The organism is Vibrio sp. 1727 (assembly GCF_033344415.1).
GTDB lineage: Bacteria > Pseudomonadota > Gammaproteobacteria > Enterobacterales > Vibrionaceae > Vibrio > Vibrio alginolyticus.
In genome coordinates this window covers 1-57,671 of record NZ_JAWPOT010000014.1, presented here as the reverse complement: position 1 = coordinate 57,671, position 57,671 = coordinate 1, and the positions used below count along the sequence as shown (strand labels likewise).

The 57,671-nt window shown below is 42.8% G+C and carries 57 protein-coding genes and 1 pseudogene (1 of these 58 running past the window's edge); 16 read left to right on the top strand and 42 right to left on the bottom strand.

The features are described 5' to 3' along the window. Positions 1–320, bottom strand: the 5' end (the start) of a protein-coding gene (locus tag R8O10_RS14310) for an aldehyde dehydrogenase family protein (RefSeq protein ID WP_318191501.1). Its footprint begins 1,201 nt before the window's first position; the window shows 320 of its 1,521 coding nt (coding positions 1–320); its start codon is at positions 318–320; its stop codon lies beyond the left edge, outside the window. A gap of 239 nt (positions 321–559) precedes the next feature. On the opposite strand from R8O10_RS14310, the gene R8O10_RS14305 reads away from it, so the two are divergent. Then, positions 560–2,326: a sigma-54-dependent Fis family transcriptional regulator gene (locus R8O10_RS14305; protein ID WP_017821352.1), complete on the top strand. Its 1,767-nt coding sequence runs from the start codon at positions 560–562 to the stop codon at positions 2,324–2,326. Positions 2,327–2,387: 61 nt separating this feature from the next. Here the strand turns inward: R8O10_RS14305 and R8O10_RS14300 are convergent, their stop codons facing one another. Continuing rightward, the gene (locus tag R8O10_RS14300; protein ID WP_238969907.1) at positions 2,388–2,525 is read right to left on the bottom strand and encodes a hypothetical protein; all 138 of its coding nucleotides are present in this window, start codon (positions 2,523–2,525) and stop codon (positions 2,388–2,390) included. A gap of 577 nt (positions 2,526–3,102) precedes the next feature. On the opposite strand from R8O10_RS14300, the gene R8O10_RS14295 reads away from it, so the two are divergent. Further along, entirely contained in the window at positions 3,103–3,306 is a 204-nt protein-coding gene (locus R8O10_RS14295) for a hypothetical protein (protein WP_005377162.1), read from the top strand. Between the two features lie 93 nt (positions 3,307–3,399). Here the strand turns inward: R8O10_RS14295 and gnd are convergent, their stop codons facing one another. Genes gnd through zwf form a run of 3 tightly spaced genes read right to left on the bottom strand, consistent with a single transcriptional unit; the run spans position 3,400 to position 7,102 of the window. Next, complete coding sequence (gnd, locus tag R8O10_RS14290; RefSeq protein WP_005377160.1) at positions 3,400–4,848, bottom strand: decarboxylating NADP(+)-dependent phosphogluconate dehydrogenase; 1,449 nt, start codon at positions 4,846–4,848, stop codon at positions 3,400–3,402. Between the two features lie 38 nt (positions 4,849–4,886). Further along, the gene (gene pgl / locus R8O10_RS14285) at positions 4,887–5,603 is read right to left on the bottom strand and encodes a 6-phosphogluconolactonase (protein WP_017634562.1); all 717 of its coding nucleotides are present in this window, start codon (positions 5,601–5,603) and stop codon (positions 4,887–4,889) included. Beyond that, positions 5,600–7,102: a glucose-6-phosphate dehydrogenase gene (gene zwf / locus R8O10_RS14280; RefSeq protein ID WP_318191512.1), complete on the bottom strand. Its 1,503-nt coding sequence runs from the start codon at positions 7,100–7,102 to the stop codon at positions 5,600–5,602. Before zwf ends, pgl begins: the two co-directional genes overlap by 4 nt. Positions 7,103–7,639: 537 nt before the next feature. On the opposite strand from zwf, the gene R8O10_RS14275 reads away from it, so the two are divergent. Together R8O10_RS14275 and R8O10_RS14270 are read left to right on the top strand one after the other, a co-directional pair. Next, positions 7,640–8,605 carry a helix-turn-helix domain-containing protein gene (locus R8O10_RS14275; RefSeq protein ID WP_238969908.1) on the top strand — a complete coding sequence of 322 codons (966 nt, stop codon included), beginning with the start codon at positions 7,640–7,642 and terminating at the stop codon, positions 8,603–8,605. Between the two features lie 99 nt (positions 8,606–8,704). Further along, complete coding sequence (locus R8O10_RS14270) at positions 8,705–10,840, top strand: TonB-dependent siderophore receptor (RefSeq protein ID WP_238969909.1); 2,136 nt, start codon at positions 8,705–8,707, stop codon at positions 10,838–10,840. Between the two features lie 91 nt (positions 10,841–10,931). On the opposite strand, the gene R8O10_RS14265 is transcribed toward R8O10_RS14270, so the two are convergent. Both R8O10_RS14265 and R8O10_RS14260 read right to left on the bottom strand, forming a co-directional pair. Beyond that, positions 10,932–11,618 carry a response regulator gene (locus R8O10_RS14265; protein WP_167415241.1) on the bottom strand — a complete coding sequence of 229 codons (687 nt, stop codon included), beginning with the start codon at positions 11,616–11,618 and terminating at the stop codon, positions 10,932–10,934. After that, positions 11,615–13,234 (bottom strand): sensor histidine kinase, encoded by a 1,620-nt coding sequence (locus tag R8O10_RS14260; RefSeq protein ID WP_238969910.1) that lies wholly within the window; start codon positions 13,232–13,234, stop codon positions 11,615–11,617. Before R8O10_RS14260 ends, R8O10_RS14265 begins: the two co-directional genes overlap by 4 nt. Positions 13,235–13,710: 476 nt before the next feature. On the opposite strand from R8O10_RS14260, the gene R8O10_RS14255 reads away from it, so the two are divergent. The 5 genes from R8O10_RS14255 to R8O10_RS14235 all read left to right on the top strand — a co-directional run bounded on the left by R8O10_RS14255 (position 13,711) and on the right by R8O10_RS14235 (position 18,805). Continuing rightward, complete coding sequence (locus R8O10_RS14255; protein ID WP_005377125.1) at positions 13,711–13,938, top strand: hypothetical protein; 228 nt, start codon at positions 13,711–13,713, stop codon at positions 13,936–13,938. Positions 13,939–14,068: 130 nt separating this feature from the next. Next, positions 14,069–15,484, top strand: a complete 1,416-nt coding sequence (locus R8O10_RS14250) for a TolC family protein (RefSeq protein ID WP_158156550.1) — start codon at positions 14,069–14,071, stop codon at positions 15,482–15,484. A gap of 3 nt (positions 15,485–15,487) precedes the next feature. Continuing rightward, positions 15,488–16,468, top strand: a complete 981-nt coding sequence (locus R8O10_RS14245) for an HlyD family secretion protein (protein ID WP_005377122.1) — start codon at positions 15,488–15,490, stop codon at positions 16,466–16,468. A 22-nt stretch (positions 16,469–16,490) separates the two neighbouring features. Then, positions 16,491–17,657: an ABC transporter permease gene (locus tag R8O10_RS14240; protein WP_170893423.1), complete on the top strand. Its 1,167-nt coding sequence runs from the start codon at positions 16,491–16,493 to the stop codon at positions 17,655–17,657. Next, positions 17,654–18,805, top strand: coding sequence for an ABC transporter permease (locus tag R8O10_RS14235; protein ID WP_318191500.1), 1,152 nt, complete (start codon positions 17,654–17,656; stop codon positions 18,803–18,805). Before R8O10_RS14240 ends, R8O10_RS14235 begins: the two co-directional genes overlap by 4 nt. Positions 18,806–19,091: 286 nt before the next feature. Here the strand turns inward: R8O10_RS14235 and R8O10_RS14230 are convergent, their stop codons facing one another. The 6 genes from R8O10_RS14230 to aspT form a co-directional block, all read right to left on the bottom strand. Continuing rightward, complete coding sequence (locus R8O10_RS14230; protein ID WP_017634569.1) at positions 19,092–20,000, bottom strand: LysR family transcriptional regulator; 909 nt, start codon at positions 19,998–20,000, stop codon at positions 19,092–19,094. Between the two features lie 142 nt (positions 20,001–20,142). After that, on the bottom strand, positions 20,143–20,571 hold the full coding sequence (locus R8O10_RS14225) for a hypothetical protein (protein WP_017634570.1): 429 nt from the start codon (positions 20,569–20,571) through the stop codon (positions 20,143–20,145). Positions 20,572–20,588: 17 nt separating this feature from the next. Further along, a complete protein-coding gene (locus tag R8O10_RS14220; RefSeq protein WP_158156557.1) occupies positions 20,589–21,758 on the bottom strand; it encodes a patatin-like phospholipase family protein in 1,170 nt (389 codons plus the stop codon). Between the two features lie 210 nt (positions 21,759–21,968). Beyond that, positions 21,969–22,826: a pyridoxal kinase PdxY gene (gene pdxY / locus R8O10_RS14215; protein WP_213906138.1), complete on the bottom strand. Its 858-nt coding sequence runs from the start codon at positions 22,824–22,826 to the stop codon at positions 21,969–21,971. Positions 22,827–22,951: 125 nt separating this feature from the next. Then, on the bottom strand, positions 22,952–24,547 hold the full coding sequence (locus R8O10_RS14210) for a bifunctional aspartate transaminase/aspartate 4-decarboxylase (protein ID WP_318191499.1): 1,596 nt from the start codon (positions 24,545–24,547) through the stop codon (positions 22,952–22,954). Positions 24,548–24,642: 95 nt separating this feature from the next. Then, positions 24,643–26,358 carry an aspartate-alanine antiporter gene (aspT, locus tag R8O10_RS14205; RefSeq protein WP_053304379.1) on the bottom strand — a complete coding sequence of 572 codons (1,716 nt, stop codon included), beginning with the start codon at positions 26,356–26,358 and terminating at the stop codon, positions 24,643–24,645. A gap of 425 nt (positions 26,359–26,783) precedes the next feature. Here aspT and R8O10_RS14200 point away from each other — a divergent pair, with 425 nt between their 5' ends. The 6 genes from R8O10_RS14200 (at position 26,784) to R8O10_RS14175 (ending at position 34,999) form a co-directional block, all read left to right on the top strand. Beyond that, positions 26,784–26,996 carry a DUF1656 domain-containing protein gene (locus tag R8O10_RS14200; protein WP_005377106.1) on the top strand — a complete coding sequence of 71 codons (213 nt, stop codon included), beginning with the start codon at positions 26,784–26,786 and terminating at the stop codon, positions 26,994–26,996. A gap of 10 nt (positions 26,997–27,006) precedes the next feature. Then, positions 27,007–27,870 carry an HlyD family secretion protein gene (locus R8O10_RS14195; protein WP_047009848.1) on the top strand — a complete coding sequence of 288 codons (864 nt, stop codon included), beginning with the start codon at positions 27,007–27,009 and terminating at the stop codon, positions 27,868–27,870. Between the two features lie 13 nt (positions 27,871–27,883). Continuing rightward, a complete protein-coding gene (locus tag R8O10_RS14190; protein ID WP_213904056.1) occupies positions 27,884–29,239 on the top strand; it encodes an FUSC family protein in 1,356 nt (451 codons plus the stop codon). A gap of 301 nt (positions 29,240–29,540) precedes the next feature. Next, positions 29,541–31,196 carry a hypothetical protein gene (locus R8O10_RS14185; protein ID WP_318191498.1) on the top strand — a complete coding sequence of 552 codons (1,656 nt, stop codon included), beginning with the start codon at positions 29,541–29,543 and terminating at the stop codon, positions 31,194–31,196. Positions 31,197–31,406: 210 nt separating this feature from the next. Next, entirely contained in the window at positions 31,407–33,446 is a 2,040-nt protein-coding gene (locus R8O10_RS14180) for a carboxylesterase family protein (RefSeq protein WP_213908129.1), read from the top strand. Positions 33,447–33,547: 101 nt separating this feature from the next. After that, positions 33,548–34,999, top strand: coding sequence for a phospholipase D family protein (locus R8O10_RS14175; RefSeq protein WP_213908130.1), 1,452 nt, complete (start codon positions 33,548–33,550; stop codon positions 34,997–34,999). A gap of 58 nt (positions 35,000–35,057) precedes the next feature. Here the strand turns inward: R8O10_RS14175 and R8O10_RS14170 are convergent, their stop codons facing one another. The 15 genes and pseudogenes from R8O10_RS14170 to R8O10_RS14100 all read right to left on the bottom strand — a co-directional run bounded on the left by R8O10_RS14170 (position 35,058) and on the right by R8O10_RS14100 (position 46,004). Further along, positions 35,058–36,716 carry an autotransporter assembly complex protein TamA gene (locus tag R8O10_RS14170; RefSeq protein WP_053304374.1) on the bottom strand — a complete coding sequence of 553 codons (1,659 nt, stop codon included), beginning with the start codon at positions 36,714–36,716 and terminating at the stop codon, positions 35,058–35,060. A gap of 336 nt (positions 36,717–37,052) precedes the next feature. After that, positions 37,053–37,517 carry a DUF2846 domain-containing protein gene (locus tag R8O10_RS14165; RefSeq protein ID WP_005377099.1) on the bottom strand — a complete coding sequence of 155 codons (465 nt, stop codon included), beginning with the start codon at positions 37,515–37,517 and terminating at the stop codon, positions 37,053–37,055. 169 nt (positions 37,518–37,686) lie between these two features. Beyond that, positions 37,687–38,313, bottom strand: a complete 627-nt coding sequence (locus tag R8O10_RS14160) for a LysE family translocator (RefSeq protein WP_005377098.1) — start codon at positions 38,311–38,313, stop codon at positions 37,687–37,689. A 327-nt stretch (positions 38,314–38,640) separates the two neighbouring features. After that, entirely contained in the window at positions 38,641–39,267 is a 627-nt protein-coding gene (locus R8O10_RS14155; RefSeq protein WP_042523838.1) for a LysE family translocator, read from the bottom strand. Between the two features lie 129 nt (positions 39,268–39,396). Then, positions 39,397–39,751: pseudogene (locus R8O10_RS14150) on the bottom strand (DUF1428 domain-containing protein). A 97-nt stretch (positions 39,752–39,848) separates the two neighbouring features. Continuing rightward, positions 39,849–40,454, bottom strand: a complete 606-nt coding sequence (locus R8O10_RS14145; RefSeq protein WP_054728580.1) for a hypothetical protein — start codon at positions 40,452–40,454, stop codon at positions 39,849–39,851. 81 nt (positions 40,455–40,535) lie between these two features. Further along, positions 40,536–40,832: an antibiotic biosynthesis monooxygenase family protein gene (locus tag R8O10_RS14140; protein WP_033907479.1), complete on the bottom strand. Its 297-nt coding sequence runs from the start codon at positions 40,830–40,832 to the stop codon at positions 40,536–40,538. Between the two features lie 143 nt (positions 40,833–40,975). Beyond that, complete coding sequence (locus tag R8O10_RS14135) at positions 40,976–41,263, bottom strand: putative quinol monooxygenase (RefSeq protein ID WP_017821462.1); 288 nt, start codon at positions 41,261–41,263, stop codon at positions 40,976–40,978. A 128-nt stretch (positions 41,264–41,391) separates the two neighbouring features. After that, positions 41,392–42,033, bottom strand: coding sequence for an alanyl-tRNA editing protein (locus R8O10_RS14130; RefSeq protein ID WP_318191497.1), 642 nt, complete (start codon positions 42,031–42,033; stop codon positions 41,392–41,394). Between the two features lie 142 nt (positions 42,034–42,175). Next, complete coding sequence (locus R8O10_RS14125) at positions 42,176–42,721, bottom strand: GNAT family N-acetyltransferase (protein WP_213908133.1); 546 nt, start codon at positions 42,719–42,721, stop codon at positions 42,176–42,178. A gap of 256 nt (positions 42,722–42,977) precedes the next feature. Beyond that, the gene (locus tag R8O10_RS14120) at positions 42,978–43,538 is read right to left on the bottom strand and encodes a sugar O-acetyltransferase (RefSeq protein ID WP_005377080.1); all 561 of its coding nucleotides are present in this window, start codon (positions 43,536–43,538) and stop codon (positions 42,978–42,980) included. A 131-nt stretch (positions 43,539–43,669) separates the two neighbouring features. Beyond that, a complete protein-coding gene (locus R8O10_RS14115) occupies positions 43,670–44,083 on the bottom strand; it encodes an RDD family protein (protein WP_033907478.1) in 414 nt (137 codons plus the stop codon). Positions 44,084–44,224: 141 nt separating this feature from the next. Next, positions 44,225–44,833 carry a pyridoxamine 5'-phosphate oxidase family protein gene (locus R8O10_RS14110; RefSeq protein ID WP_005389306.1) on the bottom strand — a complete coding sequence of 203 codons (609 nt, stop codon included), beginning with the start codon at positions 44,831–44,833 and terminating at the stop codon, positions 44,225–44,227. A 143-nt stretch (positions 44,834–44,976) separates the two neighbouring features. Further along, a complete protein-coding gene (locus R8O10_RS14105; protein WP_005377076.1) occupies positions 44,977–45,378 on the bottom strand; it encodes a DUF2007 domain-containing protein in 402 nt (133 codons plus the stop codon). 104 nt (positions 45,379–45,482) lie between these two features. Further along, on the bottom strand, positions 45,483–46,004 hold the full coding sequence (locus R8O10_RS14100) for a GNAT family N-acetyltransferase (protein WP_005377075.1): 522 nt from the start codon (positions 46,002–46,004) through the stop codon (positions 45,483–45,485). Positions 46,005–46,271: 267 nt separating this feature from the next. Here R8O10_RS14100 and R8O10_RS14095 point away from each other — a divergent pair, with 267 nt between their 5' ends. Beyond that, positions 46,272–46,751 carry a hypothetical protein gene (locus R8O10_RS14095; protein ID WP_021033918.1) on the top strand — a complete coding sequence of 160 codons (480 nt, stop codon included), beginning with the start codon at positions 46,272–46,274 and terminating at the stop codon, positions 46,749–46,751. Between the two features lie 200 nt (positions 46,752–46,951). Here the strand turns inward: R8O10_RS14095 and R8O10_RS14090 are convergent, their stop codons facing one another. The 14 genes from R8O10_RS14090 to R8O10_RS14020 all read right to left on the bottom strand — a co-directional run bounded on the left by R8O10_RS14090 (position 46,952) and on the right by R8O10_RS14020 (position 57,637). After that, complete coding sequence (locus R8O10_RS14090; RefSeq protein WP_318191496.1) at positions 46,952–47,338, bottom strand: hydrolase; 387 nt, start codon at positions 47,336–47,338, stop codon at positions 46,952–46,954. A 624-nt stretch (positions 47,339–47,962) separates the two neighbouring features. Then, positions 47,963–48,763 carry a hypothetical protein gene (locus R8O10_RS14085; protein WP_318191495.1) on the bottom strand — a complete coding sequence of 267 codons (801 nt, stop codon included), beginning with the start codon at positions 48,761–48,763 and terminating at the stop codon, positions 47,963–47,965. A 166-nt stretch (positions 48,764–48,929) separates the two neighbouring features. After that, the gene (locus R8O10_RS14080) at positions 48,930–49,775 is read right to left on the bottom strand and encodes a DUF2971 domain-containing protein (RefSeq protein ID WP_201273802.1); all 846 of its coding nucleotides are present in this window, start codon (positions 49,773–49,775) and stop codon (positions 48,930–48,932) included. Between the two features lie 141 nt (positions 49,776–49,916). Beyond that, the gene (locus R8O10_RS14075; RefSeq protein WP_104979398.1) at positions 49,917–50,384 is read right to left on the bottom strand and encodes an NUDIX domain-containing protein; all 468 of its coding nucleotides are present in this window, start codon (positions 50,382–50,384) and stop codon (positions 49,917–49,919) included. Between the two features lie 134 nt (positions 50,385–50,518). Further along, entirely contained in the window at positions 50,519–51,193 is a 675-nt protein-coding gene (locus tag R8O10_RS14070; RefSeq protein ID WP_318191494.1) for a hypothetical protein, read from the bottom strand. A gap of 164 nt (positions 51,194–51,357) precedes the next feature. Next, on the bottom strand, positions 51,358–51,660 hold the full coding sequence (locus tag R8O10_RS14065; protein WP_025523589.1) for a type II toxin-antitoxin system RelE/ParE family toxin: 303 nt from the start codon (positions 51,658–51,660) through the stop codon (positions 51,358–51,360). Further along, on the bottom strand, positions 51,648–51,905 hold the full coding sequence (locus tag R8O10_RS14060) for a type II toxin-antitoxin system Phd/YefM family antitoxin (RefSeq protein ID WP_021453221.1): 258 nt from the start codon (positions 51,903–51,905) through the stop codon (positions 51,648–51,650). The genes R8O10_RS14065 and R8O10_RS14060 overlap by 13 nt, the downstream gene beginning before the upstream one ends. Before the next feature lie 187 nt (positions 51,906–52,092). After that, positions 52,093–52,578 (bottom strand): GNAT family N-acetyltransferase, encoded by a 486-nt coding sequence (locus tag R8O10_RS14055; RefSeq protein ID WP_029803085.1) that lies wholly within the window; start codon positions 52,576–52,578, stop codon positions 52,093–52,095. Positions 52,579–53,202: 624 nt separating this feature from the next. After that, positions 53,203–53,679, bottom strand: coding sequence for a GNAT family N-acetyltransferase (locus tag R8O10_RS14050; protein WP_047022987.1), 477 nt, complete (start codon positions 53,677–53,679; stop codon positions 53,203–53,205). A 695-nt stretch (positions 53,680–54,374) separates the two neighbouring features. Continuing rightward, a complete protein-coding gene (locus R8O10_RS14040) occupies positions 54,375–54,752 on the bottom strand; it encodes a hypothetical protein (protein WP_239876974.1) in 378 nt (125 codons plus the stop codon). 262 nt (positions 54,753–55,014) lie between these two features. Beyond that, positions 55,015–55,221, bottom strand: coding sequence for a hypothetical protein (locus tag R8O10_RS14035; RefSeq protein ID WP_193282989.1), 207 nt, complete (start codon positions 55,219–55,221; stop codon positions 55,015–55,017). A 253-nt stretch (positions 55,222–55,474) separates the two neighbouring features. Then, positions 55,475–55,990, bottom strand: a complete 516-nt coding sequence (locus tag R8O10_RS14030) for a hypothetical protein (RefSeq protein WP_318191493.1) — start codon at positions 55,988–55,990, stop codon at positions 55,475–55,477. Positions 55,991–56,125: 135 nt separating this feature from the next. After that, positions 56,126–56,620 (bottom strand): GNAT family N-acetyltransferase, encoded by a 495-nt coding sequence (locus tag R8O10_RS14025; RefSeq protein WP_318191492.1) that lies wholly within the window; start codon positions 56,618–56,620, stop codon positions 56,126–56,128. A gap of 681 nt (positions 56,621–57,301) precedes the next feature. Beyond that, the gene (locus R8O10_RS14020) at positions 57,302–57,637 is read right to left on the bottom strand and encodes a DUF4345 domain-containing protein (RefSeq protein WP_318191491.1); all 336 of its coding nucleotides are present in this window, start codon (positions 57,635–57,637) and stop codon (positions 57,302–57,304) included. Positions 57,638–57,671 lie beyond the last annotated feature (34 nt).

The following is a 57,671-nucleotide window of genomic DNA, read 5'->3' as shown; positions in this document are numbered from 1 at the left end:
CCGTTTTCCCAAGTTTCTGCAACTGCAAGCTCTTCTAGATGCTGCTCAATACGGTCAGCAATTTTCAGCAAGATGTTCGAACGTTCTGTCACGCTAGTTTTGGCCCATTTTGCTTTGATGTTGTGCGCGGCATCCAGTGCTAAATTAATATCTTCCTCGCCAGAGCGAGCAACTTTACAATACGCTTGCCCGTTGATTGGTGAGATATTGTCAAAGTACTCACCACCCGTTGGTTTTACCCATTCCCCACCGATAAAGTTATCGTAATGCGATCTAAAGTTAACAATGGCATTTTCACTACCTGGCTGTGCATAGATCATAACTCTTCCTTTTGTTTCTCGTTCAATGTGTTATTGCAGTGTCGTATCGCACTGTTCACAAAGAGCATTACGCAAGTCACACGCCAACTACGCCACACTTGTTGTTAATTAAATGTAAAACTATGATTACCAAGCGATAACAAACCAAGTGAGCGATGTTTGAGCGGATGTATGGTGTGAACACCAATGTTCAAGTGTTCCAAAATGGCACACCCTCACTGTGACAAAATGGTACAGTCATGGAACTTCAACACATTAGCGATAACAACTGGCTTTCAACTTCATGGGTCAGAAGTGAACAAGCGGGTTTAAAACAGCGTCGACGCCCTGAAGATATTCGAGTAACGCCAGCAACGCTCCAAGATAGGCGTCACCAACTCAATTTCTTGCTAGAGGCAGTCACTCAATTTGCGCTCCCTTTGTTTAATCAGCTATTTGCTCATAGCGACAGTCGCTTAATTTTGACGGACTCAGATGGTGTCATCATCGGCAGTTGGGGACAGCCTAGATTTCGTGAGAAGTTGACGGAAATCTCGCTAAGCTCTGGAGCATGCTGGCAAGAAAAGGTCAAAGGCACCAACGCCATTGGTACAGCCTTGGTTGAAGCAAAGCCCGTTTCTGTTATTGGTGATCAGCACTTTATCCAACACCATCGTTTTATTAGCTGTTCGGCTAATCCTATTTTCGATCATCTTGGTAACCTCATTGGCGTATTAGATATTACGAGCGAGCAAAAGAGACATGACTTCTCAACGCAAGTACTAGTACAAAACATGGTCCAGCAAGTGGAGAATCAACTACTTAACTTGATTCCACAAGGGCATATTCGTGTGGATTTAGCGTGCGAAAAAGGTTTACTGAATAGTGGTTGGCAAGGAATTATCATTGCAAATGAAGACGGACAAGTTTTGGCTCACAATCAAGTAGCCTCTCAACTTTTTGCGCAAAAAAGTATCATTGGGCAATCCTTAGACGACATTCTATCCACTCGGGGAAATGAGCACCCTTTCGTTTTCAAAACAAAACCGCTTACCGATAAAGATAGCAAGGTCAAGTCTCGTGCTGTAGCGGCGTCCAATGATCTTCATTATGGCGACTCCGCTGTTGAGCACTGTTGGCAGCAAGCCAATCGCGTCATCGATAAAGACATCAGTTTGTTGATTCTCGGAGAGACTGGTGTTGGCAAAAACGAGTTTGTGAAAGCGCTTCATAAAAACAGCCAGAGAAAAACGGGACCGTTAGTTTCCGTCAACTGCGGAGCGCTACCAAAAGATCTGGTTGAATCTGAATTATTTGGCTACGTAGCCGGTGCCTTTACTGGAGCAAACAGCAAAGGCTATCAGGGAAAAATTCGCCAAGCACACAAAGGGATTTTGTTTCTGGATGAAATCGCAGATTTACCCTTGGAAGCTCAAAGCCGGTTGCTCCATGTATTGCAAGATAAAACCGTGCTTCCCGTGGGTTCAAACCAAAGTATTCAAGTCGATACACAAATCATTGCAGCCACGCATAAAGATCTGGAACATTTGGTCAGCGAAGGATTGTTCCGACAAGATTTGTATTATCGTCTTAATGGCTTGATCATTGAGCTACCTCGCTTTGAGGAGCGTGAAGATAAACGACAACTGATTGAGAACATTCATCGGCGTCACGCCGAATCTGAACAACAGCTTTGCCCTCACCTACTTTCTCTGATGCTGTCTTACTCATGGCCAGGAAATTTGCGTGAACTCGATAGTTTAATCAAAGTATCCGCCTTAATGGCGCAAGGTGAAGAAATATTGGAACTCACACACGTCCCAGCCCACCTAAGTAAGAAACTCAGCCAAGCTCAAGAAGGGGCAGCATCCGCTGAACCAACTTCAGAACTGCGTGCAACCGTCGAAGATAAGTTGCTCAAAACATATCAAGCCAACCAGGGGAACATTAGCAAAACGTCTCGTATGCTTGGTGTGAGCCGAAATACCATTTACAGAAAGTTGAAAAGCCTTGGCATATTAAGTTAATTCTACGACCTCAGATACAAAAAGAGCACCGTTGCGGTGCTCTTTCTCTTTGAAACCTAGCTTACAGGCCGCCTTGTTGTTGTGCCTGTTTTACTAATGCCTGACGTTGAGTTTCCTTCTCAGAGATCACTTGATTGTCCTTGTGCACTTCCTGTTCCAATTCTGCTGGAATGAAAACAAAGTACTTGTTAAGAGTCATCTTAGAACCTCAATTTGCTGTGTTAATTACCTTCTTGGTCGACGTAAACAAAACCAGAAAAACATGTTTTACTGGATCCTTGTTGCTAGTTTCAAAAAATAAAGGATGTTCATATAGTAAACATCCTCCATGTGGGCGCTAATTATAGGCGTAGTTTAAAGGCTTACCTAGCACTCTTTTTCACCTTTTGTGCAATCTGAGTTTCGATCGAAAAACGGGTTTAATTGCCCGTAGTTACTAAGGTATTGTTAAACAGAGAAAAAAGCTTTTACTGTAACTGACGACAGGGATGAGCTTACGAGTGTAGGTTCACTTGCAATTGTGTATCGTAGAGTTCGAATACGATAATAATAGCGCTACATGCCCTTAATCTGCGTAGTTAAAAACTTTGAAGTGATAGACAACCGAAGTCATATCTGTGCAACTCAGTTTAACGATTTGTCTACCAGTTCAATATTTCACCTTTTTTGAGAAATCTTTAGCCACTTTTTTGTGTGAAACGTCCCAAAAGAGCAGACAATTAAAGTGTGGTATATGACCACAATTGTCTATTCCCACTTAGCTTCGGGAGGCGTTTATGAAAAGTAACAAACTTGGCCATGTAATGTCTTTCAGCAGGATGTTTTCCTTCATCGCATTCTTGACGGCCACATTCGCATGGATTCTCAGCATGTACGCCCTATTTACTGTTTCTTTAGTGGCTCTTGTGGTCAGTGCAATTCTCTACCTAAAAGACAGGTTTTATCAAAACAAGAAAACGACCACTGAAAAGAGCGCCTAGGCGCTCTCGAAGTTCCGTAAAAGCAAACACAAAAAAGGATGCCACTTGGGCATCCCTTTATATCTTTATATTTATTCGGTTTACTTAAAACGATTACACGTCGTAAGTTGTAGACGCTGTGTCGCCGCCTGTACCAGTCCAGTTAGTGTGGAAGAATTCACCACGTGGACGGTCAATGCGCTCATAAGTGTGAGCACCGAAGTAGTCACGTTGAGCTTGAAGCAGGTTCGCTGGTAGACGAGCTGTTGTGTAACCGTCTAGGAAAGATAGCGCAGAAATCGTACATGGCATTGGGATACCAGACTCTAGAGATTTCGCTGCTACTTTACGCCATGCTGCTAGGCTGCCTTGTAGGATGTTTTTGAAGTACTCATCAGAACCAAGGAATGCGATGTCTGGGTTCGCTTCGTACGCATCACGGATGTTGCCTAGGAACGCAGAGCGGATGATACAACCACCACGCCACATTAGTGCTACGTTACCGTAGTTTAGGTCCCAACCGTTCTCGTTCGATGCTTCGCGCATTAGCATGAAGCCTTGAGCGTAAGAGATGATCTTAGAAGCTAGTAGCGCTTGACGTAGTGCATCAACCCACTCTTGCTTGTCGCCTTCAACCGGAGTGATTGTCTTACCGAATAGAGATTCAGCTTCAACACGTTGGTCTTTCAGTGCAGATAGACAACGAGAGAATACAGACTCAGAGATAAGTGTTAGTGGAATACCTAGGTCTAGTGCGTTAATACCAGTCCATTTACCAGTACCTTTTTGGCCTGCTGTGTCTAGGATCTTCTCAACTAGAGGCTCACCGTCTTCATCTTTGTAGCCAAGGATGTCAGCCGTGATTTCAACAAGGTAGCTGTCTAGCTCAGTCTTGTTCCAATCAGCGAATACTGCTTGCATCTCGTCAGCAGACATACCAAGACCGTCTTTCATGAACTGGTAAGCTTCTGTGATAAGCTGCATGTCACCGTATTCGATGCCGTTGTGTACCATCTTAACGAAGTGACCAGCACCATCGTTACCAACCCAGTCACAACATGGCTCACCAGCGTCAGTTTTCGCAGCGATACCTTGGAAGATAGGCTTAACCGCTTCCCATGCTTCAGCAGCACCGCCAGGCATGATAGATGGACCGAAGCGCGCACCTTCTTCACCACCAGATACACCAGTACCGATGAAGTGGATACCTTTTTCACGTAGTGCAGCAACACGACGGTTTGTATCTGGGTAGTTAGTGTTACCACCGTCAATAATGATGTCGCCTTTGTCTAGCAGAGGTACTAGCGCTTCGATGAACTTGTCTACAACGTCTCCAGCGCGAACCATCAACATTACTTTACGCGGCGTTTCTAGCTTCTCTACTAGTTCTTCTAGAGAGTATGCACCGATGATGTTCGTGCCTTTTGCTGGACCTTCCAGGAACTCGTCTACTTTAGCAGCAGTACGGTTGTGAGCAACCACTTTAAAGCCGTGATCGTTCATGTTTAGGATAAGGTTTTGACCCATTACTGCTAGGCCAATTACACCGATATCACCTTTCATTGTTTCTCTCCAATTTTATTTCATCGACGAGCAGCGTCTTAAGCAATTTTTGCTGCCGCGTCTAAGTCTAAATACCATTCCGTTAGGCCCGATTTCGCTTGAATCTTAGCCGCTGGGTATGGCAGTGCGTGTGCTGGTGAACTGTTAATTTCTTCAACAATGTCCGCTTTTCCTGCACCAAGCACTAAGTAACTAATGCGTTTCGCTGCTTCTAATACGCGTGCGGTTTTCGACACACGAAGTTGGCCCGATTCAGGATGCGACGCCACAAGAGATAGGTTCGCATCATCATAATTCGTTTGGCCAGGGAACAGAGAAGCTGTATGACCATCTGCACCAACGCCTAATAAGATCCAGTCAAACACAGGTGTGCCGTTTTCACTCGGGATCACCTCTGCCATCTCTTTTGCAAAGCGCTCGGCTTCTGCTTTAGGCTCATCTTCGCCACGGATGCGGTGAATGTTTTCTGCAGGAATATTTACTTGGCTAAACAACAATGTGTTCGCTTCACCGTAGTTGCTTTCTGCATCGTCAGGGGCAACACAACGTTCGTCACCCCACCAAAAGTGGAGGTTTTCCCATTGAATGGAGGTTGCGTAAGCCTCTGAAGCCAGTAGTTTAAACAGCATTTTAGGAGTGCTGCCGCCAGAAAGAGAGATGTGAACAGGTCTGCCCATTTCGCTAAACGCTTTCATATCGTTAGCTAGGCTTTCAACTACCTGTTCTGCTGTTTGGTAGATCTTATGGTTGATCATAGTTCACAGTAATCCGTATCTGTTAAGTTTTTACATGGGAAACGCCAAGCGCGACCATCACGCTGTAACAAGTCATCTGACTCTTTAGGTCCCCAAGTGCCGCATGCGTACCCGAAGAGGGATTGTGGATCTTGCTTAAAATCTAAGATTGGCTGTACGTATTGCCAACACGCTTCCACCGCATCACTACGTGCAAATAGCGTAGCATCACCATTCAAAGCATCAAGTAGAAGGCGCTCGTATGCCGTTAGCATTTGCGTTTCTTGCAGGTCAGCGTAATGGAAGTTCATTTTCACTTCCTTCGCTTCAAAGCCTGCGCCTGGCTCTTTCAAGCCAAAGCTCATTTGAATGCCTTCGTCTGGTTGAATACGAATGATCAGCTTGTTTTCTGGTGCGTTTTGACCAAACACAGGATGCGGTGTTTGTTTAAAGTGGATAACCACCTCAGTAACGCGTGTTGGAAGACGCTTACCAGTACGCACGTAAAATGGCACGCCATTCCAACGCCAGTTGTTGATGTACGCTTTCAAACCGATGTAAGTCTCTGTACGAGAATCGTCTGCAACTCCCGGCTCTTCACGGTAGCCGCGTAGGCTTTGCCCACGAACTTCAGACGCCGTGTATTGGCCTAATACTAGGTCATTGCGCAGAGCGTTTTCGTCTAATGGCTTTAGGCATTGAAGCACTTTTACCACTTCATCACGCATCGAGTCTGCATTGATTTGCGCTGGTGGTTCCATACCTACCATTGCTAATACTTGTAGCAAGTGGTTTTGGAACATGTCGCGCACAGCGCCAGAGTTGTCGTAGTAACCACCACGCTCCTCTACGCCAAGGAATTCTGCGCCTGTGATTTCAACGTAATCAATGAAGTTACGGTTCCAAAGCGGCTCAAACATCGCATTAGAGAAACGAAGCACAAGTAGGTTTTGTACCGTTTCTTTACCTAAGTAATGGTCAATTCGGTAGATTTGATGCTCTTGGAAGTGCTCGTGAATTTCTTTGTCCAGAATACGCGCCGATTCAAGATCATAGCCGAATGGTTTCTCAATGATCAGGCGTTTCCAGCCATCCTCTTCACTGTTAAGACCATGTGCTGCAAGACTTGCAGGGATCACACTGTATAAACTTGGTGGGGTTGCTAAGTAAAAAAGCGTATTGCGTTGCTCGAATTGATATTCGTCCGCAAGTTGGTCTAAGCGAGAAGATAGCTTACCGTAATCTTGTGTGTCAGAAGTATTAATTGCTTGGTAGTGCAGATGGTTAATAAATGCATCAAGCGTTTCTGGCTCAGTCTTTTCCATTTCCTGAAGCGATTTTTTCAGCTTCGCGCGGTAAGACTCATCACTGTATTCAGTGCGACTTACACCCAGAATGGCAAAATTCTCTTGAAGCTGCTTGTTCGCGTAGAGGTGGTATAAAGCAGGAATGAGCTTACGGTACGTAAGGTCACCTGAAGCACCAAAAATAACGATGCTGCTGTTTTCTGGTATTACCATCATCTTTCCCTTAAAAACGAGGTACTTATTGTGTGCCCGGATACGGCTAGAGAATGAGCCAACCCTATCAATGGCACCTCAAAATAGAAAATTGGTCTTACCTATTACGTTGATAGGTAAAGTCTATGGGCCCAAAGAACCTTAAGAAGTTGCATTTCCGATTCTTGGAAACACGACGTATTGAGGTCATTTAAGTCACTTATGTCTCAAAAGTACACACTGTACTCGCTGGAGGAGAGTCCGACACGGGGCAATATTGTCTACGACTATTTGATTTACATCAACACTTGCCAGTGCAAACGTTTAAATAAGTTGCACAAAACGTCATAAGCGATTGTATTTTATTGATAAAAAAAGTTTCATCTGAACGCTCCAAAATTTAAGCAAAAACTCTAATATGGGCAATAATTACTCATCCTTGCAAGCCATTACAGTTTTATCGTGATCTGTGTTACTTACTTTTTATTTCATCATCCTATTGATAATGATACTCAATTAAAGATAATGAAATCACTATTAATGTGAAAGTAGAACGCCATGAAATCAAGCGCCATTAACCCACATCCCATAAACCGAATACAATCGGTGCTTGACTACATTCACACCAACTTAGACAGCACTCTGAGCGTAGATGAAATATCGAAAGCAAGTTGTTGGTCGCGCTGGCAACTGCAACGCGTATTTCAACAACACACTGGCGTATCCGTCGCTCACTATATCAGAGAGCTTAAACTTAGCCTTGCGGCTGAGCGCTTAATCCATACTTCTGACCGCTCGTTAGATATAGCGATAGAAATGGGATTTACATCTGAACACGCATTTAGCCGAGCGTTCAGGAATATGTTTTCAAAAAGCCCCCGTGAATATCGAAAAACGCAACAACTCTCCGGGTTGAGACAACCTTTGACGCTGCGTAAGACACCAAAAGAAGAGAAAAAACATCAGCGCTTTATTGAAGTTCGAATAGAAACAAAACCGGCTTTTGAACTTGCTGGTTATCATGAACCTATTCACGGATTGTTTTCTGCTACGCCCGATTTCCAATCCAAAGTACCGTCACTTTGGTCACGTCTTTATTCATCTGAAAACCTTAATAATTCGGAAAGTACTTACTTTGGCGTGATTGATGTGACGCAAGCGTATTCAAACAACCAACAACTTGAGTACTGGGCAGGTTATGAGTGTAGTCCAACAGTAAACGCATCAAGATCAACGAACTCTTCCAACTCGGGGTTAGACCTCTTGGCTGTTCCTGAGCAAACCTACGCCGTCATTACACACATAGGCAAAGCATCAGAGCTCGCCTCAACGCTGGAATGGTTTATTTTACATTGGCTACCCTACTCTAATTATCATGCTATCGATGGTTATGAGTTAGAGCTTTATCCAGAAGGTTATGATGTTGATAGCGAACAAGCACAAATGCAGTATTGGATTCCTGTCGAGCCAAACGACGCGCTATCTTTAAAACCTAAGAACAGAAGAATACGTTCCAAAGATTAGTGTTTTGCACCAAATTGTTAACTTTTCCTATTTCTTTGAATATAGAATACAAATAACAATCATTATCAATAAATAGAAAAAGTAGTGGAATTTATAAATATGGAAAGTCCGATTCGATTTCATCGTTCAGCGGTTGCTATCGTCGTATCCGCATTGCTCGCTGGCCACGCCAATGCGACTGAGAGCGTATTCCAACACGAAACGATTACGGTGCTAGGAGAAACATACCGAAACACCGCAACTAAAACCGTTTTAGAACCGGAGGAAACACCGCAAGCGATCACGGTAATCACTAAAGATGACATGGACCTACGCGGCGTAAACTCGGTGAGCGAAGCATTGCGTTATGCGCCTGGCGTAAATACAGAATTGCGTGGTGGTGCCGTTTCCCGACTTGACCTATTCAATATTCGTGGTTTTATTAACTACACCAACTTTTATGATGGTCTTCCTTTGCTGTACAACGGTTGGAACCTTCAACCGCAGGTCGATTCCGTTGCTCTTGAGCAAATCGAGGTTTTTAAAGGGCCAACGTCTGTTCTTTACGGCAATATTCCACCAGGAGGTATGGTCAACATTATCGCCAAGGCGCCTCAGTCAACACCCTCGCACTCTGTCTCGATTAGTACAGGGACTAACAGCCTAAAAGAACTGACGTTCGACACCACAGGACAAATTGGTGATTCTAATGTGGATTACCGTATCGTCGGCCTGGCAAAACAGCGAGATGGTCAAGCCGATACGTCTGAAGATGAACGTTATGTACTCGCCCCATCTTTCAATTGGCAAGCGACAGAAAGCACATTAGTGAACGTGAATGTTTACTATCAAAATGATCCATCAGCAGGTATCTACACGACTGTGCCTGCGTCTGGCTCAGTGATTAAAAACCCACTTGGCTCGATGTCACCAAGCACTTATTTGGGGGATGAGGACTGGAACACTTACGAACGCGAAGTTCTGATGATGGGTTACAAAGTCCAACACGACTTTAACAACAATTGGCAATTTCTACAGAATGCCCGCTACATGACCGCCGATGCCTATCAGGAAAACACATATAACGGTGCACTTGAAGCGGATAACCGTACCGTTGGTCGAAATGCCTATTTAACCGATGAAAAGTCCAAATCCTTTGTGATTGACAACCAACTATCTGGCTACTTTAAAACAGGAAATTTTGAACATAACTTATTGTTCGGGCTTGATTATCAGTATCTAGATTCAGATGTAAAATACAAAGACACGCTTGGGTATTCGCTAACTCAGGACATTTTTAATCCTGACCACAACAGCATTGATCGTAATGCACTGAATTTCCAATACAAACAAAACTTAGATATCAAAACGAAGCAGATTGGCGTTTATTTCCAAGATCAAGTTCGTTACGACCAACTTGTAATGATTGCAGGTCTTCGTTGGGATAAATACGATTCAAATACAGACGCCGTTAGCGATTATCTAGGAGCAGTATCCAACAGCAAGGAAGAGTTAGACGATACCAACGTATCTTTCCGAGTCGGTGGTTTGTATGAGCTAGACTTTGGTCTCTCGCCATACCTTACTTACTCGGAAAGTTTTGAGCCAATTGCGGGTGCCGACTCTTCTGGTAAAGCATTTGAGCCATCAACCGGTCATCAATGGGAGTTAGGCTTTAAATACGCCCCATTATCTGGTGATATCTCAGGTAACTTAGCACTCTTCCATATTACGAAGAAAAACGCGATCTTGACCGATCCGAATAATCCTTATGCACCGAACTATCAAGCGGGCGAAGTGGTATCACAAGGTATTGAACTTGAGGCAAAATGGCAAGTTACAGCACAAGCTGATTTCACTCTAGGCTATACATATACCGATATGGAGATTACCGAGGACAGTTATTACAACCAAGAAGGTAAAACGCCGGTTTGGGTACCTGAGCAAACGGCTTCTCTATGGGCAAATTACTTCTTTGAAGGAAATCTTTCAGGCCTTCGTACCAGTGCTGGCGTTCGCTATGTCGGGGAAGCACAAATTGATGCACAGAATAGTCAAAAAGTACCGGACTACACCTTGTTTGATTTAGCAGCAAGTTACGATTTCTCAACGGTATCTGAATCAATGAAAGGGGCTAGCGTCACGCTTTCTGCAAGCAATCTATTCGATAAAGAATACTATTCTTGTTACGACAAAAATAACTGTTGGTTTGGCGCTGAGCGCTCTATCGAAGCGATGTTAGAATACAACTTCTAGCCTCTTAGAACGGAACAGCAGTAATTTGTAAAGCGATGGTTTCTAAAACAAGCCATCGCTTTTTATTTTGCATAGAGCATCAATATAAACGCTACCGTGTCACTTTTTTATAGCACCTTTCTGGCCTACCTACCGACCCATAGTTTAAATCAGCCTCTAGTTCACCAGTACTGATAAGAAACTCAAGATAACGTCTAGCGGTTGTTCGGCTCACTCCGATTTTTTCACCTGCCTCATCAGCGGTCAGCACACTGCCATTTGGGAACAACTCTCTGATCTTGTCTAGGGTTACACCATCAATCCCTTTTGGTAATCGGTTCGGCAAGTTGTCTTGATTGGCGTGAGACTGCAGCATTTTATCAACGAGGTTCTGATCCAAACTCTCTACGATGTCTAGTTGTTGGCGTTGGGACACATACTTTTTCAGTGCGGCATCTAAACGTGGAAACATCACTGGTTTTAACAGGTAATCGACAACGCCACCCCTCATCGCCTGTTGTAACGTATCGACATCCCTTGCGGCTGTAATCAAAATGACATCACACGTTTGGTTACTTGCACGCAGTGTATTTAGTATCTCAAGCCCTGTGCCATCGGGAAGATAGACATCCATCAATAGTAAATCTGGCTTAAGAATGTCGAGTTGCATTTCTGCTTCCATTCTCGTGGTCGCAATTCCAACCACTTCCAAACCTGTCAGTTGGCTTAAGTATTTGTGGTGCAGCTCAGCAATAGCCAGATCATCTTCAATGATCATTACGCGAGTCGCCATACTCATATTTGTTCTTCCTTGGGTAAGTACACCGTTATTCTTGTCCCATAATTTGTATTGGGTATCATCTCAACATGGCCGTGATATCGAGTAGCAAGCTGATTGACAAGGTGTAACCCAACACCTCGATTTTGACGAGATTTCGTCGAAATGCCTTTTGTAAATAATGTTTGTGGATCCACTGTTTTTGGGAGGCCACAGCCATGATCTATCACCTCAAGTATCACTTCATTTCCGTAATCGCTAACGGACACATCAATGTTTCTGCGTTCTGACGCAACATTTGATTCATCGCGAATTGAAGTTAACGTGGCATCGAAAGCGTTATCAATCAAATTACCCAAAATTGTGACAAGGTCTTCCGAATTTAGCCACTCAGGTAGGGGCTCCAGACGACTGCCTTCCTCAACCACCAGTTGTAAGCCTAACTCGCGAGCACGTTCAGTTTTTCCAAGCAACATGCCTGCAATTAGCGGGTCCTTAACGGTATCTCTTAAAAACTCAATCATTGCTTGATAGTGTGCGGTTTCTTGTCCAATTAACTTTTGCACCGCATCAAGCTCACCCATTTGTACTAGCCCACTAATGGTGTTGAGCTTATTTCGATGCTCATGGGTTTGCGAACGTAACAAATCTGCATATTCCTTGGTTTGTGATAGCTGCTCGGTTAGATCATTAATTTCATCCCTTAAACGGAAACTCGATACCGCCCCCACGATTTTTCCATCAACATAAATTGGAGAGCGATTTGCAATCAGGCGCTTATGATTAAGGAATATTTCAATATCATGATCTTCCTGCCCGCTTTCTAATACTGTATATAGATCGCTATCACGCAGCGTGTCAGTCAAAGGTTTATTGAGCGCTGATTCTCTATCAATACCGAGAATCTGGCAGGCACTACGATTTATCGAGCGAAGTATCCCTTGGGCATCAATGCTTAACACGCCCTCTTTGATAGTGCTCATCGTCACTTCTAATTCGCCGTACAACCGCCCTATCTCTTCAGGCTCAAAGCCTAAAATGGCGCGCTGAAACTTTCTCGACGCATAATTAGATACAATGGCATTAGCGACGACAACTACGATGACCATTAAAATCAAAAAGGCCAAAAATGGTTCGATGCGGTCTTGCAGTCGGTCGAGCAAATAGCCAACCGAAACCACACCAATGATGTTCCCTTGCTCGTCAAAAATCGCAGCTTTACCACGAACTGAATAACCTAACGAGCCCTGTGCCGTCGAAACATAAGACAACCCCTGTTCTAGCGCTCGACGATTGTCGCCACCTCTCATTGGCTTGCCCAACCGCTCATCAACAGGGTGGATTAAGCGTACTCCCTTATGGTCGCCAATAACGATGAATGCAGCACCTATGGCTTCGGTTAATTCTCTAAAGCGAAGTTGGTATGGCTGGGGGTTTTGGGTTTCGATCATTTCACGAACAACCGCTGAGTCCGCTAAAAAACGGGCAACACCCAGTGCTTTTTCTCCCATTTCTTGCTCTTGATTGATTTTGAGATAAGTGAACCCCGCGGCGACAAGCAATAACAGCTCTATCAACCCCGATAGCGTCATGATAATGAGCATCCGCTTACGAAAGCTGATGGTTTTCCAACTCATTGATACATCCTTGTGATTCACTCTTGAGCGTAACGTTAACACTCAGTTAACAGCATGACGTTGTCGCGGTGATAAATCTGTGAGGAAGGCAAACAAACCGCAGAGTTTACGGTTAATTAATCGACGAGCTGAAACATAAAATTACAACCATTCACCAAATTTAGCATTCCTCTCTGATACTCAATTCCATACATAAATTGCCCTTAAAATCATGATCGCGATCACATCGATTTTAGCGGTTTTTGAGGCGTTTTTAGACTTTACAACGTATAATTTTTAATCAACGAAACCAATGAGAGTTTCGGTTTGAAAGCAGTGAAGCTGGAAGTCTATTGAAAGCTCAACATTGACGTCAGTGATTTGGACACAAATAAAACAAAACACAAATACTGACTATATGACAAACACTTAGACACCATCTGAAAACTGGAAAACTATAAACAGAGGTGCATTTATAGTTAGAAGGAACACCAAACATGGAACGCGATACCTTTGGAATATGCCTGAATAAGGCGATGCTGTCAGAGAATATGTATTCAACATTTACACACGTCAGGGCTTATGAAAAGAACGGAGGCGGTACTTCTGATCTCAAAGTCCTGTTATCGTTCCCTCAAATGAGTGGAAAAGATCTATTGAATACGATGCGAGGTTCTCGTCAGCTCGAGTGGAGAGCGGAGTTTCACTGTCCATATACGAAATAAATTTGTAACATCTCCCGCGCCCAGCACAAATATAACTGGGCGCATACTACTGCCCAATTTTCCCTCCTACTTAACACTCAGTTACGAATCCTTTATATTAGAGCTAATACTCTACGACAAAGCAGCCATTATGAAAAAAACAGGAAAGTTTTGGATACTGGGCTTACTTAGCAGCTCGATTTCCCTTGCCTGTCATGCGGCACCGATCACTTTTGATACCGCATGGCAGCTATTGCTAGAAAACAACTATTCTCTTAAAGCTCAACGCTCAAACGTCGAGAACTACCAATACCAAGAGAGTGCCACCAGCAATCTCAACTTACCTCAGGTTACTATTGGCGCGAATTACACGCGTTTAGATACCGATATCACGCTTTCGGGAAAACAGATCCTAGACAGCACAGGAGCACACATTAACGTACCTCCTGCTTTTCAGCCTATTTTTGGTGCCTTAGCTAATACCACTTCGACCATAACCGAGCGCGATATTTTCTCTTCGTCTATTCGTGCCATTTGGCCAATTTTTACTGGTGGTCGAATTTCTGCGGCTCAATCAGCAGCAGAAGGCAAAACGGATGAGGCGAAAAGTCAGCTTTTAATGGAACAACAAGCGCGTTTTGAAGATTTATCGAAGTACTACTTTTCTGTCGTACTGGCAAAGGAAGTACTCGCAACGCGGCAAGCAGTTGAAGCTGGGCTAAAAAAGCATCGAGATTTTGCCATTAAGCTTGAAGAGCAAGGACAAATCGCGCACGTTGAGCGCCTGCAAGCCGAGGCTTCTTTAGATAAAGCATCTGTAGAAACACGTAAAGCAGCCAGCGATTTGAGTATCGCTCAGGCTGCATTAGGTAAATTACTCGCACAAGATGATGCCGTAGAGCCCGCTGAATCTTTGTTTATCAACGACAGTCTTCCCCCTCTTACTGCTTTTATCGATCAAACGTTGCTTACCTATCCGGGGTTAGAACTTCTGAGCGCTAAACACAAACAAGCCTCTAGCTTAATCAAAGCAGAAAAAGGGAAATACTACCCTGAAGTTTATCTTTACGGCGACTACAGCTTGTATGAAGACGATTCTCTCGCAAGCCAAATGAAGCCTGACTGGTTAGTTGGTGTTGGTGTCAGCATTCCACTGATTGAATCATCAGGGCGAAGCGAAAAAGTCAAAGCCGCTCAAAGCGTCGTCTCGCAGGTCGACTCATTAAAGTCCCAAGCCAAACAAGACTTATCGCTGTTAGTCCAAAAGACATACTTGGAGGCTCAGCAAGCCATTGATGAAGTACAAGGGCTCGCATCTAGCATTGAACTCGCTAACGAAAATCTGCGCTTGCGTGAAAAAGCATTTACTCAGGGTCTGTCGTCTTCTCTGGATGTTGTGGATGCACAACTTTATGTCGCGAGTATAGAAACACAGCGTTCAGCGGCGCGTTTCCGCTATTTAATATCTTTAACCAAGCTACTCGCATTGAGCAGTGAAATGAACAGCTTCGAACAATATCAAAATACCGCTTATATCCCTGCTTCAACATCCAAAGAGGTGAAATAAATCATGGCAGCTAAATCACTAAAACCCGTTTTACTCTCACTTTGTGCTTTGGGTGTTGCCTCTTGGGTTGGGTATCAATTTTACCAAGCCTATCAACCGGAACCGATCCGCTTACAGGGATTAATTGAAGCCCAGCAATACAGCATTTCCTCAAAAGTCCCAGGGCGTATTGATGAGGTAATGGTACGTAAAGGCGACGATGTAGAGAAAGGTCAGCTTATTTTTACCCTTCATAGTCCTGAAATTGAAGCGAAGTTAGAACAAGCAAAAGCAGGTGAAAAAGCGGCGGACGCCTTAGCTCAAGAAGCTGAGAAAGGCGCACGTGAGCAACAAATCCAAGCAGCAAAAGATCAGTGGATGAAAGCCAAAGCCGCTGCGAATTTAATGGAAAAAACCTACAATCGTGTGAATAACCTTTATAACGATGGCGTGGTTGCAGAACAAAAACGCGATGAAGCTTTAACTCAGTGGCAAGCAGCGAAATACACAGAAAGTGCCGCGTTTCAAATGTACGAAATGGCAAAAGAAGGCGCTAGAAGTGAAACCAAAGTGGCTGCGGCGGAAAAAGCGCGCATGGCATCAGGTGCCGTAGCCGAAGTAGAAGCGTACGCGAAAGATACTCAGATCTACAGCTGGTTTGACGGCGAAGTCTCTCAAGTTCTACTTCAAAGTGGTGAATTAGCACCTCAGGGCTTCCCGGTTGTTACTGTGATAGATACAGAAGATGCCTGGGCGACACTTAATGTGCGTGAAGATTACCTTCAACACTTTAAAAAAGGAGCAACCTTTGATGCCTATTTGCCTGCCTTAAACAAAAATGTTGAGTTCAAAGTAACGCATGTTGCCGTTATGGGTGACTTTGCAACGTGGAGAGCAACCGATGCTTCTCAAGGTTTTGATCTTCGTACCTTTGAAGTAGAAGCTCGTCCAGCTCAACCCGAACCTGAACTGCGTATGGGAATGAGTGTTGTCGTTGAACTTTAATCACAACCACTAGGTTAATGCTATGACGATTAAGATTTCACAGCGGCATATCTTACGACGAGACAGGTGGTTGCTTTCGTGCCTTACTTGGATACCGATTTTGCTCGCGATGATGATTTGGGGAGTGTTCTCTGCGGGCATTGCTCGGAATCTGCCAATCGGTGTGGTTGATCTACAACATTCCCAACTTTCTCGAAAGCTCATTCAATCTTTGGATGCGTCGTCGAGTCTGGCTGTTAACTATCACTACACCAGTGCAAGCGAAGCAAAAAATGCGATGATTGAAGGCGATATCTACGCTTACGCGGTCATCCCATCTAAGTTCGACCAAGATATTCTCCAGCACCGCCAACCTCAACTTTCTGTCTTTTACAACAGTCAGTACATTTTGGTAGCGAAACTGATCAACTCTGCCGTTGCGCAAGCACAAGGCTATTTCGACGCTCAGGTTGAAGTAATGGGAAACTTGGCTAAGGGTAACACCACAACGTTAGCAGCGGCTGGACAGGCTGTACCCGTGTCGACACAAATAACCGCATTATTTAACCGTAACAATAACTACGCACAATTTTTGGTAACGGCTATCGTGCCAGCCATATGGCAAATATGTATTGTAGTAAGCACTATTTTGATTCTTGCCGCGCACTTTCGCATTTATGGTGGAAAGAATGGCTTTGCATTTTTGGGCGAAAAGCCATACGCCAGGCTCACTACCCTATTAAGTCAGTACATTCCGGTCTTTATGGCGCAAGGTGCGTTGTTCTTGTACTGGTTTTATTCTGTGCTTGATTGGCCAATGGAAGGCAGTTTTGTGGTTATGCTACTAGCACAATTGGCGACGGTTATCGCCTGTATCATTATGGGAGCGTTGTTCTTCTTCTTGTCGATGGATCCTGCACGTGCGATGAGTTTTGCTGGCGCGTTTACGGCTCCAAGTTTCGCGTTCATGGGAATTACATTCCCAGTTTCTGAGATGAACACGCTCGCTTATGCATGGCGTTCATTATTGCCGATTACCCATTACATTGAAGTACAAGTGAGTCAAGCAAGCTATGGAGCATCGGCCGCACAATCTTTAAGCTCGCTATGGCCTATGATTGGTTATGTTGTGCCCCTGCTCATTACCGCAGCCTTGATGGGTAAACATCGAACAGCTTCATCAACACGCCAAGCGAAGGAGGCGGTATGACATTGTGGCAACTGATTAAAGCGGAACTTAAGGCCGTTCTAACCAATCCAGTCGTTACGTTGACCGTGTTTGGTGGTGTCGTATTTTACTCGTTTTTATACCCTTTGCCTTATGCACAACAAACGCCTCGTGAACAACCAATCGCGATTGTTAATTTAGATGGTAGTCAGACGAGTTTAAAGCTGGAACGTATGGTTGATGCCACCCCACAAGTCAACGTAGTCACTCGACTTCATACGATTGCCGATGCAAAGCAAGCATTTTTACAACGAGAGATCACCGGTTTTTTAGTCATACCAGAACACTTTTACAAAGACCTAATGCTAGGTAAAAGCCCGACTCTGGCCTACGCTGCGGACGCCTCGTATTTTCTCGTGTACGGAACCGTGGTAGAAGGATTGGCCCAAGCGGGAGGCACATTAGGGGCCCAAGTGAAAGTCAGTAAAATGGTGATAGATGGTGTGCCCATGAGTATGGCTAGCCATAATTACTCTGCTATTAAGCTTAATATGAAACCGACGTTCAACCCAACCATGGGTTACATCGAATACGTAGTGCCGGCAGTATTTGTTCTGATTTTACAACAAACGTTGATCATGGCGGTTGGATTGCAAACGGGAACACAGCATCATGGTCGTGGCTATTGGTCACAAGTATCAACGGGATCGCTGCTGCTTGTGAGAACGTTAGTATTTGTGGCAATTTATTATTTACTCGGCGCCTATTATTTTGGTTTTAGCTTCGAACGCTTAAACGTAAACCATATCGCCAACGCGGGCGAATTGCTGGCTATGTTGTTACCGTTCTTTTTAGGTTGTTGCGGACTAGGCTTCTGGCTAGGTTACTTATTACCTCGGCGTGAACTTGTCACCTTAGTCGTCCTAGTGAGCTCTATGCCGCTCATTTTCTTGGCTGGTTTTATTTGGCCGATTGAAGCCATACCTACTCCCTTATTATGGATTGCTGATTTAAGCCCAAGCACTTGGGCGATAAAAGCTTTCTTAGCGCTAAACCAAATGGGGGCAACCTGGCAACAAGTCGCTCCACATTGGACGGCGCTTTGGGCACTCACCGTGCTTTGGGGTAGCGTTGCGTACTGGATTGCTAAGCGAAGTAACAAGCCAGTTGTAACAGAGAGCTTGGGGTGACAGCTGACATTTTCTATTACTATAAAAAAAGCCGGGTAACTAAACCCGGCTGAAAATCTGCGTCCTTGCAGCGGACATATGGTAAAAACACTTTTTGCTCTGGGCTTACCCATTGAGCGAGATTAGATTAAGCCAAAAAGTATGGATTCCATACTCTCATATAGAGGGTCATATCCTTCCAATAGACATTAGTCTTCGCTAGAAAGATAACGTTTTTCAGACACAAAAAAACAAGACTCACATTGAGTCTTGTTGTTGATAGGGATGAGCAGGATACATGTCGCCGCTAAGTCATATCACGGATTATTTTCTCTCGGTATTCTGTAACGACCTTCATGATTGAATTTTTTACATCACCGACTTGCTTAGAGGGTTGGCACCATAGGCCAAAACCAAACTTAAAACCTTCCAATAATTCAGAAGCTTCCACTGGCTCTATATGATTATTAGAAAACTCCGAATGGGCAAACGTTCTGGGGAGAATCGCCCATCCTAAACCTGCTTCAACCATTTTCACTACAAGGGCCAATTGGTCGACCTCTTCATGGTTCGAACTTACGATGACTTTTTCGCCCATTCCCTCTTCAATAAGAGACCGCAGTACAAATTGTTTACTATTCCTCAAGGCTGTCAATACTCGATCTGGTGCCATAGAAGCGAGTTCACCACCTTTCTGGACGAAAGGAACAAATTCAAAATGACCTAAAAACGTCGCATCCAGACTATGTATTGCTCGACTATCATGCACATTGACAATACCGAATTGATAATCACCATTCTGTAAACCCTCTTTAATTTCGTTGCGATTACGAACAAGAAAGTTAACTCGCATCATCGGAAAATCTGCTGCTAATTGAATACGAAGCAATACAAGAAAACGGTGTGGTATAGCGCTTGAATAGGCGATACTAACATTCTCTAACCCACCGTAAGCTAGACTTAATGCGACTTTATCGAAAGTACGTGCTTGTTCGATGGTTTGCTTAGCATAGTGGTAAAGAAGATGACCATCTTCTGTCGGTTCTACCGAGCGCCCCACTCGCTCAAACAGGTTGACCGCCAGTTGGTCTTCAAGATTGGTAATCACCTGCCCTATTGTGGTTCGGTGCTTATTGAGTTTGACCGCCGCCTTACTAAACGAAAGCTGTTCATAAACGGTTACGAACGCGAGAAGTTGTTCAAAACTAAAATTCATAGTTTGTGCTTACTTTTTAGAGTTATCTAATTAAATTACCACAAGATCGTAGAATTGCTACTTGGTAACGGAAACAATCTGCGTTTGAATTCCTTCTCGACGACACAAAAAAACCTACTAGCTTCAGTAGGTTTTCTCTAACTTAGTTGTACTCAACGACACGAGCTAAATAGTTGAATTCTCCTGAGTCACCATGGTAATCGCGGTAGACATCGACACTGAAATATTTAGGTTGATCAGCGTAAATGTGGTCAACGACTTTTTGCTCAAGTGACTCCAACGTTTCACCGACCTGAGAGTACACGAACTGCTTGTTCACTTTTTCCAATTTACGTTTTTTCGCTTCTTTGTGTGACACATAGTTGTTGATCTCTTCCCACTTTCCCACGAACTCGACCGCCACGTAACTCGAGTTCTCGTCAATCATGATAAAGGCTGCACCTTCTTCTTTGATTGCAGACAGTTGCTGCATATCACTATCCACTTTTTGCTGGTCAAGATGGGCTCCACTTTGGGCGAATGCAGTCGCGGAAGCGGTAAGCATCATGAGTGTAAGAACGGCTTTTTTCATTGTATCGTTTTCCTGTATTAAGGGAGTTCAGTTACCCAAAGTTGCCCTTGGGTGGCTTTTTTGAATCCATATTCGTAAATCGTCAGCAAGTAGCGGTGATCGAACATATCTTTCGTTACTTTGGCGTATCTGAAATCTTGATCAATGTAGGTAAACTGCATCTCGATATCGTTGATTTCACTGATGTATTTCATTCGATAGAGATCACCACGAGTTTGCGCTAGCGTAAGGCTTGAGACACTTTTCGATACCAAGTCCAAACCTTTGTCTTTTAGTGGACGATACGGCGCTTTTAACGCACCATTGCGAATCACATCCAGCTGAGGCGCTTTTTCTAACCCCAAAGCATCTGAGATTTGTTGATAGTTGAAGTTAGACGGATTAAAGAACACCTGCGCTGCGAGACCACCATCTACGTGTAACTCCTCAAGAGTTTCTCCATCATGTTCAACATCGATAAATTGTGGAGGGAAAACACCAGGGATCGATGCGCTCGCAGCAAGCACCTTGTAAATCAGTTCAGATTTGTCCGCTAAATCACTGTTCGCAATCGCACCAATATTCCAAATCACCAGTTCGCCTGAATCAAAATGGGTACTGCCAATAAAGAGGCGTTTACCATTGCGGTGTTGCTGCGCCATCGCCTCGATCATAGGCTCAGGGTAAGCGTCTGCGATGAAATCATAGAGATTCTCACCATCGGTAAACGCGTCCTTAAACAGGGTATTTAAGAAGTTCTTCTTACCCAAAATATTCTTATCATTGATGTTGAGCATGACTTCTTTCATCTTTGGCATCGCATCACCGCCAATGAAAACAAAAGGAGCGATTAAGGCACCCGCACTGACTCCAGTAATGATGGCATAATCTTTTAGCTCCCCCTTTTCCTGCAGCCCCATCAAAACGCCGGCACCGTATGCGCCGTTTACGCCACCACCCGATAAGGCCAAAATATTGAGCTGTTCACCCTCTACTTTGATCGGTGTGGTTTGATTGTGCGACGAGTAGAGAAAATCCGGAGCTTCATTGGCCCACATTCGAAGTGGCTCATTTGGTGTCGAACTCGCGATCTCGACATCTTTATAGTTGCTTTGAGAAACACGAACATCCAGCGTATGGGGTGAACTACAAGCTACTATCAGCAGCGAAAGTACAACCGTCACACCAGAGGAAATTAAACGATTCATAATCAGTCTCATTTAATGTTCTCTGGCGTATGACCAGAGACTCAGTTTGAAGTTAATTGGGTCAAAATGAAGTCCGTTTCGTTGTGTGGAGTTACTATAGCTAGGCACGGCTAAACCCCATAATCGCGATGGTAGGATGCTATCCATCAAAGCAATTATGCCAAGTTTCTATATGCTAACTTTACGCTTCTCCGTTAATTAGGTACTGCGCTAAGCAATTTTCACGACGTTGAACTCATGCGTCGGTTCGACAAATTCGTATTGGGCATTGATCGTCTGTAGCTCCCATGTACCATAGCCTTTGGTGATCTCCAATACACCGTAAACGGCGTTATGTGTATGACGAAAGGCTGCGACAGGAGACATCTTCTTCACCAAACAAGAGGTAAAAATCGCAGAAATTAAATCACCGACACCGACTGGCTGCATAGCAAATTCAACACTAGGGCGTTGGGCCAAATAGCTTGCTTTCGGCGTCGCTAAAATCATACTGAAGGCGTCATCTGTTAGAGCATGCAGATGTTTCACCAATACCATTTTCGGTCCTAACTCTAAGGCTTTTTTACATGCAGTGACCACATCATAAAGAGAGTCAATTTTCACACCTGTTAACTCGCTCAGTTCAAACTGGTTAGGAACAATCACATCAGCGATGGGCAACAAGCTATGGCTTATCGCTTCTTTGACACCGTCTGCCACAATGCAACCTTTGTCTGGATCACCCATAACTGGGTCACACACATAAAGTGCACTATGGTTACGCGATTTGACTAAACTTACCGCTTCGGCCACCGCTCGACATTGCTCTGCGCTGCCTTGATAACCGGACAGTATCGCGCCACATTCGCCTAACTTCTCAATGTTATCTAAGCCTCTCATTAGAGAATGAATTTCATCTGCCCCAAACTTCTGTCCAGTCCAACCTTGCTGGTACTGAGTGTGATTTGAAAACTGAACCGTGTGAATTGGCCAGACTTCGAGGCCCATTCTCTGCATCGGGAAGACGGCAGAACTGTTTCCTGCGTGGCCATAAACCACATGAGATTGAATAGAAATAATGCTTTTCATAAGTCACTCTTAATTGAGAAGTTTGTTAGCTTGGCGACTAAATAAACACAATATTGCGCACTGTGCTTATTTGGTCGGAATAGCCTCGACAACGCCGAGGCTTATTCTTAATCAGTTTGGATTCATTAGCCTTTGAACTCAGCAAAGTACTCATCCAACACTTTGCGTGTTGCACGACCGATAAGCTCGTATTCGTGGTGAGTAAGGTTTGCTAGCGAAACTCGAACTGATGCATGCACTACATCGAAGCCTTGGCCTGGAAGTAGGATAACGCCGGTTTCATGTGCAAGGCGGAACAGGAAGTCTTTGCCTTTCTCGCTCGCTTTGAACCATTCAACGAATGCTGGTCCGTACAATTTGCCGCCCAGAGTGTCGAGCTCAAGCAGTGTGTAGTAGTCCACACGATCTTTGTTTTCTTCAATTTCTACACCCATGTTTTTGTACAGAGTTTTGTAACGCTCGCGGATGATGCGTTTACATGCTTCTTTGTAGTTTTGTTCCGAGTCCATCAAGCAGTTCAAAGAGAACAGCGCCATTTGAACTTGTTGAGGAAGAGACAAACCTGCTGTGTGGTTAAGCGCTACGCTGCGGCTGTCTGCTACGATACGGTCAATAAACTTAATCTCACGAGGTTCCGGAGTCAGTGTTTTGTAACGATCGTCCAACTCAAGTTGACGCGCTTCAGGAAGGCTGCGCATTGCATCGTCAAACACGTTGTTGTGTTGAATCGCAATCGAGCCTAAACGCCAGCCTGTTGCACCGAAGTACTTAGAGAACGAGTACACACAAAGCGTGTTGTATGGCAGTTTCGCGAACAGTGATACAAAGTCGTCCGCAAATGTGCCGTATACATCATCAGTCACAATGAACAGGTCGCTACGTTCGTTGTTCACGAAGTTTGATAGGTTATCCAGAGTTTCATCCGAGAACTTCACCGACGCTGGGTTTGCTGGGTTCACGACACAAAGCAGTTTGATGTCTGTATCTGCAAGTTTTTCGATTTCAGACATCGGCAGTTGCCATGTTGTCTCATCCAGACGTAGCTCAACGATTTCCAGTTCGTATTCACTCAGTTCTGGAATCTCTAGGTACGGCGTAAAGATTGGAGTGATTAGCGCGACCTTATCACCTTTCTTCAACAAACCGTTGTTGAACATAGTTTGGAAGGTGTACGTCATAGACGCCGTACCGCCTTCAGTTGCAAACAGATCGAAGTCTGTCGTCATTGGCATTGGGCCGTACATCTCTTCTGCAATGTATTGCTTCACAACGGTTTCGATGTTCGTCAACATGCGTGGTGGCACTGGGTAGTTACATGCAAGGTATGCGTTAACCAGTTCATTCAAGAATGCTTGTTTCTCTAGACCCAAACGGTCTTTTGCGTAGCTCAGCGACTTTTCCAAGAACTGCACGCCTTGGTCTTTCTTATTGTCGTTTGCAAACGTGTCGAAGCGCTCAACAATGCCCACACCATCTGGAATGCCACCGAAACCACCATCTAGGTATGAGTAAGTGCGCTCTGCTTCCAATACTGCGAATTCACCCAAACGAATGAACGCTTTACGTGGTAGCGTCGCTAGAAAGTTAGGGTTACCACGACCAGCATCTAATAAAGCGCGGTCAGGAACAGTTTGTGCCACTTCAATAAGTTTATCTTTTAATTCAAATGGGCTTAAATCTGCAAATTTTGAAAAATCAATTGTTGTGTTTTGCGTAGTCATAATATTTACCTGAATCTATTATTTACTTAAATTTTGATAATACTTCCCCTATCGCCTATTTAATTAGGCGATAAGCGTGTTCGAATTTATTTAAATTACATGCCTGCGTTTAAAGTAATAATGCCGACGATAATTGGACCCCATAGGGTAAGCAGTACATTTGCGACTGCATAAGTCACGGTGAATGAGAATACTGGCGTTGCGTTGCCTGTTTTTTCCATTAAAGCCGCGAATGCTGGGTTTGCACTTCGTCCACCTGTGACACAACCTAGTGCTTCAACTGGGTTCTTAATCTTCAATACAAAATATGAGAAGAAGAACGAAATAATCTGAGGGATAATCGTTACACCCATGCCAAGGAACAACAGAGACATACCGTGTTCTTTGATGGTGTCGACCGCTTGAGGCCCAGCCTCAAGGCCAACAATGCCTACAAATGCTGCCAAACCGAAATCTCGAATAAAGTTCGCGGCACCCACAGGAAACTGAGCAACATGCGGATTGCGGCTACGCAACCAACCGACGATCAAACCTGAGATCAAACAACCTGCACCAGAACCGATAGTAACGGGAATACCAGCAATCTTAAAACTGATTAGACCAATTAATAGGCCCACCACCATGCCCATACCAAGCACGATTAAGTCAGTCACGTTTGCTGAGCCCATTCGCTGACCAATGTTTTTCTCAACGCGATTGATATCTTTTGCGGTACCTGTAAGCTGGATGACGTCGTTTTTCTTCACCACAAGATCCGGCGTCATTTCAATTGAGTTGCCTTCACGAATATAGTCTGTCACATAAATACCGCGCATAGAGCCTTGGTTCGAAGCCTCTTTAATCTCTTGCAGCGACTTACCAATCAGTTTGCGGTTGTCTGCGATCAGTTGACGGTTTTCTTCTATAACTTCATAGCCTTCTGGAAGTGCAATCTCGTTGTCAGCCAAACCATCTTGCAGCTGATGTACCGCATTACGACGACCTGTTACAACAATGACATCCCCTTCTTTCAGTGCTGTGAATTTGTCCACGTCTAGCACTTTGCCATCGCGTTGAATCAATTCAATACAAGCAGCCAGAGCGTGTTGGTTTAACTGAGCTAAGGTTTTGCCTGCTAGCCCACCATCTTTGCTCACTTTAAATGCTCGTGTAACCAGCGCTGTGATAGCGTTGAACTCACCCGGCGCTAAATCACGCTTACCATTTGAATTTTTCTCTTCTAGAGCAATCGCTTCTGCTCGGATATCCCACTTCATCAGTGTTGGGAATACCCATGTCACCATCAGAATTGGACCAAGCGAACCAAAGATGTACGTAACTGCATAGCCTACTGCGACGTTGGTCTGCATTAGGTGCTTAGCTTCTTCTGTCACACCACCAAGACGTGCGATCGCATCACCCGCTGTACCGATGATTGCCGATTGAGTCAAACCACCAGCTGCAAGGCCTGCTGCCGTACCTCTGTCTAGATCGAACATCCAAGCTGCTGCTAGTACACAAAGCAGGCCAGACACCGTCATCACTACAGCGGAAAGTAGAATGTTGATGGTTCTAAAGTTCAGTGCTTTGAAGAACTGCGCACCACCTTGATACCCTACAGCGTAAATAAAGAGCGCAAAGAAAATGCTTTTTACGCCGGGATCAATATGAACACCAAATTGCCCAATAATTACACCCATTAATAATGTTCCGGCAACACCGCCAAGAACAAATCGACCAATGGTAATTTTACCTACCATATAACCGAGAGAGAGCGTAATAAAGAGAGCAACAAATGGTGCCATGTCAAAAAGGTTAGAAATAATTTCCATGACAATTTTACTCTTACTAATAAATATAAAACTCAAATAATCTAACGAATAATCTGTCACTCATATTTGTTGGATTATTTAATTTAAAAGCATCTCGTTTGCTTCGAAGCGAATATTAGAAACAAAACCTCACAACTCGTAATCCCATTTGAAGGATGAAACCATCACTTCGCATATTCAAAAGCAAACATTGAACAATAATTGTCGAAAATTTAATAACTTAGTGGTATTAAATGAGCATCAAATAAATTGGAAAATAAATTTATTTTTATGTTCACTGTCCAAAAAGCTACTTTGTTGCGCTATTCCCTCTATATAGCGCATGACACCTTTCTCTTGATGGATTAGATCCTACAAAAGCGATTATCACTGATGCCATCACTTGCCTTATCTTTAAATTCATCAAGTTAATAGAGAAAAACACCATGAACTCAATGCCACATGAACTTGTGTGGGGCGAAGTTTACTTCCCTCCCTTGTTGCTGGTTATTGCATTGGCTTACATGCTCACCATTTTGGTTGGAACCGTTGCAACAAAACTGGGACTCCACAAATACGTTGCATTTCCTGCACTCGCAGAGCTAAGCCTAATTGTGATTTTTACTGGCGTTATTGGTCGATTCATTACCATATTTTGAGGCAAATTCCGTGATAAAACGTTATCTCATCACACTGCTACTACTGTGTTCCGCTGGCACCGTGATTTTCAGCTACTACCAATCATACACTGACAACCCATGGACTAGAGATGGCCAAGTTAGCGCGCACATCGTTTCTATAACCCCCCGCGTGACAGGACAAATCATCCAAGTCTACGTTGAAGACAATTCGCAAGTGAAACAAGGCGATTTGCTGTTTGAGATTGACCCAAGCATCTATAAAGCGGCGTACCACAAAGCGCTAGCAGCTCAAAAGCAAGCCATTGCATTACTAGCAAAGGCCAAAAATGAAGAGCAGCGAGCACTTAAGTTAGAAAAGCGCACACCTGGCGCTGTACCTGTACTGACATTGAATAACCTAGACAATGCGGTGGAGACAGCCGTTGCCAACGTAGAGCTCGCGAAAGCCAATGTTGAAGAAGCCAAGCTAAACCTTGATTACACAAAAGTTTATGCGCCAACGAATGGTTATATCACTAATTTGAACTTACGCGTCGGCTCTCAAGTCGTCGCTAACTCCCCAGTCGTGGCTTTGATTGATGAAGACAGCTTTTGGATCGAAGGATATTTCAAAGAAACGGATTTAGTTGGCGTTGATCCACAAGATAAAGCCTACGTGACCTTAATGATGCACAATGAAGCTGTGCTGGAAGGAAAAATCAAAAGCATTGGCTACGGCATTGCGAAGCAAGATGGTAGTACTGGTAACGATCTTTTGCCCAATGTGAACCCTAACTTTCAGTGGATACGCTTAGCTCAACGCATTCCAATTAAAGTGAAATTAGATCACTTACCGAAAGATTTTCAACTACGTGTTGGTATGACGGCCTCTATCAAAATCATCAAACAATAATGCGGTGGAATGTATGTTTAATGCCTCAACCAAAGAAGCAATCAAAGCTGCGCTGTCTATCGTTATCGCGATCTGCCTTGCCTTATGGTTTCAATGGGAGAAACCGTATTGGGCAGCGATCGCAGTCGCGGTAATGGCATTAAATGAAAGCTTCGCTCACTCAATAAACAAAGGTCATAATCGCTTATTAGGAACCCTCCTTGGCATCGGTTATGCCTTTTTCCTCATCACGACGTTTTCTCAAGATCGCTTTTTGTTTCTCACCTTCTTCACCTTGTTTTTAGGTGCGTGCATTTTTATGTCGAGCGACGAAAAGTATGGTTATGTGTTCTCTATCGGTTTTGCTGTGTGCTCCATCATCGCATGTATGGGAGGATTTGATAGTCAAGCAACGTTCCACTTCGCTGTTCTTCGCATGCAAGAGACGATTCTTGGTGTGATCACGTTTTCTGTTGTGTACCGATTAGTCTGGCCAGTCAGTACAGAACAAAACTTCATTCAACGTTTTGAGACCAGCAGAGAGGCGATGCTTAACGCTATGAAATCGCCCAATGATACAGATATTGAAGCTCTTGAGACCAACAGCGCCAACATAGAAAAGTTATTCCAACTGGTCGGCTTACCACTTACTGGCAGCTACCACTTGAAAGAACATCGTCAGCTATGGCGTGCGCGTTTAAATGAGATGGCACAAATCCAAGACCGATTGCTAGAACAAGCAGATAAATCGCAAAGTCGTGAGATCGATTGGCCAACGCTAACGCAGCAACTTCAAAGCTTTGATATTAAAAATCCAAGTACGTCACTCATTGGTCACGTTGCTTATGTTATGCAAAGAGAGAAAAACACAGTTTGGCATCACGAGCATCGAACGTTTATCCAGCATTTGAATGAAGACGGCAGAAAGGTATTGCAAGGTGTATCCATGTTCGTCACTTCTTTGTTGATCTGGATTTATCTGCCCGTACCCGGAGGTTTCATTTTTCCGATGCTAGCTGGCGTGTTCTCTTCAATCGTTCCTACTATGCCACCAAGCATTATTAAAGATGCATTTTTTGGTGTGATAGGCACTGGCACGGTGATTCTATTGCAATACATTTTCCTAATGCCAATGATGACCGAGCTTTGGCAGCTTGGGCTATTCTACTTCATCAACATCATCGTAATTTGGAAGGTATTTTCCACACCAAAGCTGATGGTACACAGAATTCTAGGTATTAACTTATTGGTTGTCTTGACATCAGGAGCGCTCAATTTAACCCCAGCATATCGAATTGAAACGCCCTTGCTGATGCTGGTAAACATTATGATCATTTTGATGATTGCCAAGTTGTTTACCGATCTGTTTCGTGTTCGCGTTACGGCCTAAGCGTCACCTCCGTTCTTGAAACTAAAGCCCCACATTGCTTTTGCTCTGCGGGGCTTTTTGCTTTGTTCACTACCCTATTCCTGCCTCACCCATAAAGCGAGGATAGTATCCATCAAAAGCGATTAACGGGATTTCTCTACCCACCATAAAATCCTCTCATTGATTTACGAAATGCAATCGAAAACCATGCATTCACAACGTCAATCATAGCAAACATATCTATCTAACTGAACAAGAAGTTCAGTGACACATTAACTGTCTGAGTCTCGAAGGTTTGAGACTATTCAGAGTGGAAACTGTCATGAGTTTTTTTGAATTACGCGCCGGCAAGACGTCTTCTCTTACTGTGCTCGCGAGCGCACTAATGCTTACTACCCCCACTTTTGGCTTCGCCGCTGAAGAGACGACGACCTACAACGAAGTAATCGAGCAAGGCCGAGCACTGTTCGACAAATACGGTATCAGTCATGATTTACCAAAACTGGCCATCAGCTCTCTAGTTCAAGGCGAGCATTTGGTCGAGCATGCCCACCGAAGTGTTAAAATCGGTGATAGCGTTCGCGATTCGTCCGTCTACTTGGTTAAGAACACCGATAACAAAGGCAACATTGATCTGCGTATCAAGTACAACCCTGAACAACTCGATGAAAATGAAAAAGTACTTGATGAGATCGAAGCTTTCACACGAACAGAATACCGCCTTCGAAACTACGCGGAGAGTTTTGATCCGTCATCAGTAAGAGCCAAAGAGGATCAGAATGGTAATGTGATCATCAGTTTTAATTACTCAAAATACGGTCTTCCTCAAGATATCGCCTACTTTCGCTTTTTAAGCGTTGATATTGAGTTGGTTAATGGTGAACCGAAACGTATGGTCATTACCAACGATAAACCGTTCACACATCACAACTACCAAGTGGATTCTTACGATCAAGAGATCCTCTTCCAGAAGTTAACATCAGGCAAAATTGCGATTGCCAGTAAAAACACCAAGATAGTTGGTTCAAAGAAAAATAAACCCCTCGAAATGATGAGCAGCGTAAAACCGGTAGCGATTTATGAAGATAAGCTTGGCGTGCAAGTACTAGACGAAAAACGCTTGAATGAGGTCTCTGATCCACGCATGCAAGAAGCCAGTGTTAAGCTAGACCGAGCTTTTCCTTTAATGGGTGATATGGTTCGTCGTCAAGGTATCGATTTGCCTCTGCCGTTTGGTGTGTCGCTAGCGTATCGAAATCAAGATATGAATATTCCATTTAATGATTTCACGATTGAAGGCATCGGCCTTAATGAACTGTTTGATCCAGAAGACAGTGTGGGCATCGTGAGTGCTGAGAGCATGACGCTTCGTGGCGATGTAAACATCCTGCCATTTTGGAATGTATTTGGTTACATCGGAAAAGTTAATGTCGATGCTAATGTTGATGCCGCCTACACGGGTGAAGGTGGCCAGTACATAAAAGATAAGCTGAACGATAAACTGCCAGGATTAGGTGATAAGTTTTGCGATGGTTTATCTGCACTTTGTAGTCGCGGACGCTTAGACGTGCCGCTGCATTTGGAATATGACCTTCGTGGTATAGGTACAACCCTTTCGGTTGGCTATAAAGAGTTCTTTGCTTCTGTCACTGGTACCTATTCGCAAACTCGCTTAAAGGGCTTAGATGATTGGGGCGATGGTATTGTTACTGTACAGCCGATGTTGGGTTATCAACTTGTCGATTATCGCACGCAGTTCTTTGTCGGAGCAGAATATCAAGGACTGGACGCTCGAATGGACGGGCATGTAAAAAGTGGTGATATCGAATTCGATTACGACATTGGTGTAGATCTTAATCAATGGGCGTTTTTGACTGGTTTCAATAAGCAAATCGGCAAAAACTACAACCTGACCTTTCTCTATAACAAAGGGGAAACTCGAGAGTCAGTAACCTTAAATCTTGGTTACCGTTTCTAGCTCTCATAAAGAGCCCGCCCCTAGACTATGGTAGGACTGCATCCTACAAAGGCGATTATTGAAACTGTCACTGATGCCCTACCATTTGAGCCATCAATACAACAAGCCATCCAACCATTCACGGATTAATACCAAAGCGTCAGGACGTCGCTTGTTAGATGCCGTTTAACATTTTCGGTGCACGCACCAAATGACTTTTTGGACATAACAATGACTTTACTCAATCGCTCAACTTTAGCCATTACCATCACTCTTGCCTTAGCAGCTTGCAGTGATGACTCTGGTAAACCTAGCGTTCCTAACAGCCCGAAGCCACTACAACCCTTACCACCAGAGCAAATCGCTTTGGAAATTGGCGATGCAACCATTCAAGCGACCAAAGAGTCCCTTGTCATCACGCCTCTTGCTGCGGATGAAAAACTGGCAGCGGTAGAGGCGTTCAAAGGTATCCAATTTGCGCAAGCAGACCGCTTTCAGCACAGCATTGCGATCCCACTTGAAGGCGATATTGATGCGACTCAGTTCGGTGATGCGTGCCCGCAGTTAAAAACCACGGCACAAACGCAATCAGAAGATTGTTTGAACCTAAACATTTGGCGACCAGCAGGGACAGAAGCGTACGCAGATTTGCCAGTGTATGTCTTTATTCACGGTGGAGACTTTGAATACGGCGCGGGCTCAGAACCGCTGATTCATGGTGATATGGTGGTTGCACAAGGTGCTGACGATGGTAACCCGTTTATTGCAGTTACTTTTAACTATCGCTTGGGCTTGTTGGGCAGTGTTTGGGTCGATGGTTTGGACAACCCAGAGGGCGGTAACTTTGGCCTAGGCGATCAAAAACACGCGCTTGAATGGGTTCAACAAAACATAGAGGCATTCGGCGGCAATCCGCAAAACGTGACACTCATGGGTCAAGGTGCGGGTGCCATGTCTGTGGGAATTTTACAGCAATCAAAAGGCGATGCTGCAATCGCAGGTGAGCACTTTCAACGTGCCATCATGCAAAGCAACCCTTACGGCTTTGAATATAAAAGTTACGATGTTGCCAAGAGCCAAAGACCAGAGCAAAGCGTTGAAGATCTTGCGTTACTACCACTTGAAGAGATCATGAAGGTACAAAGCGAGATGCTTGATCCTATTCAACGTCTTAAGAACTGGGTACTGACCGCCGTGAATATTCCGGTTATAAGCCCAACACGCGACAACAGCCCATTAGCTACATTGATGCCATTTGCGCCTTACATCGAGCATCGCCCACCAGCGTTTCTAGTGAAAGAAGTACCAGGCTATCACTTTACTGAGCAAGCCATTGAGAGTGAATGGATCGTACCAACGGTAATTGGCTCTAACAGCGCAGAAATCAATACTCTGGGCATGCTGCCGAGCCTGACATTTTTGATCCCAACTATCATTGAAATCTTGAGCCAAGAAGCACCAGAAATCATTGAAAGTGGTGACGAAACCTTAATCGTCGAATACATGGTTGAGTGGCTAGAATCGGAAACGAACTTAAACCGTTTACGCACCGAATATCGTTCATTAATCAGCGATTCAGCTTCAATTGAACTCGATCTTTCTGACTTATTGGAACTGCTGCCTAGCACCGCTTATGAGGCGATGACTAAGTTGTTCTTCGGTTTGAGGAACTCCGATTCAACCACTGAGTTACTTGCTCTGGCTGACTTCTTCCCTAACGATGAAAGCGAACTGAATGGCGCGGTCAAAAACATGCAGCAATTCAAAACCACGTTGCATGATTTGCTCTTCACGGGTCCAAACCGTCATAAGGTTTCAACTGAAGAAGCAACAGGAGCGACGCCAAGCTTTTACTACTTTGACTACAAACCTGGATTCAACGTATGGACTTACAACACAAAAGGTGAAAATGGCGATCTCGACGTGGGTAATTTACTCAAAAGCATCAGTTGTATTGTGGGCGCTTGTAATGCATCGGAATTACCATTTATGTTTAACAAGGCATTAAAGCTTGATGGTTCAAGTGTTCGCCCAGGTAGCAAAGACAAAGCGATGATGAACGAGCTCTCTCGTATGTGGTTTAGCGAACGTTTATTTGAGGACTTCCAATACAACAGCGCGACTGACCGAGTATTGCTGATCGATAACGATGGCGGTATTCAGTCCACACAAGACTGGGACAATGCTCATCACTCAGGCATCGATCCAAAACTGCGCCAAGGTCGCCTCAACGGTCTCGAGGAACTTGGGTTAATTCTTAGCCACATGTAACTTCATCTTCAGCCACTAAAAACTCGTTACCGAATACCTAAAAGCCAGTTCGCTGGCTTTTTTCATCCTCATTCCTTGAACATCATTAGGAAGGTTTACTCATGTTTCCTAACGCCCTTCGCGCTCTGCTACTCTTTATCTTCAGCGTGCTATTGGTTGGCTGTGCCCAGCCCTACCCTCAAGTTGAACCGGATTTTGAAGCCAATTGGCAAACTACTCAGCATCAAGCCGAAGTTTACTTAATTCCTACCGCTCCAGAAGCCTTTGCTCGTCGCGTTGAACTGGTAAGAAACGCTCAGCAAAGCATCGATATGACTTATTTTTCTTGGGAAAGTGACACGCTTGGTTTGATGCTACTCAATGAACTCAAACAAGCAGCAGATCGAGGCGTGCAAGTTCGACTCACTCTCGATGATTTATTGGTGTTTAACGAAAAATGGCTTGCTGATCTCAGCGCTCACGACAACATTAAAATCCGTTTATTCAATCCGTTTGATTCACGTAAGTCAGGTTGGATTGGTCGCGCCGTCAACTTCTCTACTCATCAGCAACGTTTGGACAATCGTCTACACGAGAAGTACTTCAACGTCGACCATCAATGGATGATTCTAGGTGGACGTAACATTGGCGACGACTATTTTGGTTACAGCCGCAAAGCCAACTTCTTTGATATAGATGTCTTGTTCAAAGGCAGCATTATTCGAGCGTTCGACCAGAACTACCAACAACTTTGGGACAGCGAGCATGTCACGCCAATAGAAAACATCGTTAACGTTACCCCAAACTATTCCGCGTTTACTAAAGCGCTTAATAAAGGTGAGAAAGACAAAAGCATCATTCTGACGGAAGTTGAAAAACAGGTTAAACACCTGACCAGCCCCAACTTCATTGCTGCGCAAGTCACCCCCGTTTTCGACTCATTAAACAAGTTAGAAAACAACAAATCCTACTTTAGAAAACGTGCAGAACACCAAGTTTGGCAACAAATAACCTCTGCATCAAAAGCTGTGATATCAACGCCTTATGTGGTACCAAGTGATGGTGAATTTGCCTTTATTGATACCTTGATGGAGCAAAAAGCGGACATCACGTTAATGACGAACTCGTCTGCATCTAATGATTCTGGCTTTATTCCGGCTTATTACGAGGAGCACCGCCAAACCTTGTTGAATAAGGGCGTTCATATACTTGAGTATAAAAACCAAGCGAAAAATGATGACCATTACTTCCATGCGGATACTTATTATCACAACAAGACGGTGATACTCGATGATCGGCTGACTTATATCGGCTCATCAAACTTCGACCCAAGATCGGATTTCCTCAATGTGGAATTTGGTGTGTTGGTCCAAAGCGAAGCCTTTGCAGAACATGTCATGCACTACTTAACCCGACAACAAGATGAACTGTTTTGGCGAGTGTCTCGAGATGGACAAGGCCAAACTCAGTGGCAATCAATGAATGAAACCCATACTAAGAATCCAAACTATGGTGGATGGCATAACGCGCCTAACTGGATATTCAAGAAACTGAATGGTGAGTTCGAACTCTAAACAATCAAGGCTTAAAAAGGCTCTCTATCTGCAAGGATGAGAGCCTTTTTAATGCCCGCTAAAACTGCGTGCCTAGCGAAAAGTGAACGCGGAATTGGTCTCCTTGCGGAGCATCTAAACCGTAAGCAAAATCCACTTTGACGGGCACGTATTTTGAGCTCCATATCAAACTCAACCCTGTACCGCTTTTCCAATCCACCCTATCGTTGAAGGCATCACCGACATCATAAAATGCCCCAAGCCACAATTGTCGGTAGACCTGATATTGATATTCCAGCCCAGCAGTAAACATGTAACGAGCACCGGTTAAATCGCCATTTTCATCTCTCGGAGAGATAGACTCATAACCATAACCCCGAAGATTGCCATCACCTCCCGCAAAGAAACGTAATGATGATGGAATATCGCTCAAAATGTCAGCGACATTAATACCGACATTGGAACGAAAGTGAAACTTGTGTTTTGCACTAATATCCCAAGACAACACACTGTTGCCTTCAATGCGCAGCAAACGAGAATCGGAGAAAAAATTGGGGTCTGAGTATTCCAATGAGTAGACGTGACGGTGCTTTACTTCTAATTGGTCGTTCTTGCGATCAAGCAGCGAAAATGTCACCCCAGGTAATAACAACTGTGATTCGTTATTCTCCGACGCTTGTCGATAACTTTCTTGCAAGTAACGAACGTGCATGGTGCTTTGCCAATCACTGTCTAACTGCCAGTGCTTTTCAAACGATAAATCATTAGAAAGACTCGATGTATCTCGATAGTCGACATGCTTAGACTCAAACTGAATCCCGTAGTAATCCGTCAGGACATTTTTGGTGGGAATTTTATAACCTAGTAATAGCGATTGTTCCGGTTTGGAAGCGTACGCTTGTGCCTCAAAACTGTGTCCACGTGCGTTATACCAAGGCTTGGTCCAGTTTAGCGAAGCGCGCAACCCCAAGTCTGTCGAATACCCTCCGCCGACTTGCACAATATTGCGTGAATTCGGCTCTGCGAGCACTTCTATCGGCAACTTATAGCCATCGAATACCTCCTCGAAATCCGCTTTCACAATCACACTGCGAAACCAATCAGTACTGGAGAGATCGGCCTGATATTGACTCAATTTCAAAGTGTCAAAATCGTCGCCCCACTCAAATGTTCTCATCGCTTCTATTCGAGCCGTTTCGATACCCGACGTAAGGACAGAGAGCTCTCCAAATTGGTAACGAGAACCACTAGAGAAATGCAGATTCACATGAGCTTGATTCAAACTTGGAATGACTTCCAAAGACGATTCGATAAAACGTCCATCTAAGTAACCTTTTTGCTGAGCCAATGAAATCAAGTTTCGTTTTAGCGTGTCGTACTCAGAATGAAGCAACGGCTGCCCTTGTTTAAGTTGAGCTTGATTAATTAGTTCGATGAAATCTTGATCGTTACTGGCCTCTCCCGACACAGCAATATTAGATTTTGCCACCAACATCACCTCCCCCGCGTCAACCTCAAGCGTGATAAGATCATTCTCTGATCTCCGAACATTGAGCTCGGAATGATAGTAGCCATAAGGGTTTAACGCATTATTAACCATCTGCGTTAGTCGATTTGAGGTAATGTTTGAAACAGAGAGTTTCGTTAGTGGTGTAAGGTGACTTTCAAGATTTTTCTCTAATATTGGTGTTAGCCCTTTGATTTTAAATTGCGCTCCGAGTGCATGATGTAAAGGCATAGAAGCTAAAACTGATATACCTATTATTTGTTTAATGAGAGGAGGCACACCGCTACCTAGTTTAGCAATACACTCGACAAGGTTAATGATGGAATGGCATATCTGTTAATCGCGTTTGTAGGATTGCTCCCTACGAAATCCTCTCGAAAATTCACGTTTCACAAGTAGATTCTTTGAACAATAAGTAGGCTCAAGCTAGGAGGTGGCAAATCATGCGGTCTGAAATAGGTATACTGTTTGCCAAAAATACAAAACCCAACGCTGAATGGATCTCATCAAGCGTTGGGTTACATTGATAATGTGTTTTTTAATCTAAAAAGCGGTCTGTTTGTAAAACTAGATCGAAGAACAGTTTCCTTTTTCTGCCATGTCGACTTTTAGTACTTCTGCTTTACCTTTGCTTTCGTCCACGAGTTCTACGCCCGCACCACCAACAAATACACCCATTTTAATGTATTGATTAACGAAATAATTACGGCCCTCTTCCGTTAAGATAGTTAAGTGATTTTCCGAAAACTCAGACTCTGTACTTACTTGATGTTCTTTATTGCCTTCGACCTCATGGTAGAAGAATACACCAGGAGCGGTTTCACCAATACATTCCCCATCGACGTAAACATACTTTTTAAGCGCTGCTCCGACAAAAGCATCTTCTCGGTAAATGTAAATCCCTGCGTTCCCCTTTTGAGGTGCTTCAAATGATTTCATTTGATTTGATACTGTCGAATCAACAGTAGGAACAGAAGCACAACCTGACAAACCCAAAAGGAATGCGGAACACAGAATTACTTTATTTTTCATGTTATTAACCTAGCTACGATAAAATCGCGCCAACCATACTATAAACAAATACATTTACTTATTGGTATTTTTGAAATTTGTGATTCAACCTATGCAATAGCACTCATTTAGCGTATAGATTGAGCAAACATTAGCCATATAATAATCACGAGAATAAAATGCCCTGTATCTAACGATCACTAAATGCCACTTTACTCGCTAGACTGATAAGTAGAATACCTGAAACACCTTCAAGAGTTCTTGAATAACGCTGAGAGTGTGGACGACTAAATACCCAATTACCCACAGATGCGTACAAAACGTTACATGTCGTCGCAAGTACGCTGAACAGCAAGCCAAGTACTAATAATTGCATTGATGTTGAGCTTGCAGACGTATCAATAAATTGAGGCAGAAATGATAGGAAGAATAGCGCTACTTTTGGATTCAAGACGCTGACGATAACTCCCTGAACAAACACATTTTTATTATTATCAACATTTTTGTTTTCAACGATTTTACTTTCTCCACGCCACATGGACAGTAATGACTGAACACCTAAATAAACTAGGTAAGCGGCCCCTAACCATTTAACAACGCTAAAAGCCAAAGATGAACTCAGAATTATTGCTGACAAACCTAAACATGCCGCTAGTGTATGAAAAAAGTAACCAACACCAAGCCCCAGAGCCGCTTTCAGCCCAGCAGATAATTTACCTTTCATTGTATTGGAAACAATATAAATTACATCAGGTCCAGGAATCATGTTGATAGCGAGACAAGCGACAACAAATAATAATAGTGAGTTTGAATCCATTCTTTTCTCCAAATTAACGTCTTGCGGGATAACATTTCATCGAACTACAAGTAATGCAACGTCCAGGTTTCGATTGGTTATATTTAGTATTAACAACACGTTACTAATACTACAGCACTGCACGAAGAGCACAATCATGAACAGTGATACGAATTAAATTATGGGCCTTTGTTAGCCCTTTGAATGATAATATTTAGCATCATTTGGTTGTAAGCTTTTTCTAGCCAGCAGCTCTTATGGAAGTTAACAAATCGGCTACTTAGTATACTTAATAGACCGTCAAATCAGATAGATTATCTATTCTTATTTCTTCAAGCCTTTTGTGCTTCATTTTCCTGCCTCACTAAGCAGCAACTTAATACTTGCTACACCAAAAAATAACGCGAACACGCCTTCAAAAACTGCTTTGGATCTGAGATAGGTTTGTCTGACCTTTTTATGCGCGAAAAGAAAAGCATAGCCAAAGAAAACCAAAGCACTAACCAGCCCCACAACAAAAATGACCGACAACAATTCCAACGGACTGGCCTTAGGAGGAACCCCTATCGAATAAAGCGCACCGAAAAACAGAATAGCCTTTGGGTTAGTTAAGTGAATTAACACTCCGGTTAAGTAGTTACCCTTCTTTGTCGTTACGTATGTTTTGGGTAACTTTAGCTGCTCGATGTTGCAGGCAGAATGTACGGACTTTAAAGCCAAATATAAAAGATAAAATGCCCCACAATATCTAAGAATTTCAAAAAGCCAAACATTGCTATAGAGTATGGTTGCGAGACCAAAAGCGGCTGAGGTTGACCAAAATAAAGACCCCGTTAAAACACCTGCAGCCAAATACCCACCAAAGCGTCGACCGTGGTTCATTGACGTGCCTGCTATCGCAAGAGTTGCAGGTCCAGGGCTAGCGATGGCAGCGATAGCTGATACGACAATCAGTGAATAATTTATCTCTTCCATTTTTACTCTAAGCCTCCAAATGGAGTTTTATCAACACTTATCGCGGAATACTCTATTGAACGTACATCAGAAGCGTAATACTGATTAAAACACCAAGTGTCACGAATCAAGTTGAGATTCTTTGGTATTTTACTGCTCCAAAATAACATCAAATCCGCCATAAATGAGACGCTTTCCATCAAAGGGCATTGGGTTATTGTCTGGACTCATTCGAGGATCCCCCATGATCCGCTGCCACCCTGAGTCCCGAACTTCTTTTGAAGGCCAGACTACCCACGAAAACACAACGGTTTCGTTGCTTTCAGCGTTAACTGCCATGGGAAATGATGTGATATCACCATCTGGTACTTCACTCCCCCCACGTCTCAACAACCTTTAAGGCCCCAAACTCCCTGAACATTTCTGCTGCTATTTTTGCGTGTGCGATATACTTTTCTTTATTCGCTGTCGGTACTGCAGCGACAAACCCATCAATGTATGACATAAGTAAACTCCTTTCATTGGAGTTATAACCATAGCTCAATAAAAAGAATGCACATGATGCCAAACCATAGAAGCAGGTACGTAATACAGCTTGAGAGCTACATTCCTAGCTTGGACTTTATATGCATATTTGAAAGGTATGTGTTTGGATCAAGCTTGGTTAGCATATTTATAATCTCCAAAACACTCGAATACTCAATACGTTCCTCTTCAGCATGCCCGATCCCACCTATTGTAAAGTGAGTAAAGCGGTAATCACGATAAACGTTTTGCAGCTGGCTAGAAATATCTTTGAGTAATCTTTTACTGAGGGCGAATGCAGGGTATTCACTACTTTCTGAAAGCTCTGCTGTAGAGCCAATAGATACAATATTGCATTTATCGTTAAGTGAACCTAAAGCGTTAAGCTCATTGACTAAATTAAGATACCCAATCGGACCAACATTCATAAACTCAATCAGTTCGTTTGTTGTCAATTCTGAAGACTCTCCCCACATCGACGCCAAATAAACTATGATGTCAAACTCTACACCTTTGAAGCACGTATAATCTGGCTTTTTACCGGGATCAACGTCAATACAAACAGAAGCGACTCCCTCCTCAACTAGCTTTGATCTAGAAATCGCATAAATTTCTGTACCCTGTAAGTTCGTAGCCAAGAACCTTCCTAGACCCTTACTACCTCCAACGATTAAAATCTGCATAACCCTATTCCTTGGTTAAGGTTGTCTTTCATATTGTCCGCCAAACTGTTCATTAGGCATCACTTTAACGTTTCTATTGCCCTACTTAGTTCTATCTTCAATTTCATCGAATGGTTCAACTGAAATACGCTCTGCAATTTCACTCATCTTCTTCATTTTTTCTGGGTTACTAGTTCCCCAAAACCGCTCCCAGTCTTCACGTGTTCGCCACTTGGCAATAGTTAAAACCTTTTCCGGTACATCGTAAGAACGAAGCATAAAACTACCAAGCGCCCCTTCTACTGACTGATGAATTGAATCTGTCGTCGAACGCCATATATTTTGAAACTCATCCATTTTTTCACTTGGCACACGCCATTCATACACAACTCTAAACATAACACTTCCATTAAAATTTCTAGATTTAATACGGCAAAGTATCAAGAACACTAAGCCAGGTTAATAGATGAATAAAGCAACATAGCAGAGCGTAGAGCAACCTAAAAAACAAAGCGTAAACGCTCTAAATCACTCCGATTCGATTAGTCATGCACACATTCAAAGATTTCGTATTGACGTTTAACATTGGCGGTTACTTTTCCCCAATGTGAGGCTTGAACTCTTTCCTGATGTTGCTTAAAAGAGGCTTTGTCGACGAACTCCTCATAGACATCAAAACGAAAAGGATTAGTCGAGCTTTGAGTCACAAGAAAAGTAAGGCAGCCCGGCTCTTCTAACGTGAGCCTTTTGTGAATTATTAACGCATGTTTTACTAATTCTAAATCCTTTTCCGGAACTAAAATAAAGCCTTTCAATGTTACTTTCGACATATCATCCTCTCGCCCCTGTTAAGAAGTAGCCAACACGCCCTCAATCTCAACCATCATATCGCAAATGTGAATCTCACCATGAATTAAAATGCCACGTGTTAGGAATCTATTTCTAATGCCCTATCGACTTACGAGCATAAGGTTATCTCTACCCTTTCTTTGCCTTTACCGATGTTCTTGCGTTTTAATTGAATTTGGCCGACTTCTGATGTGCGCTTTAAATGAGTGCCACCGCAAGGTACTTGCGCAAACCCATCCACTCTCCAATACCTTCTTTCACTCTCTTGATCGGAAAAGTCACTAATAATAACTGAATCAGAGTTAATCAAATCTTGCACATCAGTTTCAATTTCTTTCAATAGCGGGCCAATACTTTCAGACCACTCGAAATCTATGCGACTCTTATTTTCAGAAATATGCGCGCCTATCTTAACAATGCCTTCCCGACGCTGATAAAACATCTCGAGCACCACTTCAGCCGCAAAGTGTAGCTTCATTAAGGCGTATCTACGCTTCCAATCAATATTCGTAGTTACAATGTCACCAAGAGTAAAATTTGGAGAGGATTCCAATGTGTAAATAAGTCGAACACCTAACTTTTGAGCAATCAAAACCGGAATATCATTAATCGTTCCTTTATCACTCTCTTGGCCTCCAGACTCTGCAAAGAAGATAGTCTGGTCCAATTCAACCTTATTTCCGTCTACATTGGTCACTCTTGAGTTAAGTTCTGTTTGGTAGGGATTAACCCAAAATAATTTCTCGCTCATGCTGCTATCCTTGCAGTAAGTCCTATCCTTGATAGTACATTCAGTGACCACCAAGTCAATTCAAGAAACCTCGCCGTCAAGTGTAAGGCTGTGTATTGAGTACGAGCAGGCTAGATCTATTAGATGCTTTTAAGGCCGGGTACTAAACGCTGTCCAGGGGTTTAGCTAACAACCCGTAAATTGCGGAATCTGAGACTACTCCATTCACTTCCCAACGCTGCCTTAGGAAACCTTCCGTTATAAAACCTAACCGTTCCAAGACTTTACCTGAAGAAGCATTGTCTGGATCTATCTCAGCCTCGATTCGACGTAGATTCAGTGTTTTGAATGCGTGTTCGATTAATGCAGTTCCCGCCTCTAATACAATGCCTTTACCCCAGAAATGACGACTAACGCCAAAGCCAATTTCTGCGCGCCTAGACTCTTTCACGTGATTAAACAGCATTATCTTACCCAGAAGTTGGCCATTGCTCTTTAGGAAGATGCCTAGTGTCACTTCTGTATTGCTATTCATGGCCTGTGTACTCTTGGCTATAAATGTCCGCGCTTCTTCAATTGAAACCCAAGGGCCAGAGTTCCAATATTTCATGACCTCATGGTCTGAGAAGATGTCAAACAATTCGCTTGCATCATCTTCAACTAGCTCTCTTAGAATTAATCGTTCCGTTTCAATCTTTGTTACTAACATTTTGGGGTCAGCCTTTTGGTTTGTTATTGGTGACGAAAATCCAATAAAAGTGTGAGACACGTAATACAAATGATTTCGTATGAGACTTTTAAACAAGCTCAACGCACGACAAAAGCGCCACGTGTAACGACTCTATATTGAAGCAAATTTTAGACATTCAAGTGCGTCAACAAGTAACCGTTGAACGCATCAAAGCTTGGGGTGAGTTGATCACAAGTCCTAAACTCAGGCTCAAACTAGTCCATATACTTTATTATCACTTAGTGACGATTTCCTTCAGTACTCTGGCTGGGTTGCCACCAACAACGACATTGTCTCTAAAACTCTTTGTAACGACTGCGCCAGAGGCTACCACCACGTTGTTCCCAAGTGTTACGCCAGGGTTGATTACGGCATGGCCACCTATCCAACAATTGTCACCAATGTTTATGGGCTTTGCTAGCTCTAAACCACTGTTCCTCTCGATAGGATCTAAGGGATGAGTCGCAGTATAAATGCCAACTTGAGGCCCAAGTAAACAGTTATCACCAAACTTAACTTCCGCAACATCCAAAATCACACAACCAAAATTAGCGTAAAAATTATCTCCAACGTGAATGTTGGATCCATAGTCGCAATTGAAAGAAGATTCAACATGAATATCGTCCCCTGTTGTGCCGAACAAGCGCTTAGTTATTTGAACTCGCTTTTGTTTATGCTCAACAGACGTGGCATTCAATTTTTCAGTTAGTAACCTAGCGCTCAACCTTAACTTTAATAACTCTTCATCACTTGGGTCATAAAGCTCACCTGCTAACATTTTCTCTTTTTCTGACATAAAACTTGGACTCCAATACCAATTTTCTTACAACGCTACATTAAGTATGTGAGTAACGCTACCTCCTAAGCGAGGCTGTTCCACCACGAAAACAAAGCCCGACTTGAACCCTAGTCCTCAGCGCTATCAATTTAGTGCACTACCACCACCGTTCTCACTAACTTATCACCGAGACGTTGCCTCTTTTTACCAAGAATGAAAATTGAGTCAATAAAACCGAAGAATGGAGTAATAACATTTCGAAAGAGCGACTGAAAAATATTGCACTTTTTACCCGTTCTTGCACTTATAACTGCAATGCCCAAAAGTTTTTTACCCACACTTTGACCATTTGGTAAACAATCAGAAAAAAGGTAATACGATACAGTCGCAGTTACTGCTATAGCACGCACAAGCTCTTTTTCAATACCGATTTCTAAGCCGACCCATAAAACGAGAGTAAAAATGCTAAAACTGACAAAAAGATCAATCATTTGTCCAACACACCTAACTCCCGGACTAGCCAAAACGTAATTTTCTAGAGTAAATTTTCCTGCATTTTTCATTTTAAAATTTGGACTAACAATTGTTTATTTGTGAACTAACGCTATTGAGACAGTAACATCCCCACTAAACCTAATCCATACTTCCGTAAAGCAAGGTCGAACCTGATTTTTCTATCTTTTCAATATATTACCACGCTTGTTCTAAAGGCTAGATTGGTAATATTTCAACATCTCTTCTTGATTAAGCGCTTTACTTTCTAACTTTTGTTGATCTTTAAAGATTTGAGCTAATGAAGGGAGAATTGAGCGATTTACTTTATAGTCATCAGACCAAAGTTTCCCTCTCATCACCGCTTTCGCACAATGAAAATACATACTCTCTATGACTATTTTGATAACAACCTTAGGATCTTTACTTCCATCGGGGCAAGCAGATATCAAGTTGGCGTCGGTGTGAATACTTGCGATTCCTTTAATACGGAGCACTTCATCAATACCATTTACCATCAATAACAACCCTACCTTGGGGTTACTAATGATATTTTTTAGACTATCGATACGATTGTTCCCCGAGCTATCAGGGAGCAACAATGTTGATTCATCTAAAACTTTTACGAAGCCAGGCTCCCCTCCTTTAGGAGAAAGATCGATATACCCTTGTGAATCAGCGGTACTTAGAACTGCAAAATGGCAGTTATTAATTAATGTAATCGCATGAACATCCAGCACAGGCAGAGCTTTATTTTTAGCTCTCGCACTTGGCTCTGCGTAAATTTCTTTTAACTGCTCTATTGTTTTAATTTCACTCATTCAATGTTATTCCTTCACTATCGTATAATGCTTTGCTTGTAAGCAAGCAGTAACTCTGACTTCTTGTATAGGCACTAGACCTAACTCATCGTAAAAATACTACGAGTACAAGTTGTCTCTTTAATGCCTTGTTATCTGAAGATTTAAAGTTTTTCACTAAACTCCCCACACTGCTTACACTTATAACCATGCTTGTAAAAAAACAGTGGAAAACCCAGTAAAATAAAAACTAAGAAAGCTGGGCGTTTACCTTTTGTAAATGCAAATAGATCTTTACTACCACATTTAGGGCAAACGTCTTTTTCTTCATCAACGTCAACTTCATTTCCCAATGATTCTGAGAAATCGCTACTAAGTATTTGTTTCGCATCTTCTGCATCACTTTCGGCCACCATCAGACGGACGCCGCCTATTGCATTTGAATAAAGCCACTGAGTATTTACCGTGTGCTCGTCAGCGATGTAACTTTCTATTCCGACACTATCTAGGCTTGCTCTCGCAATATGAGCTTCATGAGGAAAAGAAAACCTTGCTACTACAATCACATATTGCTCCTTGTGGGAAAGCGCTCCCGTAAGGTATAAGAAACGCTAATTGGAAATGCCATGTGTAGTATTTCTTTTTGAACAACTTATTAGCCCACTACAGACTAGTACATATACCCTAACCAATCTATATGGCCAACAGCCCAAGTTTTGCCGCTGATAGGTTTAACATATAAATCATCTAGTTGCTCTACAGCAACACCGTAATTTTTATGTTCATGAACGCGCAACCAAGAACTTAGAGAGTTAAGGCGCTGATAACCATTAGCCACATAAAAACGCTCCAAATCGGAGACTAAAATGATGAAGTCGACATCTTTAGTGGACGCATACTCGCTGAGTTGAGACAACATTGTTGTGCCAATACCTTGTCTTTGAACTTTGCTCTCGACACAAAAGTCACTCACACCTAATACTTTATAAATTTCATCACCAACGCGAACAACTCTGTAGTCTAATCCCATGTAACCAACTAACTGATCACCTTCGTAATTCAGAACTCTCATATGCGGGAGTTGCTTATAGTAAGAGCGAGTAACTTGATGTTCAGGAAACGACTGGTTTCTAAGAGCTTCAATTGCATTATGCTGCGCTTTAGATAATTCGATTTCTGGGTAAATATCCATATTTGACCTTTGAGTATTAATGACCTTTTGGTTACGATCCCTGTCGTTGAGTTTAACTCCGAGCGTGTCCTAACCTTGTGGGACATTGACAAATAACATAGAGTTTCTCAAAACACTACTTACAACATTTTTACTGCAAACCAATCGAAGTTGCTTAAGAACAAACACTACTTCATAGCAATGCCTACGGACCAAGCATTTGCAGCTTCTTACCCACACCCTATTCCGCCATCTGGAATTATTTTAATTACACAACGTGGGTACTCAATGTTGGTAAAAGCATTTACCGATGATTTTTCATGGCAAGTCCAAGAACAATTGGCAGATGCATATTTCGAAGCACAGAGAGTACTATCATCGGCGGAGCAACTATTAAACCAAGCTAATTTGCTAGTTCAACATGACCAACGAATTAACAACTTAGAAAAGGCTCAGTTAAATACACAAGCTCACATTTCTAGAACAAATGCCGAAGTTACAAAAGCCAATCAAAAAGCCGACGATGCATTTAAAGCGGCAAATGCTGCATTAGAGCATAAATTTGGAGATAAGGATTACTACACAGTTATCGCTTATTGTAACTCTAAAAATATCCCAATCATTCTGACCTTAGCAAAAGCTAAAGGTTTGGAAGCTAGAGCTTACACCCAAAAAATTGGAGGTAAGATCAATAAAGTTCCTGATGAACGTTGGGGACAAGTAAATGCGTATCATATTGCAGTTTTAGACCACGTTTTTAAACAGTGATTTATATCGGGAGTCCTCTGCTGAGGGCTCCAATTCCCCGTAATAAGGCTAACGCCCAGCTAAGGGGTGAGCAACGCAATACAAAAGCCGCCGCAAGCCGCCTTAATCACTAAAATCAACGCATGGTGAAAATGACACGCGTTGCGAATCCCTCTTGAACAGTTTGTTATGTGCGTACTTACGTTATGCACCAAACTGTTTTATACGCTTAGCGCCAATAAAAACTGATACTTACTTTGTTGAAGTAAGTCTAAATGGCGCTCAAACATGGGTACGCCATTGGATAAAGAAAGGGGGTAGACGAGTCCATTACCGACATACACCCCAACGTGTGCTCCGTATGAGTCAGTAGAGTCGTTGTACATCATGATATCTAGCGGCTTAAACTCAGTGACCACCTCACTAAACTCCGAGTCATCCCACCATTCACTAGAACGGTAGTTAGGTGGATTTAGACCGAAGTCTCTGAGCAGGTTATAAGTAAAGACCTGACAGTTAGCTCCAAGCGTTAAGTCTGAATCATCTTTGCAACCCGGAATGCGGGATGAAACGTATCTTACATTTTTGAATCTGTCGGGAATATCCATTTCCATTTTCTCCCAAAGCACATAACGCTCTGTTAAGGGGTGAGCAACGCAATACTGAAGCCGCCGCATACCACCTTAAACACTAAAACTAACGCATAGTGAAAATGCCACGCGTTGCGAATCCCTCTTGAACAGTTTGTTAACTGAGCGCCTTTCAGTTTTCGGCGATCTTTCAGCCAATTTCGCCAAAGATTGTTTTGCTAATTAATGATTAGCAAAGCTAACTCAAATATGTATTTAACCAAAAAATTACCGTTTATCTTTAGTTTGAAATGCGTCTCACAACACCATACTTCGGCGATGTAAGTGCGCCGAACTAATCGCGAATGCCTTATATTATTAGAAGGCTTTGTGCCGCCTTTCACATCAGTAAACTTAAGTATCAAACTGAAATTATTCGCATTAACTCAGCTAAGGGAACCGACCGAACACGATAAATCTCTGAACCTAGAAGCTGTATCATTGTGCTTTCGTATTTTCTGCGCCAGTTAACGCCGCGTTAAGTAGTGAGCAACACTACCACCCAACTTAAACCATGCCACCGTAAACACAAAACTCAACCAAAACAAAAATGCCACGCGTTGCGAATCTGTCTTAAACGCTTTGTTATAAGAATTTTTCATCTTACACCAAGTTTTTAGCCTGCAAGTTTATTCGAATATCATCGAACTCAAGAAAAATTGATACTAGGACACTTTCGTCTTTTCTTTCATGGAAAGCATTAAGCCCCAACGGGTCTCCACCTTGTTGCTTGTAACAATCAATAGCTTTTTCGAACACGAGTCTAGCTTCTGACGTATTTGGTCCAACTTTGTCTCGAATTTTTCGGTGAACTTCTGTTAGTTTCGCAACGTACTCTTGGCAAGAAGCTAGAAGGTTAATTGAATCATGGATTTCGTTTAACGTTGCTCTTTTGTTCTTTCTATTTTGCACAAGCTCGGCCTTTTTGGATAAAGCAAGAACCTCATTTCTCATGCCATTATTAGTACGTTTCGAATTATGCTGCACTGAGTGAATTGCGATCCCGTTATGCTGTACGTGATTCCGCAGCATCTCCATAACTCGATAATCTATCGAAGAGTCGTAAGCATCGCAGAAATATTGTTTTACCTCTTCAAGAATACCTGTTGATTCAACAAAACTATCATGAACATTGGATGGAACTTGATCCACATATGTCTTTGTTGAGGTCAAAAGATTAGCAAGTCTACGCTCAAGTAAAATTCGAAAGTTAAAGGGGCCTGTATAACTAACCGACATTAATGCTTGATTAGAACTTGTTTCCTTGGCAATTTCTCCTTCCAACTCTTTAAGGTTAGAGAGCAGAATTTCGAATTTTTCTTCAATAGCAAGAGTACACCTTAAAGTTTTCTTTGCATTTTGAATCTCTAGGAACTCTTTTTCAGTTAGCTCAATTTTTGGCACCTTTCCTAGAACATTCTGCTTTAAATAGTACATAAGTCACCAATTCTTATAACGCCCTGTTAAGGTGTGAGCAACGCAATACCGAAGCTCCCGCATACCACCTTAAACACTTAAACCAACGCATAGTGAAAATGCCACGCATTGCGAATCACTCTTAAACCGTTTGTTATAAATCATTAAAACTCAGCGCATATTCAGTTTCGGAAACACAAGCCTGCTTAACCTTAACGTGACTAAGCTCAGCATTCTCCCCAATAGTTCTTAGTATGCTTTCTGTTAATGAAGCCTTTGCATTAACACCTATGATTACTTCTTCAATTAAGTCCGCCGGAAAGTTAAATAAATGAATGGGAGGATCCACCTCACTGATAATCGAATCTGCGTCAGGCAGAGCGGCACACATACGCCACTCTTGTTCATATTCCCAAACGTCTGATTTTAATAAGAACATATCCGTTCCATTCATATCAACCATCGCCTTTGATGGTCTGTCAGGTAAATAATGCACCTTTCTCAAGTGATAAAACTCGTCCTTTTCTGAGCGTTTTCTATTGAAGAATGAATGATCTGACTTAAACCCTATGCAGTAACCACTGTGTGATTCAGCATAGTGAGACCACATAAGCAAATTGTCAGCCTTTTCAGTTAAGCTCAATACACCAATTAGTTCATTTGATGTTTCTGTTAACGTTGCTGAGACATGCACTTTTGCCTTATTCATAACAGTCTTAAAGACTTCAGAGTTGTTTTTAACGTATAACTTTGCAAGTTTTTGAAATTCCGACTTAGGAATTTGACTCCGAATATGCTTCGGTAGTTTAGACAACTCAGACTCGACCATGCTATCTAAGTTTTCTTCCATGTAAGCGTCTATGTACGAGTCAGATGCTAAACCACTAATAACTGGTTTAAACTCAAATGGGTCGTTGAACGCATTAGGTGGAGAAAAACGAATAGCTCTATTTTTCAAGACATCTATACGATCAGGATGTAGATATTTATATAGTTTCAAGACTCACCTTTGATTTATAACGCTTTGCTAAGGTGTGAAGCACGCAATGACCAAGTATCTGCATGGCATTTCAACACGAAAACTACCGCATATTAAAAATGCCACGCGTGCTGAATCACACTTAAGCAACTTGTTAGCTTTCTAGCCAACGAAATACACTGAGTCATTTTCTGCAAACAAACACTCTATTGGGTAAGGTAGCTCAAGCTTTGGCAAGTTGCCCTTTGAAAACCATTTTAAAGACACCGTTTCATCGTCGGTTGCAGTTTGTAACTGACTGACTGCCACACATTTAAACATGATTACCGTGTACTGAACTTGATCGCCATTTGTATAAGTGAATCCAAAACCCTCACCGCCAAATACACCAAGTAGACGCTCTACTTTAACAGCTAAACCTGTTTCCTCACGGACTTCCCTAACCAATGCTTGAACTGGAGATTCTTGAGGTTCAATCATTCCGGCAGGAAGACTCCATGTATTATCTGATTTCTGTTGAAGCAGTAACTCTTGGTTTTCATTTAAAATGACACCCGCCACGCTAGGGATAAGTAACGGCATGGTTCCAATTTTGGAACGAATTTCTTTGATATAGTCACTCGCGCTCAATTTTCCTCCTTGAAAGCTAACGCCCTGTTAAGGGGTGAGCAACGCAATACCGAAGCCGCCGCATACCACCTTAATAACTAAAACCAACGCATAGTAAAAATGCCACGCGTTGCGAATCCCTCTTGAACAGTTTGTTATGAATACTTTTGCAACACGATGTTTTTACATTCATCAAACAGCTTCTTTAGCTGTTCAGGTCGACTCTTTGGCATTGTAAATTTGCTATCCATAGTGCCAATCGGATTATATTGTTGCCCAACTACGTAATCCATTTCCATGGCAAGTAAATACACCGCTTTCAGTGAGTTATTAAAATCAGCGTCAAACTTCGCATCTGACTTATCGATCTGCTCTTGCAAACTTTTAGCACACCTAGGAATTTCACGAGATTTACTGTGTACCAACTGATTACGGGCTCTTATAAGTTGCTTTAAAGCACCAAATGCCGCTGAAGATTTATCTAATTGATTGCCACACACAAGCTTGGGTATGACTACCCACTTAGAAACAACGTCTAGACTGGATAAATGAGTTTCAAAATATCGATCTCCTAAGTGAGTACCAGCATAGTCATTAATTGCAGCTTCTAAACACATGGCAGAAAATACTATTGCTTTCACAGCATGATTTGTGGCCTTCCTTTCAAGTTCAAGAAGCTCATATTCGTCTATATCTGAGCTGAATTTTTCCTCAGTCAAAACAGCATTTACATACTCCTCTTCTGCAATAGATTTATATGCATACTTCATCACTTCTGTTCTCGCAAAAAACTCACGAGGATGTTTGACAAAAATTGGCTCACCTTTCATGTATTCTCCTACTGAAGCCTGGATTCATAACGCCCGCTTAAGTGGTGAGCAACGCAATGCGATACTTCCGCATACCACCTAAATCACTAAATTTACCGCAAACCACAAATGCCACGCGTTGCGAATCCGTCTTGAAGCGTTTGTTAGCCGCTCATTCTCAAACGTTATTGCTTACTCAACAGGAACTTACGCAAATCTCGTTCAGCACGCATAACAAACAGAATAAATACTTTGTCTGCATCTTGTTTATAGAAGACACGACAGGGATTAACTACAACCTCACGGTAACTTAAATGTTCTAGTTCAGGTGGAATACGCCCTGACTCCGGAAAACTCTCTAGGCGCTCAACTTTAGAGAAAATCGTTTGAACCAATTGCTTTGCTGCAACGACATTTTCAAGTGCGATATATTCAGCGATATCATTGAGGTCGGATAACGCTGGCTCAGTCCAGATTATTTCAGCCATTTTGACATTTTGTCCTTGGCTTCTTCGTGACTGACCGCTTTACCATCAGCTAGTGCGCGTTCACCTCGCGCAATACCCTCAAGAATTGACAAACGGTTTTGCATAAACTCGTAATCATCAACATCGATCAAATATGCAGATGGTTTACCGTGCTCGGTAATTAATACTGGTTCTTTAGTATCGTGAAGATCGGCGAGGATCTTAGTTGCTTGACGCTTGAGTGATGTGACTAATTCTACTTTCATGAGAGCAGCTCCAAAAGAATACTAAAGTGATACTATTCTATCACTTTACGTATAGCAAGCTCTATGACGGCTAACGCCCAATTAAGGTGTGAGGCACGCAATACGAAGCTCCCGCATACCACCTTAATCACCTAAACCAACGCATAGTAAAAATGCCACGCGTGCCGAATCACTCTTAAATTGTTTGTTAGCCGTACATTGCCCAACGGAAATACGGACGCTGACCATCCATCCGTTCAACTTCTGCGCCTAACTTTTTGTAAAACTCGTGTGCTTTGGTGTTGTGTGGACTAGCTGTCCAAGAAATATGAGAAGTTAATGACTTTTGAGCTTCCGTTTTCAAAGCATGCATAAGTTCCGCACCATATCCCTTTGACCGATGCTTACTAACAACTAGAAGATCATCCAACCAAATAGACGGCTCTCCGCGAAAGGATGAATAACGATAATGAAACAAGGCGAAACCCTGAACTTCACCATCGACTTCCAATAGCAAAGCGTGGGCAAACGGATAGTCACCAAATAAGGTTCGTTCAATCTTCTCTTTGGTCGTGGAGATTTCACCGTCGAACCCTTTCATACTTCTGTCAAACTCAGCTTTGTGTCCAATAAGTTCTAGCAACTTACTGGAGTCCTGCTTGATCGCTTTCCTTACGTTCACTTTGGTCTCCATAACTCAAGTTTCTGGTTGTCGGCTAACGCCGCATTAAGGGGTGAACAACGCTACCACCCGTTCTAAACCATTGTGCCGTAAACACTAAAGCCAATTCAAACCAAAACTGCCAAGCGTTGTGAATCCCTCTTGAATGCTTTGTTAGTTGCCAAACTTAAAGCTTTGATTTGAAGTTAATTACCGCTTTGCCAACACTGTTTTTACGTGCTTTGAAAAACTCAAATCAGGCGTAGTTTCAAAGCGCCTGTCACTGAAACCACTTGGGACTCAAAGCGCCGTAGAAAACGGATTAACAACACCAAAACGCTCATTTGAAAAGACAATGTCACAGAGCTGACTCTCAACCAGCGATTCGGTTTCTGAAACAGAAAATCCAACCACAAAAGAAACCTGAGAATGATTTTCACGAACCCGAACGATTCAAAATTGAAGTGCGAAACGCAACCAAAAACACACTGATTTTAACTCTAAACATTCTGCTTTAGCTGCGTTTTCCTCGTTGGCAACTAACGCCCTGTTAAGGGGTGAGCAACGCAATACCGAAGCCGCCGCAAACCACCTTAAACACTAAAATCAACGCATAGTAAAAATGCCACGCGTTGCGAATCCCTCTTGAACAGTTTGTTAGGTGCGTAGCCAAAGTTGGTAAAAGTCTGTTTCATCGTGCTTGGGATTCTTGCGCACGAACTCCCAACCATGGCGCTTATAGAATGTGAGAGCTCGATGGTTAGTTCGGCTTACTGAAAGTACAGCACGCAAACAACCCGCTTTACTCAAAGTGCTTACAATATAATCCTGCACTTTTGGAGCGAGTCCTGAACCACGAAAATTCGGCTTTAAGTAAATGAGATGCACATAACCAGTCTCCGGCTCGGGTGAAAAGCTACGAAACTCTAACTGCCCTGCAAACTGACTATCCACAAATATATGGATATAGAACCATCCTGATGTTGCTAACCGGTCTAAGACGCGTTCACGATAACCACTGATGAAGTCGTCGAAACCATCGTAATGCCCAAAACTACAAAAGTATGCATCTTTTCTCGCAGCAACGCATAATTCGAAATCATCAATGTTTATCTGCCGAAAAGCAATTTCCATACTTACCTTTTCCTTCAAGCACCTAACGCCCAGTTAAGGGGTGAAGCACGCAATAACCAAGTTTCCGCATGGCACTTCAACACCAAAATCACCGCATACCAAAAATGCCACGCGTGCTGAATCCCTCTTGAACTGTTTGTTAGCACGCTGCCCTTTAAGCTTTTGGTACACGCCAAGGTATTGAAATATAGCACGAAACTTATAGCTTAAAACACTAAACCAAACGGACAACTGCCAAACTAAAAACAAACATCAAGACGTAAGTTGGCTAGAAGAAAAACATGCTTAACTGCCCTTTTTCACCGCTTTTAAATTAGCAAAGAATGCGGGCTTCGAACTTGAACAACAGCGACAAAGAAACGCTTGTTTTGCCGAAAATTTCTCAGCGCCAAAGAAACCACGCCAGAGAAATAGCCCGAAAGTTAGAAACCGTAAACGATAAACTCAAAGCGAAAACTTCACATCTAGTGCCACCGGAGCGAACCTGAAAGGCACAACTGAACAGGTGTAAAGCGAGGAAAAGAAACCAATAAAAACAGAAACTTTTAGCCTTTGATGCCAACCCAGTGCTAACGCCGCGTTAAGTAGTGAGCAACGCTTACACCTGACCTAACCCATTACACCTTAAACACAAAATTCAATTTGGGTTGAGAATGCCACGCGTTGCGAATCTGCCTTAAACGCTTTGTTAGGTTTTAAACTTCTGGCACCTTTGGCCACTCAGGGCGATTACTAGTAACCCATGCATCCAACTTGCGTCGAGCTGAGTCAGCACCAACATCAATAGATAAGAAGTCACAAATAGACTTCCATGTAGGAAACCTTGCTTTACCATTTAACTCAGGGATTTGTTCAACCCACTCTGATGGCCTTGGTGAAGATTTCACCGAACGTTTGTCAGGTAATGAAGCCAGCAAGTCATTCAAAATATCATCGGAGTTGGGTACATCTGAGGGCACAAGAGCCAACAAACGAATTAGAGCATCATTGAAAGTAAGGTTTTCGAAAGGCTCTTTTTTAACTAAGGCTTCAATTTTTGATGCTACCTCAGCATCTACATGGTAGCTCGGCATAATCACTTTCTCCTTATTGCTCAAGTGCGAATAGTGTACTGCAGTTAAATCTAGATTTCTAGTTTAGATCTAGATTTAACTAGATGCACCATTACCGCGATTGAAACCTAACGCCGCATTAAGGGGTGAACAACGCCACCACCAAACCTAAACCATTGTGCCGTAAACACTAAAGCCAATTCAAACCAAAACTGCCAAGCGTTGTGAATCCCTCTTGAATGCTTTGTTAGTTGCTAAACCTAAAGCTTTGATTTGAAGTTAATTACCGCTTTGCCAACACTTGCTTTACGTATGTTGGAAAACTAAAATCAGGCGCAGTTTCAAAGCGTTTGTCGCTGAAACCACTTGGAACACGCAACGCCGTTGAAAACGAACTGACAACATCAAAAAGACCTTTAGGAAAAACAATGCCACAAAGCTGACTTTCAACAAGTAAATCGGCTTCTGAAACAGCAAACCACAACCACATTCATAAACATCGAACGCAACTTCAGAAAACTTACACCTAAACACAGAATCAGGTGAAAACAACACAAACCATTAGCCCAAAATATTCCGCTTTGGCTACGTTTTTCCTCGTTGGCAACTAACGCCCAATTAAGGTGTGAACCACGCAGCCACATAATTCAACTTGATCACCGTAAACACCGGACTAAACCAAAACCAAAAATGCCAAGCGTGGTGAATCACTCTTAAATTGTTTGTTATGACTGTACTTAAAGCTACCTGCTTAATATTTTGTGCTCGGTAACCAAATTAAAGCCCAATATGTTTTGACGGACTTTAAGTAATACCAAACCACCTTGCTGCTCTTTTAACCATTCTGCCTTTGAAACTCGTCGCCTTAAAGTCCCTAGCGAATTATCTTGAAGTTGCAGAACATAAGCAGGGGTCCTACTAAATAAACTCTTGTACTTGTCAACGACAGTTACTTCCGTTTCAAACGATTCACCTTTAGCAGTGTAAAGACAAAGCACTCCGATAATAATAAGGCAGCAAGCTGCATATAAATCCGGTCTTTGCCTTCTAAAAAATTTTCGGTCATCTTCAAATTGGGTATATATCTTAAAACGATCTTTACGCTGATAAATACAAAAACCAATTAGTAAGCCGACAAGAGCAGTACTAAAAACTATCTCAAGTCCGTTAAACAAGCTATTTTCTACGACGACACATAACCAAACAGCCGAGGCATATATAGAAAAATATAAAATAAGTTTAACGTTGTTAAGTCTCAAATTTCCTCCTAGGTCATAACGCCGCATTAAGGTGTGAGTAACGCTACCACGAAACCCAACCATACCACCGTAAACACTGAATTCAACGATGGAATGAGAAATGCCAAGCGTTAGGAATCACTCTTAAATGCTTTGTTATGTGCGTGCTAAACGGTAGCGCCTTACAGTGCCCTCGTTTTCACTTGTGTAGTTGCCAAGATACTCACCGCCACAGTTTTCGATAACCTTTTGGGACGCTGGATTGTCAATTGAACAAGTAACAATAACTGAGTCAATGACAACATGGTCTCGCACCCAAGCGAGGAGAAATGAAGCTACACCTTTACCACGAGCTGACGGTTTAGTTTCGTAGCCAACATGCCCAATGACATTTTCTACGTTGGCGTTAGTACCTTTACGAACTCGAATAGCGCCTAAGATTTCAGAGTCAGATATGCAATAATAAGTTGTGCTGGGTAAATACCCGATTGGTAACTCAGAAGTTGCCTTAGAGCGTTCAACTAAACCTAACAAATAAGCTTCAGGATCTTGCTCAACGCTGAAATATTTAAGGATACCCGACTCCAAATATTCTTTCGCGTAAGTCACTAATATCGGAGCTAAATCTGGACTCGCCTCTACTACTTCCATGTCAACTTTCCTCAAAAGCACATAACGCCCAATTAAGTAGTGAGCAACGCAATACAAAAGCTAACGCATTGCGCCTTAAACACAATACTCACTGCAAACCAAAACTGCCACGCGTTGCGAATCTGCTTAAATTGTTTGTTATGCGATTTTTCGGCAATGCTAAATAGGCTAACGAAAACATTACCTTAAACACGACAAACTACAAACGCGCAGATAACTTTTTGTGATTCAAGAACCAACAGATTCAACATTTCGTAACAAGGCCACCACAAGCGCGGAACGCGACATTAAAGCGAAGAATTAGCTTTTGCTTGCGAGAAATTCAACGAACCAAAATTTCAGCAAATACCGACTTTCCGTAAACTTGCCCTTTCCACACTTTGTGCCCGGGAAACTTTCCGCGACCAGATACGATTTTTAATGAGGCAACTTCACGAACTTTGGCATGTTTTTCGGTTTGAGTGATTCAAGAATTTGAGCCGAAAATGCTGATTTGCCGAAACCAAAAAGCGATTGGCCAAAGAGATTAAATTTAGAGAAACCTAAAAATTTTGCCTTGTCGCATAACGCCCTGTTAAGGGGTGAGCAACGCAATACCGAAGCCGCTGAATACCACCTTAATCACTTAAACCAATGGACAGTAAAAATGCCACGCGTTGCGAATCCCTCTTGAACAGTTTGTTAGGCATTGGTTACCAGTGCCGCTGACTTTCTCAGGTATAGAGCCAATAACCCAAAAACTAACTCTGCAACTAAATAAACATACATTAGCGTATTAGGTTGACCATCAGACAAGATACCAATTAGACGACCAAACGCCATAGATATCAATGTAATAGCTACAATAATTAAAGCCAAAGTGACATCTTGCTTAATCTTGAGGACGAGTATCAAAGCAAGACCAATTGCAAACTGAGCTCCACCATACGTAGCCCTAAAATCAATAGTTGCTGAGGTAGAATTGGGGCTTGAGCCGGCTTTGTTGCTTAATTCGGTGAGAAGACATGGTAGCCCCATGTTGATCAGTTCTTAAACAACATACCGAGTTTCA

What these genes read in the sequence shown, in the direction of transcription:
- R8O10_RS14220 (WP_158156557.1), bottom strand. Translation starts at nt 21,758, where the DNA reads ATGAATCGTTTAATTTCCTCTGGTGTGACGGTTGTACTTTCGCTGCTG.
- R8O10_RS14025 (WP_318191492.1), bottom strand. Translation starts at nt 56,620, where the DNA reads ATGGAAGTAGTAGAGGCGAGTCCAGATTTAGCTCCGATATTAGTGACT.
- R8O10_RS14230 (WP_017634569.1), bottom strand. Translation starts at nt 20,000, where the DNA reads ATGAATTTTAGTTTTGAACAACTTCTCGCGTTCGTAACCGTTTATGAA.
- R8O10_RS14265 (WP_167415241.1), bottom strand. Translation starts at nt 11,618, where the DNA reads ATGAGTATGGCGACTCGCGTAATGATCATTGAAGATGATCTGGCTATT.
- R8O10_RS14225 (WP_017634570.1), bottom strand. Translation starts at nt 20,571, where the DNA reads ATGAAAAAAGCCGTTCTTACACTCATGATGCTTACCGCTTCCGCGACT.
- R8O10_RS14255 (WP_005377125.1), top strand. Translation starts at nt 13,711, where the DNA reads ATGGAACGCGATACCTTTGGAATATGCCTGAATAAGGCGATGCTGTCA.
- R8O10_RS14145 (WP_054728580.1), bottom strand. Translation starts at nt 40,454, where the DNA reads ATGCAGATTTTAATCGTTGGAGGTAGTAAGGGTCTAGGAAGGTTCTTG.
- R8O10_RS14125 (WP_213908133.1), bottom strand. Translation starts at nt 42,721, where the DNA reads ATGTTAGTAACAAAGATTGAAACGGAACGATTAATTCTAAGAGAGCTA.
- R8O10_RS14185 (WP_318191498.1), top strand. Translation starts at nt 29,541, where the DNA reads ATGAGTTTTTTTGAATTACGCGCCGGCAAGACGTCTTCTCTTACTGTG.
- R8O10_RS14115 (WP_033907478.1), bottom strand. Translation starts at nt 44,083, where the DNA reads ATGAAAAATGCAGGAAAATTTACTCTAGAAAATTACGTTTTGGCTAGT.
- R8O10_RS14170 (WP_053304374.1), bottom strand. Translation starts at nt 36,716, where the DNA reads ATGCCTTTACATCATGCACTCGGAGCGCAATTTAAAATCAAAGGGCTA.
- R8O10_RS14110 (WP_005389306.1), bottom strand. Translation starts at nt 44,833, where the DNA reads ATGAGTGAAATTAAAACAATAGAGCAGTTAAAAGAAATTTACGCAGAG.
- R8O10_RS14120 (WP_005377080.1), bottom strand. Translation starts at nt 43,538, where the DNA reads ATGTCAGAAAAAGAGAAAATGTTAGCAGGTGAGCTTTATGACCCAAGT.
- zwf (WP_318191512.1), bottom strand. Translation starts at nt 7,102, where the DNA reads ATGGTAATACCAGAAAACAGCAGCATCGTTATTTTTGGTGCTTCAGGT.
- R8O10_RS14190 (WP_213904056.1), top strand. Translation starts at nt 27,884, where the DNA reads ATGTTTAATGCCTCAACCAAAGAAGCAATCAAAGCTGCGCTGTCTATC.
- R8O10_RS14135 (WP_017821462.1), bottom strand. Translation starts at nt 41,263, where the DNA reads ATGTCGAAAGTAACATTGAAAGGCTTTATTTTAGTTCCGGAAAAGGAT.
- R8O10_RS14070 (WP_318191494.1), bottom strand. Translation starts at nt 51,193, where the DNA reads ATGAAAGGTGAGCCAATTTTTGTCAAACATCCTCGTGAGTTTTTTGCG.
- R8O10_RS14305 (WP_017821352.1), top strand. Translation starts at nt 560, where the DNA reads ATGGAACTTCAACACATTAGCGATAACAACTGGCTTTCAACTTCATGG.
- R8O10_RS14130 (WP_318191497.1), bottom strand. Translation starts at nt 42,033, where the DNA reads ATGAGCGAGAAATTATTTTGGGTTAATCCCTACCAAACAGAACTTAAC.
- R8O10_RS14275 (WP_238969908.1), top strand. Translation starts at nt 7,640, where the DNA reads ATGAAATCAAGCGCCATTAACCCACATCCCATAAACCGAATACAATCG.
- R8O10_RS14095 (WP_021033918.1), top strand. Translation starts at nt 46,272, where the DNA reads ATGTTGGTAAAAGCATTTACCGATGATTTTTCATGGCAAGTCCAAGAA.
- R8O10_RS14100 (WP_005377075.1), bottom strand. Translation starts at nt 46,004, where the DNA reads ATGGATATTTACCCAGAAATCGAATTATCTAAAGCGCAGCATAATGCA.
- R8O10_RS14035 (WP_193282989.1), bottom strand. Translation starts at nt 55,221, where the DNA reads ATGTGGTTGTGGTTTGCTGTTTCAGAAGCCGATTTACTTGTTGAAAGT.
- R8O10_RS14050 (WP_047022987.1), bottom strand. Translation starts at nt 53,679, where the DNA reads ATGGAAATTGCTTTTCGGCAGATAAACATTGATGATTTCGAATTATGC.
- R8O10_RS14040 (WP_239876974.1), bottom strand. Translation starts at nt 54,752, where the DNA reads ATGCCGAGCTACCATGTAGATGCTGAGGTAGCATCAAAAATTGAAGCC.
- R8O10_RS14060 (WP_021453221.1), bottom strand. Translation starts at nt 51,905, where the DNA reads ATGAAAGTAGAATTAGTCACATCACTCAAGCGTCAAGCAACTAAGATC.
- R8O10_RS14020 (WP_318191491.1), bottom strand. Translation starts at nt 57,637, where the DNA reads ATGGGGCTACCATGTCTTCTCACCGAATTAAGCAACAAAGCCGGCTCA.
- R8O10_RS14180 (WP_213908129.1), top strand. Translation starts at nt 31,407, where the DNA reads ATGACTTTACTCAATCGCTCAACTTTAGCCATTACCATCACTCTTGCC.
- R8O10_RS14270 (WP_238969909.1), top strand. Translation starts at nt 8,705, where the DNA reads ATGGAAAGTCCGATTCGATTTCATCGTTCAGCGGTTGCTATCGTCGTA.
- R8O10_RS14175 (WP_213908130.1), top strand. Translation starts at nt 33,548, where the DNA reads ATGTTTCCTAACGCCCTTCGCGCTCTGCTACTCTTTATCTTCAGCGTG.
- R8O10_RS14250 (WP_158156550.1), top strand. Translation starts at nt 14,069, where the DNA reads ATGAAAAAAACAGGAAAGTTTTGGATACTGGGCTTACTTAGCAGCTCG.
- R8O10_RS14155 (WP_042523838.1), bottom strand. Translation starts at nt 39,267, where the DNA reads ATGGAAGAGATAAATTATTCACTGATTGTCGTATCAGCTATCGCTGCC.
- R8O10_RS14235 (WP_318191500.1), top strand. Translation starts at nt 17,654, where the DNA reads ATGACATTGTGGCAACTGATTAAAGCGGAACTTAAGGCCGTTCTAACC.
- R8O10_RS14295 (WP_005377162.1), top strand. Translation starts at nt 3,103, where the DNA reads ATGAAAAGTAACAAACTTGGCCATGTAATGTCTTTCAGCAGGATGTTT.
- R8O10_RS14140 (WP_033907479.1), bottom strand. Translation starts at nt 40,832, where the DNA reads ATGTTTAGAGTTGTGTATGAATGGCGTGTGCCAAGTGAAAAAATGGAT.
- R8O10_RS14160 (WP_005377098.1), bottom strand. Translation starts at nt 38,313, where the DNA reads ATGGATTCAAACTCACTATTATTATTTGTTGTCGCTTGTCTCGCTATC.
- pgl (WP_017634562.1), bottom strand. Translation starts at nt 5,603, where the DNA reads ATGATCAACCATAAGATCTACCAAACAGCAGAACAGGTAGTTGAAAGC.
- R8O10_RS14260 (WP_238969910.1), bottom strand. Translation starts at nt 13,234, where the DNA reads ATGAGTTGGAAAACCATCAGCTTTCGTAAGCGGATGCTCATTATCATG.
- R8O10_RS14300 (WP_238969907.1), bottom strand. Translation starts at nt 2,525, where the DNA reads ATGACTCTTAACAAGTACTTTGTTTTCATTCCAGCAGAATTGGAACAG.
- R8O10_RS14055 (WP_029803085.1), bottom strand. Translation starts at nt 52,578, where the DNA reads ATGGAGACCAAAGTGAACGTAAGGAAAGCGATCAAGCAGGACTCCAGT.
- R8O10_RS14200 (WP_005377106.1), top strand. Translation starts at nt 26,784, where the DNA reads ATGAACTCAATGCCACATGAACTTGTGTGGGGCGAAGTTTACTTCCCT.
- R8O10_RS14165 (WP_005377099.1), bottom strand. Translation starts at nt 37,517, where the DNA reads ATGAAAAATAAAGTAATTCTGTGTTCCGCATTCCTTTTGGGTTTGTCA.
- aspT (WP_053304379.1), bottom strand. Translation starts at nt 26,358, where the DNA reads ATGGAAATTATTTCTAACCTTTTTGACATGGCACCATTTGTTGCTCTC.
- pdxY (WP_213906138.1), bottom strand. Translation starts at nt 22,826, where the DNA reads ATGAAAAGCATTATTTCTATTCAATCTCATGTGGTTTATGGCCACGCA.
- R8O10_RS14245 (WP_005377122.1), top strand. Translation starts at nt 15,488, where the DNA reads ATGGCAGCTAAATCACTAAAACCCGTTTTACTCTCACTTTGTGCTTTG.
- gnd (WP_005377160.1), bottom strand. Translation starts at nt 4,848, where the DNA reads ATGAAAGGTGATATCGGTGTAATTGGCCTAGCAGTAATGGGTCAAAAC.
- R8O10_RS14090 (WP_318191496.1), bottom strand. Translation starts at nt 47,338, where the DNA reads ATGGATATTCCCGACAGATTCAAAAATGTAAGATACGTTTCATCCCGC.
- R8O10_RS14065 (WP_025523589.1), bottom strand. Translation starts at nt 51,660, where the DNA reads ATGGCTGAAATAATCTGGACTGAGCCAGCGTTATCCGACCTCAATGAT.
- R8O10_RS14240 (WP_170893423.1), top strand. Translation starts at nt 16,491, where the DNA reads ATGACGATTAAGATTTCACAGCGGCATATCTTACGACGAGACAGGTGG.
- R8O10_RS14210 (WP_318191499.1), bottom strand. Translation starts at nt 24,547, where the DNA reads ATGACTACGCAAAACACAACAATTGATTTTTCAAAATTTGCAGATTTA.